Raw genomic sequence first — 56,157 nt, forward strand, 5'->3', positions numbered from 1 at the left:
ATGCGTCGCTCAATATTTCGGAGGAGATCCTCAACCATGTCGCCCGTACCGTCACCGGCAGCGGGCGTGAGCTGGAGGGCGCGTTCAACCAACTGCTGTTTCGTCAGTCGTTCGAGCCGGCGATCACCATCGACCGCATCGACGAGATCCTGGGGCACATCTATCGCTCTGGCGAGCCGAAGCGGGTGCGCATCGAGGACATCCAGCGCATCGTGGCGCGCCACTACAATGTGTCGAAGACCGAGTTGCTGTCCAACCGGCGCACGCGCACCATCGTGAAGCCCAGGCAGGTCGCCATGTACCTGTCGAAGGTATTGACGCCGCGCTCGCTGCCGGAGATCGGCCGGCGGTTCGGCGGGCGCGACCACACCACGGTGCTGCATGCGGTGCGCAAGATCGAGGACCTTTCCGGCGTCGACAACACGCTGGCGCAGGAACTGGAACTGTTGCGCAGGCTGATCAACGACCAAGCCTGATCGGCGCGGCAAACGGAGCGCGCCGGGTTAGAGTATTCGGTCGTCGCGCTTTAAATTTTCTTGTTTTGATGCATGTCGTTGTCCCAAAACCGCTGCGCAGTTTTCGGCGACATGCATCGGTTGCCGGCCAACGTCCGCTTTATCCCCAGAAAGCCCGCTTAACCGGCGCGAACCGGTGGCCCGGACTTGCGTTTGCTGGCTTTTTCCTGTCAGTTTGCATAGATTCTGAGCCTGTTCAGACCTTTCGCGGGGCGCCGCCCACTGGTGACCCGTCCATTCATTCAAGCGAGCCTGTTTCGTCATGCGTGTTATCCTGGAACGGTCCAATCTCCTGAAGTCGCTCAACCACGTTCATCGCGTGGTCGAGCGGCGCAATACCATACCGATCCTGTCGAACGTGCTGCTCAGCGCCGAGGGCGCCAGCCTTGAAATGAAAGCCACCGACCTCGACCTCGAAGTGACCGAAGCGACGCCGGCAAAGGTCGAGCGCGGCGGGGCGACGACGGTTCCGGCGCACCTGCTCTACGACATCGTGCGCAAGCTGGCCGACGGCGCCGAAGTGATGCTGAAGACCGACGAGGACGGCAACGCCATGACGGTAACCTCGGGCCGCTCGAGCTTTCGCCTGCAATGCCTGCCGCAGTCCGATTTCCCGGAGCTTTCGGCGGGATCCTTCTCACACATCTTCCGGCTCGATTCCGTCGCCCTGAGAGGCCTTATCGAAAAGACCCAGTTCGCCATCTCCACCGAAGAGACGCGCTACTATCTCAACGGCATCTACCTGCACACGCATGAAACTGGCGGCAAGCTGAAGCTGCGTTCGGTGGCGACCGACGGCCACCGCCTGGCGCGCGCCGAGATCGACGCTCCGGCCGGGTCCGAAGGCATGCCGGGCATCATCATTCCGCGCAAGACGGTCAGCGAGTTGCAGAAGCTGGTCGACGATCCCGATGTCGCGGTGACCACCGAATTGTCCGACACCAAGATCCGCTTCACCATCGGCAGCGTGGTTCTGACCTCGAAGCTGATCGACGGCACTTTCCCGGACTACCAGCGCGTCATTCCGACCGGCAACGACAAGAAGCTGATCATCGACCGCCAGAGCTTCGCCGCCGCCGTCGATCGCGTCTCGACCATTTCCTCCGAGCGCGGCCGCGCGGTGAAGCTTTCGATCACCGAAGGCCAGGTGACGCTTGCCGTCAACAATCCGGATTCGGGCAGCGCCACCGAGGAACTGGCGGCCGACTATTCGTCCGACCCGATCGAGATTGGCTTCAACGCCAAATATCTGCTCGACGTCGCTGCTCAACTCACCGGCACGGAAGCCAAGTTCATGCTGGCCGATGCCGGCTCGCCGACGCTGATCCACGACATGGCCGATGAGACCGCGCTCTATGTGCTGATGCCGATGCGGGTGTAGCCGCACTGCGGCACACTGCAGCATAGTGATTGCGGCGACTTCTATAGGCGGATAGCGGTTGCCGGAACAAAATCACATAAGTAAGCTCACACTTACGAATTTCCGCAATTATGCGGCGTTGTCGATCGGCTTTTCACCCGGCGCGGTGGTGTTTTCCGGCGACAATGGCGCCGGCAAGACCAATCTCCTGGAAGCCATCTCGCTGCTGACGCCTGGCCGCGGCCTGCGCCGGGCGCCCTATGTCGACGTGGCCCGCGAAGGCGGCGATGGCGGCTTTGCGCTGCACGCAAGGCTCGACGGGCCGGAGGGGCAGGTCGAGATCGGCACCGGCATCACCGGGGGTGAAGCGGCCGGCGAGGGCGGTCGCAAGGTGCGCATCAATGGCGCGCCGGCACGGTCGGCCGACGCCATGCTGGAATGGCTGCGCGTGGTCTGGCTGACGCCGGCCATGGACGGCCTGTTCCCGGGGCCTGCCGCGGACCGGCGGCGCTTTCTCGACAGGCTGGTGCTTGCGATCGATCCCGGCCACGGCGAGCGCGCGCTCGACTATGAGAAGGCGATGCGCGGACGTAACCGATTGCTTACGGAAGGTTCGCGAGACGGCGCATGGTTCGACGCCATCGAGATGCAAATGGTCGAAACCGGCGTGGCGATTGCCGCGGCGCGCGCCGAGCTGGTGCGCCTGCTGGCCGCCATGATCGACAGGTTGCCGTCCAGCGGGCCGTTTCCGCAAGCCGACATCAGCCTCTTCGGCGACCTTGAAAGCCATGTCGCCTCAGCACCCGCTGTGGATGTCGAGCAACGCTATCGCGACGCCCTTGCCGACGGCCGCGAGCGCGACCGCGCCGCCGGACGCACGCTCGACGGCCCGCACCGTTCGGATCTACTGGTGCGCCACCGCCCCAAGGCGATGCCGGCCGAACTCTGCTCGACCGGAGAGCAGAAGGCGCTGCTGGTCGGCATCGTGTTGTCGCACGCAAGGCTGACCGGCGAGATGTCGGCGATGACGCCGATCCTGTTGCTCGACGAGATTGCCGCGCATCTCGATGCCGGCCGGCGCGCCGCGCTGTTCTCGATCCTGGAGGAGCTGAACTGCCAGGCCTTCATGACCGGAACCGACGCCGCGCTGTTTTCCAGCCTGAGGGGACGCGCGCAGTTCCTCACCGTCGACCACGGCACGGTTGGGCCAACCGAAGAGACCTGACAAGGTTTTTGCTCCGCTATATGGTCGGGCAATGACCCCTGCCGCCCTCACCGACGAAGAACTCGAACGCTATGCCCGCCACATCGTGCTGCCCGAGATCGGCGGCGCCGGCCAGCAGAGGCTGAAGCGGGCCCGGGTACTGGTCATCGGCGCCGGCGGGCTCGGCGCGCCGGTGCTGGAATATCTCGCTGCCGCGGGCGTCGGCACGCTTGGCATCGTTGATGACGACATTGTCTCGCTGTCCAATCTGCAGCGGCAAGTGATCCACGCCACCGATACGGTCGGCACGGCGAAGACCGAGAGCGCCAAAGCAGCGATCGCCCGGATCAATCCCCATGTCGCGGTGGAATTGCACGATTTCAGGCTGACGGCCGACAATGCTGCCGTCCTCGTCACGCGCTACGACGTGGTCGTCGACGGCTCCGACAATTTCGAGACGCGCTATGTGGTGGCTGATGCCTGCGCGGCGGAAAAGCGGCCGCTGGTGCATGCCGCCGTCGGCCGCTTCGACGGCTCGGTGACGGTGTTGATGCCGTTCGGCACCGGCGCCGACGGCAAGCCGAACCCTGGATATCGCGACCTCTTTCCCGAAGCGCCGCCAGAGGGGCTGGTGCCGTCCTGCGCCGTGGCCGGGGTCGTCGGTGCGCTGACCGGCGTCGTCGGCACGCTGCAGGCGATGGAAGCCATCAAGCTGATCACCGGCATCGGCGAACCACTGGTCGGCCGGCTGCTGCTCTACGATGCGCTGTCGGCGCGCTTCGACACGATCCGCTACAAGAGAAACTGAGCTTATGGATCAGTCCACCAGCGTTCTTGTTACGCAGCTCGCCTCCGATTTCGAGCGCTGGGACGAACTGCTCAGCCTGATCATGCGCGCCTTTGCACCGATGGACGGCGTCATCGACCCGCCCTCCTCGGCACATCTGCTGAACGCCGGAAACCTCAGAGACAAGGCTGGCCGCGAGACCGTGTTGCTGGCCCTGCAGGATGACAGGATCGCCGGCTGCGTTTTCGCGCTGGAGAGAGCCGATGATTTCTACATCGGCAAGCTCGCCGTCGAACCTGAGCTTCAAGGGCAAGGCATCGGCAGGCGGCTGATGCAGGCTGTCGAATTTCTCGCCCGCAGCCGGAACAAACCGGCCATCGAACTGCAGACGCGAATCGAACTGACCGTAAATCATGCAACCTTTGCCGGTCTCGGCTTTCGCGAGACTGAACGCACCGCGCATGACGGCTATGACCGGCCGACCTCGATCACCTTGCGCAAGGAGTTGGCGTGAGCCTTGCACTCAGCTCACAGGAGCAGACAGTCGCCTCCGGCCATGATGGGGCGGCGATGGCGATGCGCATCGTTGCCGAAAGCGCTGCGCTGCTCGGCGCGCCGCGACTTATCCCGATCGCTTCGACGCATATAGACGGCGCGCTCTATCACGGCGATTCCGGCACGCTGTTTGCCGAAAGGCTGGTCGATGGCGGAGCCAGGGTCGTCGTGCGCTCGACGCTCAATGTCGGCGCGCTCGACCTGATGGGTTGCTCGCGCGTGCGCCTCGAAGACCCGGCGCGCGGCATGGCGCGACGGATGATGGAGGCCTATCGCAAACTGGGCTGCGAGCAGAGCTGGACCTGCGCGCCCTATCAGGCCGGCCACAGGCCAGCGCTTGGCAGCGATGTCGCCTGGGGTGAATCCAACGCGGTGGTGTTCTGCAATTCGGTGCTGGGGGCGCGCACCAACCGCTATGGCGACTTCCTCGACATCGCCTGCGCCATATCGGGCCGCGCGCCGGATTACGGCCTGCACCGCGCCGAGAACCGGCGGGCGCAGCTGGTGTTCGACGTCTCGGGACTGTCCGCGTCCTTCCTTGGCTCCGAGATCGCCTGGCCGGTGCTAGGCAGCCTCTACGGCCGCGAGGTCGGCAACGCGGTCGGCGTCGTCACCGGCACATCCAGCCATCCCGGCGAGGACGCGCTGAAAGCCTTCGGCGCCGCGGCGGCATCGTCGGGCGCCGTCGGCCTGTTCCATATCGCCGGGGTAACGCCCGAAGCGCCCGACGCCGAGACCATCCTGGCCGGCGGCAGGCCGGAAACGGTGATCCGCGTGACGCCGGAAATGGCCGCCAAAGCCCGCGCAGGCCTGTCCACGGCAGCCACGCAAACCGCCATCGATGCGGTGGCGATCGGCAGTCCGCATCTGTCGTCGGCCGAATTCGATGCACTGGAACGGCTGATTGGCGGGCGGCAGCTCAGCGTGCCGATTTACGCCTGCACCGGCCGGCACGTGCTCACCGGGCTGGAACAGAACGGCCAGCGCAAGACGCTCGAGGCCAGCGGTGTCGTCATCGTCGCCGATACCTGCGTGGTGGTGACGCCGATCCTGCCGGCGTTGGCCGGCGGCGTGCTGATGACCAATTCGGGAAAATTCGCGCAATATGCCCCGGGCAATACCGGCTACGCCGTGCTTTACGGTTCGCTGGCCGACTGCGTCGAAAGCGCCGTCACGGGTAAGCCGCGATTTACGGATATCGCCGCATGAGCGCCGCAGCCGAAATTCTGGTGCCTGGCAGTGGCGGCGAAGGCGCAGCCCTGGTGTTGACTGCGCCGATCAGCTTCTGGGGCGGCGTCGATCCGAAGAGCGGCCGCATCGCCGATGTCCGTCACCCGCAGCATGGCGAAACCATTTCCGGGCGCGTGCTGTTCCTGCCCGGCACGATCGGCTCGTCCTCGGCGTCAGCCGTGCTGATGGAGCTCGTCCATAATTGCCATGCGCCGGCGGCACTCGTCCTGCACGAGCCGGATGCGATCCTGCTGCTGGGGCTGATCGTGGCCAGGGAAATGGGCTGGGAGACGCCGGTAGCGCTGCGGCTTGGCGGTGACATGTTCGACGCCTACCGCGGCAAGCGCGTGAGTGTCGCCGAAAACGGCGCCCTCACTGAGACCGCCTGAGCGGCGCTGGGTTATGTCCGCAGCGGCAGCACGCGGTCCGGCGGGCGGTGGCCGTCGAAGAAGGCGCGGATGTTGATGATCACCTTTTCGCCCATGTCGATGCGGCCCTCGAGCGTCGCCGAACCCATATGCGGCAAAAGCACGACCTTGTTCTTCGCGGCAAGCTTCAGCAGTTTCGAGTTCAGCGCCGGTTCGTGCTCGTAGACGTCGAGGCCGGCGCCGGCGATCTTGCCGTCCTGGATCAGCTTGACCAGCGCTTCCTCGTCGATGATGTCGCCACGCGCGGTGTTGACCACATAGGCGGTGGGCTGAAGCAGAGCCAGGCGCCGCGCCGAAAGCAGATGAAAGGTCGCCGGCGTCGACGGGCAATTGACCGAGATGATGTCCATGCGGGCAAGCATCTGGTCGAGGCTTTCCCAGTAGGTCGCCTCAAGCCCTTCCTCGACCGCCGGCAGCACGCGATGGCGGTTATGGTAGTGGATCGACAGGCCGAAAGCCTTGGCGCGCCTGGCAACAGCGGTGCCGATGCGGCCCATGCCGACGATACCGAGGCGCTTGCCCCAGATGCGCCGGCCGAGCATCCAGGTCGGCGACCAACCGGCCCATTTATTGTCGCTGGTGAGCACATTGGCGCCTTCGGCCAGCCGCCGCGGGCCGGCCAGCATCAGCGCCATGGTCATGTCGGCCGTATCTTCGGTCAGCACGTTCGGCGTGTTGGTGACGGTGATGCCTTTCTTGGCCGCCGCCGCCACGTCGATCTTGTCGACGCCATTGCCGAAATTGGCGATCAGCTTGAGATTGTCGCCGGCCTGGGCAATCAGCGCCGCATCGATCTGGTCGGTGATGGTCGGCACCAGCACATCGGCTTCCTTGATCGCCGCGACCAGCTCCGGCTGCGTCATCGGGCGATCCTCGACATTCAGCCTGGCGTCGAAGAGTTCGCGCATGCGGGTCTCGACCGGATCGGGCAGCTTGCGCGTGATGACGACGAGAGGCCGTTTTTTGCCTGCCATTGTTTCCTCGAACCCGATCTCGTTGAGACCTCTTTAACCAAGACAGGCGAAACTGAATACCGGTCGCGGTGCCTGCCACTCCTGTAACAAGCGGTGCCGCCGAAGACAAAGAAAAAGGGGCGCCCGGACCAAAGGGCACGCGCCGAAAGGAATGAAAGTGTCTGGTTTCGCGTCGCTTCGCCTGATCCTCAGCGCAGCGCTTCTCGGCGCTCTCCTGCATTCCCCGCAAGCCGCGGCGCAAGGTGCCGCCGCACCTGTGCAGACGGTCACGCTCGGGCCGAGCGGCCTGCCGCTGCCGCGTTTCGTCAGCCTGAAATCGGCTCGCGTCAACTCGCGCGTTGGCCCCGGCGCCAACTATTCCGTCGACTGGATGTACACAAAGGCCGGCCTGCCGATGGAAATCATCCAGGAATTCGATACCTGGCGGCGCGTGCGCGATGCCGATGGCTCGGAGGGTTGGATCAACCAGTCGCTGCTGTCGGGCCGCCGGACTGCGATCGTCGCCCCTTGGCAACGCACCAAAGGTGGCCGAATCAATCTGCTCGACGATGCCGATAAGGACGCCAGCGTCATCGCGATCATCGAGCCGGGCGTTACGGGCACGATCAAAACCTGCGATGGCCAGTGGTGCGAAATGACCTTCGACGGCCACACCGGCTGGATCGCCCAGTCGCAGGTGTGGGGCGCCTATCCCGGCGAGCACGTCAAAAATTGAGATTGCTGGAGTCCTAACGGCCGATACGGCCGAGATGGGTGTCCTGAAAACCGGTCGACAATTTGAGACCGTAACCGAGCGCGCGGTCGACGGCGATGTGGATGATCCAGATCAGACCAATCGCGGTCGCCGTCGAGTTGGCCAGAACATATCCGGCGAGCGCCAGCAACAGCGGGACGATCAATATGTGCAAGGCATTGTAAGCGACAACGCCGATCCGTGCCCCGGCGAGATAGCCCAGCATCGACAGGTCTGGCGCCAGGATAAGCAGGGCGAACAGCCACCAGGAAACGCCTGACGCGGCATAGGCGACTATAGCCACGACCGCGACCGCAACCCATTCGAGCCGGATTGCAAAATCGACAGGTTTCACGGGTTGGGGCTTAAACGCTGCGCTTCGGGCGCAGCCTCACCACGATGTCGACATTGGCGATCTCCATGCCTGCGGGTGGCTCCGGCAGGTTGGAGACGGTCACCGGACCGCTTTCTATATCGAAGATCCTGTTTTCGCCTTCGATGTAAAAATGATGGTGATCGGAGGTGTTGGTGTCGAAATAGGTCTTGGACCCCTCGACCGCCAGGATGCGCAGCAGGCCGGCCTGGGTGAACTGGTGAAGCGCGTTGTAGACGGTGGCGAGCGAGACCGGCACGCCGGCGGCGACCGCCTCTTCATGCAGTTCCTCGGCCGAAAGGTGGCGGTCGCCCTTGGCAAACAGCAGATCGGCCAGCGCAATGCGTTGGCGTGTCGGCCTAAGGCCGGCTTCGCGAACCCGCTTGTCCACAGCGACATTTTCCTTCCGGCCGCCCAGATCCATCTATCCGTCCAAGCCCACAGTTCTGCCTCAAGACACGCCCAGAGTGGCGAAAAAACGTCATCGGCCGAAACTGGACACCTCCCGACATATATTCTGTTGGCCGAATACGATCAATAGAGCGACGTGCGGCCAGTTGGACGCACCAAATGCGCTCTATCACTTTTGGCATAGCATCGTGCTTTCTGGAAATCGGAATCGATTTCCAGGCCGATGCGAGAGCGCGCATTGACCCGGGCAGACGGGCGGGTTAAGCGCAAACGCCGGTTTCCGGCCCGAATGGGATTGTGTTAGGAAACCAACGACAAGGGCGCCCCACCGCCCGGGACGATTATGGGGACGAGACATATGGCGGGTTCGAAATCCAGCTACGGTTATGAGGAATTGCTCGCCTGCGCCCGCGGCGAGCTGTTCGGGCCCGGCAACGCCCAGCTACCCTACCCGCCCATGCTGATGTTCGACCGCATCACCGAGATCAGCGAGACCGGCGGCGCCCACGACAAGGGCTTCATCCGTGCCGAATTCGACATCAAGCCGGACCTGTGGTTCTTCGCCTGCCATTTCATCGGCAATCCGATCATGCCGGGGTGCCTGGGCCTTGACGCCATGTGGCAATTGACGGGTTTTTACCTCGGCTGGCTCGGCGAGCCGGGCAAGGGCATGGCGCTGTCGACCGGCGAGGTCAAGTTCAAGGGCATGGTGACGCCTTCGGTCAAGAAGGTGGAATACGGCATCGATTTCAAGCGCGTCATGCGTGGACGCCTGGTGCTCGGTATCGCCGATGGCTGGCTTAAGGCCGACGGCGAACCCATATACGCTGCGACAGACCTCAAGGTGGGGCTGTCCAAGCAATCGGCCGCCTGACCGGCGCCACTGCAGCAGGGCGTTCCCGGACGCGCAACGACGCTGCGGCATTTTGATTTTGCGTATGATCGCCGGCGAAAACCGACTAGGGTTTCGGGATCATCCGCTGGAAGGAGTTGCGAATGAGAAGGGTCGTCGTCACAGGCCTCGGCATCGTATCGTCGATCGGCAACAACGCCAACGAGGTGCAATCCTCGCTCCACGATGCCAAATCAGGCATCAGCTTCTCCGATTCCTTCGCCGAACACGGCTTCCGCTGCCAGGTCTGGGGCGCGCCGACGCTCGACCCGACCCCTATGATCGACCGGCGTGCCATGCGCTTCCTGAGCCAGGGCGCGGCCTGGAACCATGTCGCGATGGACCAGGCGATCGCCGACGCCGGGCTTGGCGAAAGCGACATCACCAATGAGCGCACCGGCATCGTCATGGGCTCGGGCGGCCCCTCGACCCGCACCATCGTCGAGGCGGCCGAGACCACGCTCAAGAACAACAGCCCCAAGCGCATCGGTCCGTTCGCGGTGCCGAAGGCGATGTCGTCGACCGCGTCGGCGACGCTCGCCACCTGGTTCAAGATCCACGGCGTCAACTATTCGATCTCGTCGGCCTGCTCGACCTCGGCGCATTGCATCGGCAACGCCTACGAACTGATCCAGTGGGGCAAGCAGGATGTGATGTTTGCCGGCGGCCATGAAGACCTCGACTGGACGATGTCGGACCTGTTCGATGCCATGGGCGCGATGTCGTCGAAGTATAACGATCGTGCGCCGACAGCTTCCCGCGCGTATGACGCCAATCGCGATGGCTTCGTCATCGCGGGCGGCGCGGGCGTCCTCATCCTGGAGGAGCTCGAACACGCCAAGGCGCGCGGCGCCAAGATCTACGCTGAGATCGTCGGCTATGGCGCGACGTCGGACGGTTACGACATGGTGGCGCCGTCGGGCGAAGGCGCGGTGCGCTGCATGCGCCAGGCTCTGGCGACGGTGTCCACGCCGGTCGACTACATCAACACCCACGGCACCTCGACGCCGGTCGGCGATTCCCGGGAGATGGGCGCCATCCGAGAGGTGTTCGGCGACACGATGCCGTTCATAACCTCGACCAAGTCGCTGACCGGCCATTCGCTGGGTGCCGCCGGCGTACAGGAATCGATCTACTCGATCCTGATGATGCAAGGCGGCTTCATCGGCGAGAGCGCCCATATCGAAAACCTCGATCCCGAATTCGAGGGCATGCCGATCGTGCGCAAGCGCATCGACGACGCCAGGATCGACACGGTTTTGTCCAACTCGTTCGGCTTCGGTGGCACCAACGCAACGCTGATTTTCCAGCGCTATTCCGTATAAGGCCAGCGTTTTTTTGTAGGGGGATTGCCGGCCATGGACGGACTGATGAAGGGCAAGCGCGGGCTTGTCATGGGCGTCGCCAACGATCATTCGATCGCCTGGGGCATCGCCAGGAAATTGTCCGAACACGGAGCGGAGCTTGCCTTCACCTATCAGGGCGACGCATTCGGGCGCCGCGTCAAGCCGCTTGCCGAGAAGCTTGGCGCGTCTCTGGTGGTGCCCTGTGACGTCGAGGACAGCGCATCGGTCGCCGCCACCTTCGAGACGCTCGGCAAGGAATGGGGCGGGCTCGACTTCGTCGTCCACGCCATCGGCTTTTCCGACAAGAACGAGCTCAAAGGGCTCTACGCCGACACCAGCCGCGACAATTTCGTCCGCACCATGGTCATCTCCTGCTACTCCTTCACCGAGGTCGCCCGCCATGCCGCCCCGCTGATGAGCGAAGGCGGCGCGATGATCACGCTGACCTATGCCGGCTCTGTCCGCGTCATGCCGAACTACAACGTCATGGGCGTCGCCAAGGCCGGGCTGGAAGCCAGCGTGCGCTATCTCGCCAACGATTATGGCCCGCGCGGCATCCGGGTGAACGGCATATCGGCGGGACCGGTGCGTACTTTGGCCGGCGCCGGAATCTCGGACGCCCGCCACATGTACTCCTACCAGCAGCGCAACTCGCCGCTGCGCCGCACGGTGACCATCGACGAGGTCGGCGGCTCGGCGCTCTATCTTTTGTCCGACCTCTCGTCAGGCGTCACCGGCGAAATCCATTATGTGGATTCCGGCTATCACATCGTGTCGATGCCAACCCTGGATGAGTTGAAGCAGACCGACAGCGTACGCGATTAATTCACCAGTAAAATTAGATGCATCGGCGGAAACTCATTTTAAGGAGATATCCGCTAGAAGTCCTATGGGCTTGGGCTCTGCGCGTTCTTGCTGGGCGCAAAGGATGCTTTAGCCTTTATATTTCCCGAAAGTCGAGTTGATTTCGGGATCATGCGACAGGGACTGAGCAATGCCTGCTGTCAGCAACCCGAAGCGAACACCTGTGTTCCGGCTGCTCACCGTCGCCAGTTCGGGCCTTGGCAGTTTCATCCTTGGGCTTTGGGGCCTCCGGCATGGTTTCGGGGACGGCTTTGCCGGCATGCAGGCGGAAACCATGATCGGCATCGCGTCGGCGCTGTGCGCGCTGGCCGCCGCCGGTGCTGCCTTGTCCTTCTTCGCCGGCGTCGATGAATCGGTGGACTACGTTTTCAACGAAACCCATTTCGACAAGCTGACCGGGCTTTTGGCGCGGCCGGCGATGGTCGGCAGGATTGCCGACGCGGCGTCCGCGACGATCAGGACCGGTGAGCCGGTGTTCCTCATCGACATCGACATCGACCGCTTCAAGCAGATCAACGACGCCATCGGCTACAGCCATGGCGACGAACTGATCCGCGGCTTCACCAAGCGCTTGAAGGCCTGGATGCCCGAAGGCGCGGTGATGGGGCGCATCGGCGCCGGCGAGTTCGCTATCCTTGTCTGGGAACACCAACTCCAAAGCTCGATGGAAAGCACCGTCGAAACCATGATCGAGGAGATGCTGAAGCCGTACCAGCTCGATTCTCACCTGCAGTCGGTCGGCCTGTCGGTCGGCATCGTGGCGATGCCAAAGGATGGCGTCGATCCGGTCCTCATCCTGCGCCGCTCCAACCTGGGGCTGCAGAATGCCCGCGCCGGCGGCGTGGGCAACTGGTCGGTCTTCCATTCCGACATGGGCCAGGTCGCCGACTACCGCCACTGGGTTGAATCCGAACTGCACATCGCCTTCGACCGTGGCGATTTCGACCTTCATTACCAGCCGCAGCTCGACCTGCCGACCGGCCGTATCGTCGGCTACGAGGCGCTGATCCGCTGGAAGCACCCGGAACGCGGCATGATCCCGCCGATGGAATTCATTCCGATCGCCGAAGAGACCGGCATGATCCACCCGGTCGGCAATTGGGTGCTGAACAAGGCCTGCAGCGATGCCCGTCATTTGCCCGAGGACTGCTTCGTTGCCGTCAACATCTCGCCGGTCCAGTTCATGACCAAGGATTTCGTCGGTATCGTGCGCGATACGATGGCCAGCACCGGCATCAAGCCGTCGCGGCTGGAGCTCGAAGTGACCGAGACGGCGATGATGCAGGACCGCGACCGCGCCGCCATCATCCTGCAGCAGCTTGCCGACATGGGCATTTCGGTGGCCGTCGACGATTTCGGCACCGGCTATTCCAATCTCAGCTACCTGATCGACTTCGCCTTCGGCAAGCTGAAGATCGACCGCTCCTTCGTCAGCCGCATTGACACCGATTCGAATTCGGGCGCCGTCGTCTCTACCATCGTTGGCCTATCGCGGGCGCTCGGCGTCGGCATCATCGCCGAAGGCGTCGAGACCGAGAACCAGGCGACGCTCTTGCGGGCGGCCGGCTGCGAGATGGTGCAAGGCTATCTGTTCGGCAGGCCGGCGCCGCTCAAGATCAAGCCTGGCGATATCAGACCGACCATTCCCGTCCACGAGCCGGCGCGCATCGTCAGCATGCATTGAGGTGACCGGCGCCGTCCTATCGGCGCGCGGAGAAAACCTTGAACATGCCGTCGCGGGCGAGCTCGGCATGGCTGGAGAAGACGGCCTTCAGAACCGGCTCATAGGGCAGCTGGCGGTTCGCCACCATGAACAGCCGCCCGCCCGGCTTCAGCGCCTTGCCCGCCGCCTGGATCATGCCGGCGCCGATTTCCGGCTCGGCCGCCCGGCTGCGATGGAAGGGCGGGTTCATGACGATGGCATCATAGCGCCGCTCGACCGGCTCGCTCAGCAGATCGGTCCAGAAGAAGCCGGGCTCGAAGCCTGTCTGGCCGATATTGCCCTTGGCCGCCTCAAGCGCTTCGAAATCCGCTTCGTAAAGGTCGAGCCCTGTTATGCCGGGTGAACGTGCCGCGACCTCGGCGGTGACATAACCCCAGCCGGCGCAGAAATCCGCAATGTTGCCGCGCAGGTCTTTGGGCAGGTTGTCGACCAGAAGTTTCGAGCCGGCGTCGATCCGGTCGAAGGAGAACATGCCGGGCGCGGTGCGGAAGCGGTCCTCTACGACCAAGGCGGGATTGGCGACGCGCAGTTTTTCCGCAGGCGCCAGATCGACCGGACGGGGAAGCCAGAAGGCGATGCCGTGATATTTCGGCAGATGCCCTTCGATCGGAACAAGCTCGTCGATGCGCTTGCGCAGGCTGGCGATGCCTTCGTCCTTGCCGCCGGCGACAATGATCAGACCGCCCGGCGTGACGCGTTCGATCGCCTCGGCAATACGCATCTCGTTTAGCCCACGATGGCGGCCGGCAAGCACGAGCGCTGCATCGAATGCATCGCCTTCCGCGCGCGGCGTTACCTTGTGGCCGGCACGCTCCAGCGCTCGGAGATACGGCCGGAAACCCTGTGCAAGATGGAGCTCTGCCTCGAAGCCTTCCGGCAGGCGAAACCCAGGCTCGGCGCCCAGGAACAGCACACGCTCGCCCTTTTGCGGCAGAGGGAGCGCCCCGGCCTCGAAGGGGTGAAACAGTGTCTTCAGCGGCTCAGCGGCCATTCTTCGATTCTCATGTCGTAGACGGGTCTTAAACGAAAACGGGCGCGAAATAAGCCGCGCCCGTTCAACTCTATTGTCAGACCACTCAGGCGGCGTTTTCTTCGCCTTCGGCCTTCTTGTCGCGGGCGATTTCCTTGCCGGTGGCCTGGTCGACGACCTTCATCGACAGGCGGACCTTGCCGCGCTCGTCGAAGCCCATCAGCTTGACCCAGACCTTGTCGCCTTCCTTGACGACGTCCGAGGTCTTGGCGACCCGGTCGTTGGCAAGCTGCGAGATGTGGACGAGGCCGTCACGCGGACCGAAGAAGTTGACGAAAGCGCCGAAGTCGGCGGTCTTGACGACCGTGCCTTCGTAGATTTCGCCGACTTCCGGCTCGGCGACGATGGTATGGATCCACTTCTTGGCCGCCTCGATCTCCTTGGCGTTCGACGAAGCGATCTTGACCGTGCCGTCGTCCTCGATGTTGATCTTTGCGCCGGTCTTCTCGACGATCTCACGGATAACCTTGCCGCCGGAGCCGATCACGTCGCGGATCTTGTCGGTCGGGATGTGCATAACCTCGATGCGCGGTGCGAACTCACCGAGTTCGGGGCGGGCGCCGGTCAGAGCATGCGCCATCTCGCTGAGGATATGCTGGCGGCCGTCCTTGGCCTGGTCCAGCGCGATCTTCATGATCTCCTCGGTGATGCCCTCAATCTTGATGTCCATCTGCAGCGAGGTGATGCCGCCTTCGGTACCGGCAACCTTGAAGTCCATGTCGCCGAGGTGATCTTCGTCACCCAGGATGTCGGACAGAACCGCGAAGCGCTCGCCTTCCTTGATCAGGCCCATCGCGATACCAGCAACCGGCTTGGCCAGCGGAACGCCGGCATCCATCAGCGCCAGCGATGTGCCGCAGACGGTGGCCATCGACGACGAACCGTTGGACTCGGTGATCTCCGAGACGACGCGCAGCGTGTAGGGGAACTGGTCCGCGCTCGGCAGCATCGGACGGATAGCGCGCCAGGCGAGCTTGCCGTGGCCGATTTCGCGGCGGCCCGGCGAACCCATGCGGCCGGTCTCGCCGACGGAGTAGGGAGGGAAGTTGTAGTGAAGGAGGAACTTCTCCTTGTACATGCCGGTCAGCGAATCGACATACTGCTCGTCCTCGCCGGTGCCCAGCGTGGCAACGACCAGCGCCTGGGTCTCGCCGCGGGTGAACAGCGCCGAACCGTGCGTGCGCGGCAGGACGCCGACTTCCGAGACGATCTTGCGGACAGTCTTGAGGTCACGGCCATCGATGCGCGAACCGGTGTCGAGAATGTTCCAGCGCACGACCTTGGCCTGGAGTTCCTTGAACACCGAACCGATCTGCTCGGAGGTGTACTTGGCGTCTTCGCCTTCGGCCGGAGCGAACGCCGCCTTGACCTTCGCCTTGACGGCGTCGACGGCGGCGTAACGCTTCTGCTTGTCGACGTTTTTGTAAGCATTGCTGAGCTCGTCGCCGACGATCTTCAGCATTTCGGCTTCGAGCGCGGAGTAGTCCGGCGCCGTGAAATCGCGCGGCTCCTTGGCGGCAACTTCGGCCAGCTTGATAATGGCGTCGATCACCGGCTGGAAGCCCCTGTGGCCGAACATGACGGCGCCGAGCATCAGTTCTTCGCCGAGTTCCTTGGCTTCGGACTCGACCATCAGCACGGCGTCGGCGGTGCCGGCGACAATGAGGTCGAGCCTGGATTCCTGCATCTCATCGACATGCGGGTTGAGCACGTATTCGCCGTTGATGTAGCCGACTCGGGCGCCGCCGATCGGGCCCATGAAGGGAACGCCCGACAGCGTCAAAGCGGCCGAGGTGGCGACGATCGACAGGATATCGGGATCGTTCTCGAGGTCATGCTGGACGACGGTGACGACGATCTGGGTGTCGTTCTTGTAGCCGTCGGCGAAGAGCGGGCGGATCGGGCGGTCGATCAGGCGGGAAACCAGCGTTTCCTTTTCGCTCGGACGTCCCTCGCGCTTGAAGTAGCCGCCGGGGATCTTGCCGGCGGCGTAGGTCTTTTCCTGGTAGTTGACGGTCAGCGGGAAGAAATCGAGGCCTGGCTTCGGCTCCTTCATCGAAACGACGGTGGCGAGAACCTTGGTTTCGCCGTAGGTCGCAAGCACCGCGCCGTCAGCCTGACGTGCGATCTTGCCGGTTTCCAGGATGAGCGGACGGCCGCCCCATTCGATTTCCACTTTGTGGTAGTTGAACATATCTTGTCCTTAATAAGCGGAAAGGGCCGCGCCGTTTCACGGTGCGCGGATGCCCTTTCCCTGGCTTCCTTTCTCGGGCAGCCACGGGCAAGACAACGGGAAGCTCGGGTAGATTTCGGCGCTGGTTAGCGCACGAGCGTCCTGCAATCCTGCCCCATGACCGTCCATGGGCGGTTTCGAGTGGCCTCTGCACGCTCGAAACCGGGTCTGGCCAATCGGTGCGACTGGCAGAATGCGCGACCGGCGGGCTCTCCTTCGAAAGCCCGCCGGTCAATTCGTCAACGGCGCAGACCGAGCTTCTCGATCAACGTCTGATAGCGCGCGTCATCCTTGCGCTTGAGATAATCAAGCAGGCTGCGGCGCTGGGAGACGAGAGCGAGCAGACCACGGCGGGAATGGTTATCCTTCTTGTGGTCCTTGAAGTGGTCGGTCAGGTTCTTGATGCGCTCGGAAAGGATGGCCACCTGGACTTCCGGAGACCCGGTATCGCCCTTCGCGGTTGCGAATTCACCCATCAATTCCTGTTTGCGCTCGGCAGTAATCGACATCGTGTTTTTCCTTATCTGTTTGAGGAAACGGGTCGCCCTCAGCCGGGATGTCGTCCAGCAGGGGCCGGTGCAAGCAAAGCGACATGGCGCGATGCTGCGGCGCATATAGGGCAATTCCCCGGAAAACACCAGCCCATTCATAAAGCCGGCTTGTCGCAGCCCTTTGCTCGGGTATCCAGGATTCCCTTGACACCGAAACCTTACAGCCACTTCTTGCTTTTGAAGAAGACGATCAGCCCGACAGCAACGGCCAGCATGAACAGCAGCGAAGCCGGGTAGCCATAGTAGGCTTTCAGTTCCGGCATGTTCCACGGCGAGATCTCGGGATCGAAATTCATCCCCCAGATACCGACCAGGAAGGTTAGCGGCATGAAGATCACCGAGACGATGGTGAGATAAGAGATGACGTCGTTGGTGCGCGCCTGGCTCAGCGACAAATGCATTTCGATCAAGCCGGTCAGCATATCACGCTGGTTCTCGACCAGCTCGATCAGCCGCAATGCGTGGTCGAGCGTGTCGTTGAAGAAGATTTTCGTCTCCGGCTTCACATAGGGCACGTCGTTGCGGATCAGCGTCGCCAGCGCGTCGCGCATCGGCCACAGCACGCCCTTGAGCACATTGGCGTCGCGCCGCAATTCGTGCAGCTGGCGCATCTGATGCTTGTGAGGCGTGTTGAGCATCTCGTCCTCGATGCCATCGACCTCCTCGCTACCGGCCTCAATCGGCGGGAAATAGCTGTCGACGATGGTCGATGAGCGCATAGGCCAGATAGTCGGCGCCGCGCATCCGCAAGCGGTTGGGCAACGCTGCGGCGATGCGCTTGCGTACGGGGTCGAACGGATCGCCTTCGCGCTCCTGGAAGGTGACGACGAATTTCTTGCCGAAGAACACCGCGATCTGCTCATAGCGATGCACCTTGACGTCGTCGATCATGCGCATGACGACGAAGGCGTGGTCCTCGAAGAAGTCGACCTTCGGCCGCTGGCCGGTGTTGACGACATCTTCCAGAGCCAGTGGATGCAGGTTGAAGATCCGGCCGATCTCCTCGATCAGCTGGATGTTGGCGAGACCGGTGCAGTCCAGCCAGACGACCGGCCAGTTGTCGCAATGGGTGTTGAGATCGTCGATGCTGGCATCGTTGATGGTCTTGAATTTTTCAGGCGAGATCAGCGTCAGCCGCAGCTCGGACCGTCGCGCCGCCGGATCGGCGATCAGCGTGCCAGGCGAGGCGCCAACCGGCGGCCGCCGCGTTGTCACCGGCGCCCGCTTCTTCACCGCCTCAGCCTTTGCCATGTGCCCCTCGGATGTGACGTCGACGTAAAACTAGACGAGAGTGGTCAGCCGGCAAAGACCCGCTTCGGCTTGAACATGCCTTGCTCGATGGCGCCGATGGCGACCAGCTTGCCGCGCGCCGTGGCGCAGGCTTCCTCGGCTTCCACGGGCGCGTCGCGGCCGCGGATGATGACGGGATTGCCAAGGCGGATCTTGGTCGCCGCTTCGTCGCTGATGGCAATCTGCGGCAGGCAGTCGAGCGCGGCCGACGTGTCGACGAGCAGCGCATCGATTGCGCCAAAGTCGATCGGCGCATCGGCAACATCGGCGTCGCCCTCTCTGTCAGCTTCGCGCTGTTCGCCGAAACGGGCGGCTTCCAGTTCGGCGACGGTGACGAAATCCTCCTGGGTGAACGGCTCGACCTCGACCCGGCGCAATTCGGCGATGTGGCCGAAGCAGCCGAGGTCGCGGCCCATGTCGCGGGCCAGCGAGCGAACATAGGTGCCTTTGCCGCATTCGACCTCGAACAAGGTGTGGCCGGCAGCGTGCTCGACGATGTCCAGACGGCCGATCTCGATCTCGCGCGCGGGGATGTCGACTGTCTCGCCCCCACGAGCGAGATCGTAGGCGCGTTCGCCTGATATCTTGATGGCCGAGAATTGCGGCGGTGTCTGCATGATGACGCCGGTGTAGTTCGGCAGCAGCGCCCTGACATCGTTTTCCGCCGGACGGCGGTCGGAACTTTGCGTCACCGGGCCTTCGAGATCGTCGGTCGAACGCTCCTCGCCCCAGGCGACGGTGAACCGGTAGATTTTGGCGCCGTCCTGCACGTAAGGCACGGTCTTGGTTGCCTCGCCGAGCGCGATCGGCAGCATGCCAGAGGCCAGCGGGTCGAGCGTGCCGGCATGGCCGGCCTTTTCTGCCTGGAAAAGCCATTTGATCTTGGAGACGGCTTCGGTCGAACCCATGCCAACCGGCTTGTCCAGCACCACCCAGCCGGAGATCGGCCGTCCCTTCTTCTTGCCGCGGCGCCCCACTATTTCTCGTCCTTGTCGTTGTCTTCGCCATCGGCACCCAAGTCTCGCGCGACTTCGGGCGATTTCAGCAAATCGTTGATCCTGGCGAAATTGTCGAAGGACGTATCGAGCTTGAAGCGGAACTCCGGCATGAACTTCATCTGGCGGAGCGCGCCGGAGACGCGGCCACGGACGAACTTCGCATGCTTGTTGAGCGCGTCGATGACCGCACCCGTGTCCTTGGCGCCGAGCGGCGAAACGAAGGCCGTTGCGACCCTCAGATCAGTGGACATGCGCACTTCCGAGACCGAAACCACGGTGTTCTCGATCAGCGGGTCGATAATCTCGCCGCGCTGCAAGGTTTCCGACAGCGCATGGCGCACCTGTTCGGCGACGCGAAGCATGCGCTGGGATGGACTGGAGGCGGTTGGACGGGGCATTTTTCTCAATCCGGAAAGCGTGAGGCGCGGGATGGGACCGTGCCGCCATGTCTCATATTTGTTCTATGCATGTCGTTTATCCCGCACTTTTGGGCGACAGGCATTAAAGTTAGGGCGGCGGTCTTTCGACCACCGCCCGGTCGTATCGACGGTATACGAACTCAGAGCGTCCGGGTCACCATCTCGACGCGGAAGCACTCGATGATGTCGCCGACGCGCATGTCCTCGTAGTTCTGGAAGGCCATGCCGCACTCCTGGCCGCCCGGAACTTCCGCGACTTCATCCTTGAAGCGCTTGAGGGTCTTCAGCGTACCTTCGTGGATGACGACGTTGTCGCGGATCAGGCGCACGCCCGCTCCACGCTCGACCTTGCCTTCGGTGACACGGCAGCCGGCGATCTTGCCGACCTTGGTGATGTCGAAGATCTCGAGGATCTCGGCATTGCCGATGAAGGTCTCGCGGCGTTCCGGCGACAGCAGGCCGGAAAGTGCTGCCTTCACATCGTCGACGAGGTTGTAGATGATCGAGTAGTAGCGGATTTCGATGCCCGCGGCCGCCGCGGCCGCACGTGCCTGCACGTTGGCACGGACGTTGAAGCCGATGATCGCGGCCCCCGAGGTCTCCGCCAGCGACACGTCGCTTTCGGTGATGGCGCCGGCGCCGGCATGAACGATGCGCGCACGCACCTCGTCGGTGCCAAGCTTGTCGAGAGCGGCGTTGATCGCCTCGATCGAACCCTGCACGTCGCCCTTGATGACCAGCGGGAATTCCTTCAACCCGCTCGTCTGCAGCTGCGACATCATCTGTTCGAGCGAGCCGCGCTGGCCGGCATGGCGAGCCACTGCCTTCTCGCGCGCCAGACGCTGGCGATATTCGGTGATCTCACGGGCGCGGGCCTCGTTGTTGACGACAGCGAAGCGGTCGCCGGCTTGCGGCGTGCCCTGCAGGCCAAGCACCTCGACCGGCATTGCCGGCGGAGCCTCCTTGATCTGCTCGCCACGGTCGTTGACCAGCGCGCGCACCCGGCCCCATTCGTTGCCGGCGACGAGGATGTCGCCCGGCATCAAAGTGCCGGTCTGCACCAGTACGGTGGCGACGGGGCCACGGCCCTTGTCCAGCTGGGCTTCGATGACCACGCCCTCGGCGGTACGGTCCGGATTGGCCTTGAGGTCGAGGATTTCGGCCTGCAGCAGGATCGCTTCCAACAGCTTGTCGAGGTTGGTGCCCTTGGTCGCCGACACTTCGACGTCCAGCACTTCACCGCCCATCGATTCGACGAACACCTCATGGCGCAGCAGTTCCGACCGCACCTTCTGCGGATCGGCATCATGCTTGTCGATCTTGTTGATCGCCACGATGATCGGAACGCCGGCCGCCTTGGCATGGCTGATCGATTCGATGGTCTGCGGCATGACGCTGTCGTCGGCCGCCACCACCAGGATGGCGATGTCGGTCGCCTGAGCGCCGCGGGCGCGCATCGCCGTGAAGGCGGCGTGACCGGGCGTGTCGATGAAGGTGATCTTCTGACCGTTCTTCTCGACCTGGTAGGCGCCGATATGCTGGGTGATGCCGCCGGCTTCGCCGGAGACGACATTGGCATTGCGGATGGCGTCGAGCAGCGAGGTCTTGCCGTGGTCGACATGGCCCATGATGGTCACGACAGGCGGCCGCGACACCAGGTCCTCGGCATTGTCGGCAATGTTGAACAGGCCTTCCTCGATGTCGGACTCGGCGACGCGGCGGACCGTGTGGCCGAATTCGGTGGCGACCAGCTCGGCCGTGTCGGCGTCGATGATGTCGCCCGGCTTCAGGATCTGGCCCTGCTTCATGAAGTACTTGACCACATCGACGGCGCGCTCGGACATGCGCTGCGCCAGTTCCTGGATGGTGATGGTTTCAGGCAGGATCACTTCGCGCATAACCTTCTCGCGCGGCTCATTGTGCATCGCGCGCTTGAATTTTTCCTGGCGGCGACGCATCGACGACAGCGAGCGGGCGCGCGCGTCCTCGTCGGAAAGAGCCGTGTTGAGGGTCAGCTTGCCGCGACGACGGTCTTCCTCGGCCTTGGTCGGCTTGGCCGGGCGCGCCACTTCGGGCGTAACCGGACGGCGTACCGGGGCACCGGCGGCGGTGCGCTTCGGCTTGACCTCTTCCTCGTCGTCCGACGCCACAAGCTCGGCAGCCTGCGGCGCGCGGCGGCGCGCTTCTTCCTCGGCGCGGCGGCGGGACTCGGCCTCGGTCTGCAGGCGGGCTTCTTCCTCGGCCTGACGGCGCGCGGATTCCTCGCGCTCGCGCTTGCGGCGTTCCTCATCCTCGTTGCGGCGCTTGGCCTCTTCGATGGCGCGTTGGCGGTCCTCGACGTCGCGAACCTTGGAGCCTTCGAGCGCCCTGCGGCGCGCTTCCATTTCATTGCGCGACAGTTCGTTCAGCACCATGCCGCCGCGTTCGGCCGGCGGTGGCGGAGGCGGCGCCTTGGGCGCTTCCTGCACGACGGGGGCTGCCACTACCGCAGGCTTGGGCGTAAATACGGGTGCAGCCACCGGCTCCGGCTTGTCGCCGGGCATGGAGAATTTGCGCTTCTTGATCTCGACCTGGACCTGCTTGGTGCGGCCATGCGAGAAATTCTGTCGCACGACGCTCTGCTCGGTACCGGGGCGCTTCAGCGTCAAGGTCTTCTTCGGTGTAACACTCAACGTCTTGTCGTCGCCCGATTTCGTATCGCTCATTCCATATCCTCTGCAGCATCATCTTCGTCAGCAACGGCCGCAAGCATTGCCAGATCGTCGGGGGTTCCGCCCCGATATCGGTCGAGCGCAACCATGCGCCTCTCAACCGCCTTGCCCGCGTCTCCCGCGAGAACGGCAGCATGTATCACATTTGTACCCCCCAATGCCAAGCTCAACTCGGCCTCGGAGAAAAGTTTGTAGGCAAGGACTGCAGGCCCGCCGAGGTGGACAGTTGCCCGCCGCGCCTGACTGATCTTGCGCACGCCATCGTCGGATGCTTCGATCGCGTGGAGCACGAAAAGCGCCGACCCCGAGCGCACCGCGCTCTCGACCTTGGTTGCGCCGAGTGCGATCGAGCCAGCCTTGCGGGCAAGGCCAAGCATACCCAAAGCGGATCGTGCAAGCAGTCCGTCGACCATGCCGCCGAGATCGGGCGGCACGACGACCTGCGCCTTGAAGGCGCGGGCAAACAGGTTCTTCGCCGCCGCCTTGTCGATATGTAGGCGGTCGGCGCTCACCCAACAACCACGGCCGGGCAGATTTCTCTTCAGGTCAGGAACGACGGCCGAATCCGGGCCGACGACGAAACGGATCAGCTCATCCGGCTCGGCTTGCTTGCGCGTGACGATGCAGGTGCGATCGTTCATCTCGTCCTGGGGCGGGTTGTGTGCGATGCGGTTTCACCTCACGCACCAACGGCTTCGTCAGCCGGGACCTGTTCGGCTGCAAGCTCGTCTTCGGTGATCCAGCCGGCCTTGAGGCGGGCTGCCAGAACCATCTGCTCGGCGTCGGCGCGCGACACGCCGTGATTGGCGAGCACACCCGGGAATACCTTGGTCTCGCCGTCCTTGCGTTCCTTCCAGCCGGTCAGGTCGTCGGCGGCATAGCCGGCGAAATCCTCGATCGTCTTCACGCCATCCTCGCCGAGCGTCACCATCATGGCGGTGGTGACGCCAGGGATCTCGCGCAGTTCGTCGGTGACGCCCAGCGCCTTGCGCTTGTCGTCATGCTCGGCTTCGATCTTCTCCAGATATTCGCGGGCGCGGGTCTGGATCTCCGAAGCGGTGTCTTCGTCGAAACCGTCGATCGAGGCGATCTCGCCCGAATCGACATAGGCAACTTCCTCGACGCTGGTGAAGCCTTCGGAGGCCAACACCTGGCCGACCATCTCGTCGACATCAAGGGCTTCCATGAACAGCGACGAGCGTTCGACGAATTCCTTCTGGCGGCGCTCGGATTCCTCGGCCTCGGTCAGGATGTCGATGTCCCAGCCGGTGAGCTGCGAGGCAAGACGCACGTTCTGGCCACGACGACCGATGGCAAGCGACAGCTGGTCATCGGGAACCACCACTTCGATGCGCTCGGCATCCTCGTCGAGCACGACCTTGGCGACTTCCGCCGGCTGCAGCGCGTTGACGATGAAGGAGGCAGCCGAAGGCGACCACGGGATGATGTCGATCTTTTCGCCCTGCAATTCGCCGACCACGGCCTGGACGCGGCTGCCGCGCATACCGACGCAGGCGCCGACCGGATCGATCGACGAGTCACGCGAAATGACGGCGATCTTGGCGCGCGAGCCTGGATCGCGGGCGACCGACTTGATCTCGATGATGCCGTCATAGATTTCCGGCACTTCCATGGTGAAGAGCTTGGCCATGAACTGCGGATGGGTGCGCGACAGGAATATCTGCGGGCCGCGCTGTTCGCGGCGCACGTCGTAGACATAGGCGCGGACGCGGTCGCCGTACTTGTAGTTTTCACGCGGGATCAGCTCGTCGCGGCGGATAATCGCCTCGCCACGGCCGAGATCGACGATGACGTTGCCATATTCGACGCGCTTGACGGTGCCGTTGACTATCTCGCCGATGCGGTCCTTGTATTCGTCATACTGGCGGTCGCGCTCGGCCTCGCGCACTTTCTGCACGATGACCTGCTTGGCTGACTGGGCGGCGATGCGGCCGAAATCCATTGGCGGCAGCTGTTCGGCGATGAAGTCGCCAAGCTGGGCGTCCGGATTGCGCTCGCGGGCCGAGGAAATGGCGATCTGGGTGGCGTAGTCGTCGACCTTCTCGACCACTTCCATCAGCCGCTGCAGCTTCATCTCGCCGGTGTTGGCGTTGATGTCGGCGCGGATGTTGGTTTCCTGGCCGTAGCGCGAGCGCGCGGCCTTCTGGATCGCATCAGCCATGGCGGCAATGACGATCGACTTGTCGATCGACTTTTCACGCGCCACCGCGTCGGCGATCTGCAGCAGTTCAAGTCTGTTGGCGCTTACAACCATCTTATTTCTCCCGAGCTTGTTGCCGAGCTTTTAGGCCCGGGCGCTCATCATAGTTCCTGTTCGATTTCGTCTTCCGCGCCGCCTTCAGCACCTTCGGGTGCATCATCAGCTTCGCCGCGGCGTTTCTTGGCTTCCTTGCGTTCCCGGTTGTCCTTCGAAAGGGCATCGCGAATAAGGTCGTCGGTGAGGATCAGCCGCACATCGGCGATCGCGTCATAAGGAATGCGAACCGTCGGCTCTTCGCCGTAGGCGGCCTTGTCGCGCTCGAGCAGCATGTCGTCTTCGCCGGCTTCGGCGATCTTGCCCTTGAAGCGCTTGCGGTCGGCGACCGGCACCGAGGTTTCCATCTTCACCAGATGGCCGGTCCAGGTGACGAAATCCGACTTGCGTACCAGCGGCCGGTCGATGCCCGGCGACGACACTTCGAGATGATAGGCCTTCTCGATCGGGTCATCGACGTCGAGCGCCGGCGACACAGCGCGGCTGACCTCTTCGCAATCCTCGACGGTCATGGTGCCGTCCTCGCGTTCGGCCATGATCTGCAGCGTCAGGCCGTTCTGGCCCGACAGATGCACCCGCACGAGGCGGAAGCCAATGCCTCGCAACACCGGCTGGACGATCAGCGCGATGCGCGCATCGATACCGCTTTCGCGGATGATGCGGTCGTCGGCTTCGCTTGCCGTTGCAGTCATGCGGTTCCTGTCGTTCTCTGGATCAGGATGATCGTCGTCCCGAACCATCTCTTTGCTGATGGCTGACCGGCAGGTAATAAAAAAGAGCGGGACCGGGTGGACCCACTCTTCGTCATACCGACCAAGAATTTGAGGCTGATATAGACGATCCCTGCCGGTGTTTCAAGTCTGTTGACGGGCCGGGCAGAGTGCAGCCGGGGACGGCTGGCAGGATTGCGCGCGGCGCATGCCGGCTATGCGGTAACGGCCCTGTGATCCCGGATTTCACATCCCTATGTTGCACTGCACAAATCAAAGATGAGCGCGCGGTGGCGCGCGAAAGGTCAAGACAATGAGCAACCGTACCGTGTTTTCCGCCATAGGCGACGCCTTTGCCCTGTTCGGCAGCGCCGTTGCCGCCTCGCGGGCCGTCGAAGCCGGCCGCAAGCCGCGCGCCAACGATCTGCGCCGGCTCGGCATGGACCCGACCGCTTTCGGCAAGATCGGCCGTTTCTGAAGCCAGACCGGCTGTTGATGCGGGACACTTTCCCGCATCGAACTATTTTCTGATGCCAGACCGGCTGTCGATGCGGGACACTTTCCCGCATCGAACTATTTTCTGATGAAGGTGAGATAGGCCGGCCGTCGGCCCTCGCGAATGGCTTTCGCCTCGTAGCGTGTGCCCGGCCAGCCTTCATAGGGCCGATGCCAGTCGGCCCCACCTTGCGCCTGCCAGAGGAGCGCGCCATGCGCCCGACAGTGCAACAAGGTCCAGTTCACATAGGTGTCGATGTCGGATGCGAAGCGGAATTTTCCGCCCGGCTTCAGCACGCGCGCGAACCGATCGAGGTTGAGCGGGCTGACGAAACGCCGCTTCCAGTGCTTTTTCTTCGGCCAGGGATCGGGGTAGAGCAGATCGATGCCGTCGAGCGACGCCTGCGGCAACCAATCGAGCAGGTGCGTGGCGTCGTCATCATAAACGCGAAGATTGGCAAGCGGCTTTTCCCGCACCGCCATCATCAGCTTGGCCATGCCGTTGACGAACGGCTCGACACCGATGAAGCCGGTCGCCGGTGCCTCCGTGGCACGGTGCAGCAGATGCTCACCGCCGCCGAAGCCGATTTCCAGCCGAACCGTTGAAACATCCGCTGAGAATAGCGCGCGCAATTCTGCCGGCGCCTGGACGGAGAGGTCGAGGCCATAGGCCCCAAGACCGCTTTCCAGCGCCGCCGCCTGCTGCGGGCGAATGGTCTTGCCGTGCCGGCGGCCGAAGAACCCTTCGGTCGCGCGGCTCCGCCTGTCCTGTGGATCCATGGCCTGGTCGCGCGCCGCGCTTAGATTGAGATGAGATTTGGGATTGAGATGAGATTTGGCTGAAATCTCATCTCAATCTAATCCTTTGTTGGAGCACGATCTTTTCCAAAAAACCGGTACCCACTTTTTGGAATCATGCCTAAGCAGCGATCGCGTCCTTGAGCGCCTTGGCCAGATCGGTCTTTTCCCAGGAGAAGGACCCGTCTCGGCCGGCCTTGCGGCCGAAATGGCCGTAGGACGAGGTCTTTGCGTAGATCGGCTTGTTGAGGTCGAGATGCCTGCGGATGCCGGATGGCGACAAATCCATCACCGTGCGCAGCGCTTCCTCGAGCTTGGCCTCGTCGACCTTGCCGGTGCCGTGCAGGTCGACATAGACCGACAGCGGCTGAGCAACGCCGATGGCGTAGGACAGCTGGATGGTGCAGCGGTCGGCGAGCTTGGCCGCCACTACATTTTTGGCGAGATAGCGCGCCGCATAGGCGGCAGAGCGGTCGACCTTGGTGGTGTCCTTGCCGGAGAAGGCGCCGCCGCCGTGCGGGGCAGCACCACCGTAGGTGTCGACGATGATCTTGCGGCCGGTCAGGCCGGCGTCGCCGTCCGGTCCACCGATGACGAACTTGCCCGTCGGGTTGATGTACCACATGCAATCGTCGGCGATCTTGAGGTCGCCGAGCGCCTCACGGATGTAAGGCTCAACGACCTTGCGGACCTTCTTGGAATCCCAGGTCGCGTCGAGATGCTGCGTCGACAGCACGATCTGCGTCGCTTCGGCGGCTTTGCCATCGACATAGCGAACGGTGACCTGGCTCTTGGCGTCGGGTCCGAGCTTGCCGGCTTCGCCGTTGTTTTCGTGACGGGCAGCGGCGAGCAGTTCGAGAATCTTGTGGCTGTAATAGATCGGCGCCGGCATCAGGTCCGGGGTCTCGCGGCAGGCATAGCCGAACATGATGCCCTGGTCGCCGGCACCCTCTTCGCCCTGGCGGTCGGCGGCGTTGTCGACTCCCTGGCCGATGTCGGGCGACTGGCCGTGCAGCAGAACCTCGATCTTTGCCGTCTTCCAGTGGAAGCCGGCCTGCTCGTAGCCGATTTCGCGGATCGCCTTGCGGGCGACCGACTTGAACTTGGCCGGGTTGACGACCGAATGCCCGGCGGCGTCCTTGAGGATGTTGCCGGCTTTGTCCCGCTTCAGCAGAGTATCGGGAACCCTTACTTCGCCGGCGATGACGACGCGGTTGGTGGTTGCGAGCGTCTCGCAGGCGACGCGGACTTTCCATGGGTCCATGCCGGTCTTCTTGGCCTCGCGATAGACCAGATCGACGATCTCGTCCGAGATGCGGTCACAGACTTTATCGGGATGACCCTCGGCCACGGATTCCGAGGTGAAGAAGTAGTTCTGCCGCGTCACGGGTGTCCCCTCTTGAAAAAACGATCGGCAGGGCTGCCGATTTTGGCGCGCCACGTGTTAACGGTGCCGGGCGCCGCTCGTCAAGCGGTGCCGCGGTTCTGGCATGAGTGTCGCAGCAATATATCTTGTACCACCGGCGGCCTGGCACCGCCGGCAGTCGAGCCTCTGGGCTACTCGGGCCCGGGGGATTACTGGGGCCAATGGGTCAATCGACCCACCGAATCACTCGGCATCTTCGGCAGAAAGGGACTTCACAAGGTCGATAATCCGGCGGCGTACCTTCACATCCGCGATCTTCACGAACGCGCGGTTGAGTTGAAGTCCTTCCGGACTGCCGCAGAATTCGACGGCGAAGGCCATCGAAGTGTCCTCGGCAAATCCTCTATTACCCACCGGCTCCTGCCCTGGCGCATCCTCGAAAAAGAAGGCGACAGGCACGCTGAGTATCGAGGCTATTGCCTGCAGACGACTGGCGCCGACGCGGTTCGTTCCTTTTTCATATTTTTGGATCTGCTGAAACGTAATACCGAGATTTTCACCAAGCTTTTCCTGGCTCATTCCAAGCATATTGCGCCGAAGGCGGACGCGACTTCCGACATGGATGTCGATCGGATTCGGTTTCTTCTTGTTTTCTTCTGTCATTTTTTCCTCGCCGAATTTTTCCGGCCTTTTCTATTTTTCTCGCCCAAACGAAGCCGGAGCCAACTGCCCCAACAGAAACACCAACCGACTTCGAGAAAATTAGGCGGTAACAGTATGAGTTTCTAATGTGTCGACTGTCAATTCACCCGTAGCCGTTGCCTTACGTTCAAGCTGAGGGCGATTGCGGCAAACACCAACATGATCAGCATTCCGTTAATGCGCCGCCCCGCGGCGGAGATGAAGGCTTGGCCGGAGATCGGCACCCGCACGTCGATGGCGCCACGTGCATCGACCGCCAATGCGTCGACGATGCGTCCCCGCGTATCGACAACGGCGGAAATGCCGTTGTTGGCGGCGCGCAACAACGGCAATCCGTTTTCCACCGCGCGAATCTGAGCCTGCCTGAAATGCTGGTACGGCCCAGGCGTGTCGCCGAACCATGCGTCGTTGGTGACGTTTACAATAAGCTGGGATGACGTTGCGTCAACAGCCACAAGATCAGGAAAGATCACCTCGTAGCAAATGAACGGCAAGGCGCTGATGCCGCCGGGCAGAGCGATCGGATGGCGCTCGTTGCCGGCGGCGAAGTTCATCGGCCCGGCGACGAGCTGTCCGATGCCGAAGCGGCTGAGCAGACCGGAAAACGGCAGATACTCGCCGAACGGCACCAGATGGACCTTGTCGACGGCATCAGCGATTTCGCCCTTGTCATCGATCGCCACCACCGAATTGTAGTAGCGGCTGTCGGCATCCGCCCCGGATCCGCGCTCCTCGCGCACGACGCCGGCAATCAGCATCTTACCAGGCTGCAGCATGTCGCCGAGCGCGGTCAGCGCGTCCGGACGCTCGGTGAACAGGAAGGGTACCGAGGTCTCCGGCCACAGGATCAACTGCGGTTTGTTATGGCCGGGATCGGGCGCTGCGGCCGACAGGCCCATCATCGTGGCGAAGATGCGGTCGCGCACCGAGGCGTCCCATTTTTCGCTGAGGTCGACATCCGGTTGCACGATACGGACATCGAGAGTGCGGGTTGTCGGCTTGTCGGGGGTCGCGAGCCTGAAATAGCCGAAGCCAGCATGGGCGGCGACGAGAATGGCAAGCAGGACCACACCGAGACGGACATGCCGGCGTGCTGCAAGCAAGGCCGGCATGGCGAAGACAAAGACCGCCAGCGCGTTCATGCCGACCATGCCGGTCACCGACACGCTTTGCATCAACAGCGGCACGGGCATCGCCGCATAGCCGACGGCATTCCAGGGAAAGCCGGTGAACAGGAAGCCGCGCAGCCATTCCGTCAGGCCAAAAGCAAAGGCAAGGGCGGCAACGCGGCCAATATCGTTGGTCCATAACAGCCGCGCGACGACGGTGGCGAAGCCGTAGAAAAATGCCAGCGCCAAAGGAATGCCGACGACCGCGAAGGGTAAGGCCCAGGCGAAACTGTCGGCCTCGACCAGAAGCGCCTCGCCGATCCACCATAGGCCGGCGAGGAAATAGCCGAAGCCGAACCACCAGCCGATGGCAAAAGCCGGCCGCAGGCGCCTGAGCCAGCCGTCGGAAGCCTCGCCGGTGGCGCCGTCGAGCAGCCAGACCAGCAGTGGAAACGAGACGAAACAGACGGCGAAGAAATCGTAAGGCGCCTGGGCGAGCACCGCCAGCGCCCCGGCAAGAAACGCCACCAGCGCGCGCCGCCAGCCCCAAAGCAGAATTATCCGGCCGGCAAGGCGCTCCATACAGACTTCCCAGGTCGCGCGAATCAAGAGCCAAGATTTATCAGATTTATTGAAACGCGAACCGGCCGATCGCTGCGCTATCGGTGCCATCCCTCGATGGTTAGCCCGCTCAGTTGCTCGGCCTCCTCGCGCGGCACGGTGCGCAAGGTCTGGGAGAAGGTCCAGACATGGCCTTCGGGGTCGCGCGCCCGATACTGCCGTTCGCCGTAGAAATGGTCGGCAGGCTCCTCGACGATTTGGGCTCCAGCCGCCATTGCCCGCTCACAATGCACGTCCAGGCCGTCTTTCAGACGCACACAGACCGACTGAGTGTTCTTGCCGCCGACGCTTACCGGACTGGCAATATGATCGGCCCATTCGGAATCGACGATGATGTAGCCGTCGCCAAAGCGCATTTCGGCATGGACCAGCCGTCCGTCGGCATCGCTGACCACCATGCTCGGCTCGAAGCCGAAGGCCGTTTCGAGCCATTTCAATGCGGCTCGCGGGTCCTTGTAGAAGACACCCGAGCCAAAGGTTGAGTGCTTGAAGGGATCGTCGATCGTCATCGGCCGGGCAACGTTCTGTCCTAGGCCTGCTCGGTGCGGGGGGCGGTCACGCGGCGGCGACGCTCGCCCTTCTGGTTCTGGACGATGCGCACCCGCTTGACGCGGCGCGGATCGGCGTCGAGCACGTGGAATTCGAAGCCGGGGATGGCTTGCACAACCTCACCACGCGCGGGCACGCGACCGAGCGTGTTGAAAATCATGCCGCCGATCGTGTCGACATATTCACCATGCTCACCGGCGGTAAAGTCCTCGCCGATCATCTTGGCGACCTCGTCGATCTCGGCCTTGCCGTCGACGACGAACACGCCCTCGCCGGTCTGGGTGATCAGCGGCTCGTCCTCGTCATGCTCGTCCTCGATATCGCCGACGACCATCTCGACGATGTCTTCCAGCGAGGCGAGACCATCGGTGCCGCCATATTCGTCGATGACCAGCGCCATCTGGGTTCGCGTCGTCTGCATATGGCCCATCAGGTCGGAGGCAAGCATCGAGGGCGGCACGAACAGCACCGGGCGGATCAGATTGAGGTCGCCGATGGTGCGGCCGAGATCGACCTGGGCGAGGTCGAGAAGCGTCGTTGCCGGCGTCTTCCTGGATGTTCTGCCCTTCTTGACCCGGGCGACCTTGGTGATGTGGGCCAGCACGTCGCGGATGTGAACCATGCCGCGCGGATCGTCGAGGGTCTCGGAATAGACCGGCATGCGGGAATGGCCGGACTGCTCGAACAGACCGAGCAGATCGCCCAACGTCGTGGTGATCTCGACGGCCTCAATATCGGCGCGCGGCACCATGACGTCCTCGACGCGTACCTCGCGCAGGCGCAATATGTTGTTGAGCATGGCGCGTTCGCCGGGCGAGAAAGACCCGGCATCGCTGGTCGTTTCGGCAAGCGCGCCGGCGATTTCCTCGCGCAGGCTGGTGCCGTTCCGCTGCCTGAAAAGGCCCAAGACGCGGTCGAACAGGGACGGACCGGCAGGCGATGGCTCGCTGGCAATACTACCAGAAGCGAGGCTGCCGGAACTGGGACTCGGACTCGATCCCTCTTCCGTCGTATCGGAAGGCTTTGTCGCACTGCCAGCCTCGGGGCGGGCGGCAGTTTCTGGTTTGTCGTTCATCGTCGTCCGGTCAATTGGTCTTTTGTCATTACGTGTAGGGATCGGGAATGGCAAGCCTTGCGAGCGCTGAGCGCTCGATGGCTTCCATCTCCTCGGCCTCTGCATCGGTCTCGTGATCGTAGCCCAGCAAATGCAGCAGGCCGTGGATGACGAGATGGGTGATATGGTTCTCGAAGGGCTTGTCTTCCAGGGCTGCTTCGCGCGCCACCGTCTCGGCGGCCAGCACGATGTCACCCAGCATGGGCGGCAGCTTGCCACCCCTGGGGAACGGAAAAGCCGGGAAAGACAAGACGTTGGTCGCCTTGTCCTTGCCGCGCCAGCCGACATTGAGGGTACGGATATGGGCATCGTCGGAAAAGACGATGCTGAGTTCGGAAGGACCGGCAGCAGCGGTTTCGGCAAAGGCAGCCGACACGGCGCGATCGACCAGACGCGTCAGCGCCGCCTCATCGGGCCAGTCGCCGGCCTCGACCGACATATCGATCTCGACGGGAACCGAACTGTCCCCGCCGCCAGGTCTTATGTCTTCAGGCATGAGCCCGCATCGTCACATCAGCTCTCGGCGCCGAGGCCGCGTGCCAGCTTGGCGTCGCGGTCATAGGCCCTGACGATTTCGGCCACCAGCGGGTGGCGCACAACGTCGACATCGTTGAAGCGCACGGTTACCGCGCCGGCCACGCCGTCAAGGACACGCAAGGCTTCGACGAGGCCCGACTTGGTGCTTGGAGGCAGATCGATCTGCGTCGGATCGCCGGTGACGATCATGCGCGAATTCTCGCCGAGGCGGGTCAAAAACATCTTCATCTGCATCGGCGTGGTGTTCTGCGCCTCGTCGAGGATGACGGCGGCATGCGCCAGCGTGCGGCCGCGCATGAAGGCCAGCGGCGCGATCTCGATGACCTCGGCGGCAATGGCGCGCTCGACCTTGTCGGCCGGCATCATGTCGTAGAGCGCGTCATAGAGGGGCCGCAGGTACGGATCGACCTTTTCCTTCATATCGCCGGGCAGAAAACCCAGCCGCTCGCCGGCCTCGACCGCTGGGCGTGACAGGATGATGCGCTCGACCATGCCGCGTTCGAGCAGCATCGCCGCATGCGCCACCGCCAGATAGGTCTTGCCGGTGCCGGCGGGGCCAATGCCGAAGACAAGTTCCGAACGCTCCAGCGCCCGCATATAGGCGTCCTGGTTGAGCGAACGGGCATAGATCGTCTTCTTGCGGGTGGAGATCTGGGCGGCCGAGACTTTGCCCTTGCGTTCCAGCGTCGGCAGCGTCAGCTGGTCGTCGGCGGCAATGGCCATGCGCACGGCGCCATCGACGTCGGACTGGCCAATGTCGGTGCCCTTCTGGAGAATGCCGTAGAGATTGTCGAGTGCGCGGCGCGCCTGTTCGGCCGCCGAGGCCGAGCCCTTGATGGTCAACTGGTTGCCGCGCGAGCGGATGTCGACGCCGAGCTTCTGCTCGAGCCGGGCCAAATTCTCGTCGAACTGACCGTACAGGGCGCTGGCAAGCTTGTTGTTGTCGAAAGTCAGAACGATGTGCGCCATGTCAGAGGCCCCGGATGTCTGGTTCTGGGGCAGAGTCTTCACTTCAGCAGCGCTCAACCGTCTCTCCTCATCTGCCGAGGCCATCAAGCCAACTCGGCGAACAGGCTATTGTAGCCCGTCTTCGTGATTCGCACCCGGATAATGTCACCGATTTCGCCGGCCTTTTCATCAACAATAACCGGCTGCAGCCAGGGCGAGCGGCCGACCTTCTGGCCGGCCTGACGGCCGGGCTTCTCGATCAGCGTGTCGATGGTGCTGCCGACCAGGCCCAGGCCGAAATCCTGCTGTTGTTTCAGCAGCAGCGCCTGCAGGCGTTGCAGGCGCTCGTCCTTGACCGCTTCCGGCACGTGATCGGGCATATCGGCGCCCGGCGTGCCGGGACGCGGCGAATATTTGAACGAGAAGGCCGAGGCGTAGTTCACCTGGCCCACCAGATCCATCGTCGCCTCGAAATCGGCGTCGGTTTCGCCGGGGAAGCCGACGATGAAGTCACCGGACAGCGCGATGTCGCCGCGTGCAGCGCGGATGCGCTCGAGCAGCGCCAGATAGTCCTTGGCCGTGTGCCTGCGGTTCATCGCCTTGAGGATGCGGTCTGACCCGGATTGCACCGGCAGGTGCAGATAAGGCATCAAAGCCGGGAGGTCGCGATGGGCAGCGATCAATTCGTCGTTCATGTCGCGCGGATGGCTGGTGGTGTAGCGCAGCCGCGCCAGGCCGGGAATTTCGGCTAGCCGGAACAGCAGACGGCCAAGCCCCCATTCCATGCTATCCTCACCCTTGCCGTGCCATGCATTGACGTTCTGCCCCAGCAGCGTCACCTCGCGCACACCGGCATCGGCCAGCCGCTCGGCTTCGGCGACGATCTGCGCCACCGGCCGCGACACTTCCGAGCCCCTGGTATAGGGCACGACGCAGAAGGTGCAGAATTTGTCGCAGCCTTCCTGTACCGTGAGGAAGGCGGTGACGCCGCGCTTGATCATTTCGGCACGCTTCGGCTGCGGCAGATGCTCGAACTTGTCCTCGATGGCGTATTCGGTCTCGACGATCTTCTCGCCGCCACGCACCCGGGCCAGCACATCGGGCAGCCGGTGATAGGTCTGCGGGCCGATGACCAGATCGACAGCAGGCGAACGGCGGATGATTTCCGCGCCTTCGGCCTGCGCGACGCAACCGGCGACGCCGATCAGCATTTCGCGCCCAACTGCTGCGCGTTCAGCCTTCATGTCGCGGATGCGGCCGAGCTCAGAATAGACCTTTTCCGCCGCCTTCTCCCTGATATGGCAGGTGTTGAGCAGCACCAGGTCGGCGTCGGCGATGACATCGGTTGCGGTGTAGCCGTCGGCGGCCAGCGCATCGGTCATGCGCTGTGAGTCATAGACATTCATCTGGCAGCCATAGGTCTTGACGAAGACCTTTTTGGCCGGGGCGGACGCCGCAGCAGCGCTTTGCGAGGCGCTGTCGGGGTCGTTCCGCTCTATCGTGTTCAAATCCATCCGGCGGCTTCTAACGCCTTTCCGTGACAAAAAACAGACGATTCTCGGGCATCGTCTCGTAGGCGCTCGGCCTGCGCTAGCGGCTCGGTCGGGGATCGGCGAGCGCGGCCTGCATCATGGCGCGCACCTGGCTTTCCATCATCCTCGACGTTTCCTTGCGGTTCGAGCCCTTGGAAAAGGCGATGGGCTCGCCGAAATGCACCTCGACGTCAATGGCGCCTTCGGCCATCAGCACCTTGAGATGCGGCATCAGGTCCTGATCGCCGATCCAGGCAGCGAGCGGCCGGTGGCGGCGGCCGAGGGGCACGCCGTGCACCCGCGTGTAGGCAATCGCCAGCGGCTGGATGAAGACCTGCTCGGCCGCGCCTTCCGAAATCGCCATCGAGGCGGCGCCGAACAAGGTGCTCTTGAACGGCAGGATGGTGTTGCCGTCGCCGGTAGAGCCCTCGGCAAACAGCACCATGGCGTCGCCTTTGGCCATGCGGCTGGCGATCTCGCTGGCCTGGTCGCCAGCTGTCCGCTTGCGCTCGCGTTCGATGAAGACCGTACGCTGCAGTTTCGACAGCCAGCCGATCAGCGGCCATCCCTCCATGTCCGCCCGGGCGATGAATGTCACATCGGCAAAGGAGCCGAGCACCATGATGTCGGTCCAGGAGATATGGTTCGAGGCGACCAGCAGCGGGCGCTGGCTGGACAGTGCGCCTTTGACATGGATGCGCAGGCCGAGCGTCCGGACGATGAGGCTGTGCCAGACCTTCAGAATGACCGTCTCGCGCCAGATTCCGGTCTTCATCGACAGCAGCTGCAAAGGCACAAGGACCAGCGAACCGACGACAACGAGGCTCAGCGCCAGGAAAATCCTGATTTTTCCGATCATGCAGCTTGGCCCTGCCCCAAAACTTTGGCTAGCGAAGATCGCGGCGCATGACAAGCGCGCCGGTAGGACCATGTTCGGTCGAGCGGTAATAATTGGCGCGGTGGCCGACTTGGCGGAAGCCCAACCGCCGGTAGAGGGCGATGGCAGCGACATTGGTCTCGTCGACCTCAAGGAACAGCGCCTCGGCCCGCTGCGCATGCAATTCGCGCAGTACCGCGTCCATCAACTGCCAGCCGAGCCCTTGGCGGCGATGCGAGCGCGCCACCGCCACGGTCAGAATTTCGCCCTCGCCGGCTGCAAGCCTGGCCAGCACGAAGCCGACCGGCGGCTTGGCGCCCTGGCCGATTTCGCGCGCGGCATAGCCGAACACGGTTTCCTGTTGGAGCAACGCGGCGAATTCGCCATCGGTCCAGGGCCGGACGAAATCCTCGCGATGCAGCACCGACGCTGCCGGGCTGTCGGCGATGGTCAGCGGCTCGAGCGCATAGTCCCTGCGGCGCGGCTGGAGGAAAGGGATGCGCATCACTTTTCCTGCCTCAACAGGATGAACCCGGCCTGCGGCTTGGCATCGGCGCCGCGCAGATAGAGTGGCTTCGGCTTGTCGCCCTCGCCTCTTGCAGCGGCGAGCCGGGCGTAGACGGCAATGTCGGCGGTGGCAGCCGTCGGGCCGATATCGAAATCGCGACCGGCCGCGGCTGCGATCTGCACGGCGGCCGTGCCGGCAAGCACCGGACGATTGTCCGCCGCCATTCCCGCGGCTTGCGCAAGTATGATCACCGCCGGACCATAGCGCAAAATCGCTTCCGCATCGTAAAGCGCGGCATGGATCTCCTCGCGGCCGGCATCGAGAGCAGCCAGGATCGGGCGGCCGGGAAATGCCGCCCTCGCCTCGGCCGCCAGCGCCTCCAGCGTCGTTACCCCGATCGCCGGGATCTTCAGCGCCAGCGCCAGGCCGCGCGCCGCCGAGACGCCCACCCGCAGGCCGGTGAAGGAACCCGGACCGACGGAGACCGCAACGGCGCCAAGGCCGGCATAATCGGTGCCGTCCGCTTTCAACGCTTCGTCAATGACAGCCATCAGGTGTTCGGCGTGGCCTTTGCCGAGATCGAGTACCGAGCGGCCGAGCTCTCTGCCGCCCGATGCGTCATAGACGCAAGCGGCGCAGAGATTGGCGGCACAGTCGATGGCGAGCAGTTTCATGGGCGACCGGTTCGAAAAACAGTCTCCCTCTGCCCGCCACGGCGCGCCGCCGCAAGAGCCAGCGCGTAAATTGTTAAGCGGCTTCGCTTCGGTGCAGGCCGGACGGCTTACGCCGCCGGCGCGATGCGCAGCATGTGGTTGTCCCAGACAAAGTCGGGCTCGGAGCGCGTCGCGCCGCTGCCTTCGATGATTTCGCCGGCACCCGTGGTTGCCATGAAGCCCGGGCCGTCGGGCGCCAGGCCGCAGACCTCGACCAGCGCCTTGGTGGCGACGATCTTGCCGCTGGCGGCGTCGATGACGGCCAGCGAATTGCCTTCCGGCGAAGACACCGCGACCGTGCCGGCAATCGGGTTGGCGGCGACCGAGCCGATGTAATTCCGGAAGCCGGATAGCACGTCCTGCGGCATGTCGAGCAGCTGCAGCCCCTTGCCGCGCGTGGCGCGGCCGACCAGCGGTGGCCGCTCGGTGCCCGGCCCGCGGTACTGGCAGCCGAACCAGATGGTGCCCGTGGGGTCGGCATCCATGTGGCGAATCGACAGCTGGTGCAGAGCCGGCGGCAGTTCGTGCTTTTCGATGAGATCGCCGGTTGTGCGATCGACCAGCACATAGGACGGCTTCATGGTGGCGATGTTGAGCTCGGCGCGGCCATAGTCGGGATGGGTCTCGATGCCGCCATTGGCGATGGCGATCGTCCGGCCGTCTCCGAGCAGCAAGAGCTCATGCGGCCCCATGCCATAGGTCGGAAACTCGCCGATGCGGCTGAACTTGGCCCGTGCGTCGTAGATCCCGACGACGCCGGCGGCATTGTCGAAATTGTTTTCGGTGGCGTAAAGCAGCGCGCCGTCGATGGAAAACACACCGTGGCCGAAGAAATGCCGACCGGTGATGCTGGCGATGGTCAGCGGCGGCTCGCGGCCGGCATGGTCGAAGACCACGGCGAAGGTGCCGGGTTGCCGGGCGAAGACCACGGAGCGCTTCGAGACCGGATCGAAGGTGACGTCGTGGCCACGGTCGGGCAGGTCGATCGCATGCAATACTTTTCCGGCTTCCGACAACACAGCGGCGCCAAAGCTGCCGTCGCGCTTGACGAAGGCGGTGGCAAAGACGGCATCGGCGGCAAGCGTGTCCGCCCAGGCCCGCGGCGCCATTGACGCGACGAAGCCGGCGCCGGCAGCTCTGAGAAAATCGCGGCGGTCCATCAGCGGCGTGCGTGTCGCAACCATTGGTCAGTCCCCGTCCAGTGACGAAAAGCCGGCGGTCAGGCCGAACTCGGCGGTTAGCCGGGTGCCGATCAAGCCCGACAGGCTGGAGGTGATCAGCGCGAAATGTTCGAGTTTTCCGCGCTCCGCGGGATCGGCGAGCGTCTTGTCGATCCGACCCTGGATGGATTTGGCAGTGGCAACGCCATTGATGAGCTGGATATGGATGGATTCCGCCATCCATCTGCTATCCTCGGGCAGCGCGTCGCCGAGCTTCGAGGCCTGGAACAGCGCATCAATGCCGGAGAGGTTGCCGGCTAATGAAAGGCCGGTGTTTTGCGAGCGCCGGTAGATCGCTTGCCTCGGCTTGTCACCCTGCGGTTTGGCGCCGAGAAAACCTTTGAGGCGCACCTCGCGGACCATTTCCAGCTCGTTGATGAAGACGCCGACCAGTTCGGTCACCGCTTCGGTGCCGTCGCGGTAAAGCGCATTGTCGGGTCCAGGATTAGCCCACAAGGCTGCAAAACCGTCCGGTTTTTTCCAGGCCGCGTCGACATCGGCCGCCATGGTCTCGATGTTCTTGGCGACTGCCGCGCCATAGGCGCAGCGATAGGGCTCGTCCTTGCCGACGAGCGTCTCGGCGCCGTCGCCGTAAAGCACGAACTCAAGCGCCCCTAATCCCTGCATCGCGACACTCTTGCCCGCCAGCTGCGCCGGATCGGTCGCGGTCGGATCCTTGCCGGCCAGCGCCGCCTGCACCTGCTTCAGGCCGATGCTCTTTCGGTCCGGCCAGTAGAGCATGCGCTCCAGCCGGTTGTTCTCCTTGATTGGCCCGAAGCCGATGATTTCAGCCGACGACCAGGCTGCGACCGTGGCCGAGAATCCGGCATGCGCGGCATCGAGGTTGCCCTGCGACGGCGCCTGGCAGAGCGCGTCCATGGCCTTCGCCAAGGTGCCGGCATGGCCATGCAGGCTGGCATAGGCGGGGCGGACAAATCCGTCGATCGCTCTTTGGATCACGTCGGAGGCTTTCACCGAGGCCGATACCGGGGACGCACCGAACAGAGCCAATGGGAGGAGTAGAACAGGCAAAACCCGCTTGAGCATCAGAATGACTCCAGGAATTTGATGAGAGCATCGCGGTCGGCCGTATTGGCGGCGGCAAAGCGATCGCGCGCCTTCTGCCCCTCGCCGCCATGCCACAGGATCGCTTCGGCAAGCGTGCGCGCACGCCCGTCATGCAGGAAGAAAGCGTTGCCGTTGACGGTCTTTGTCAGGCCGATGCCCCATAGCGGCGGGGTGCGCCATTCACTGCCCGTGGCATCGCCCACCGCCTGGCCGTCGGCAAGGCCAGGCCCCATGTCGTGCAGCAGAAAGTCGGAATATGGCCAGATCAGTTGGAACGCCTGCGCCTTGTTCCCGCGCATGGTGACGAATTTCGGCGTATGGCAGGCAATGCAGCCCATCTCGTAGAACAGCTTCTTGCCGGCGAGCACGGCGGGTGCGCCGACATCGCGCCGCGCCGGCACCGCAAGGTTCTGCGAATAGAAGGTGACGAGGTCCATCACCGGTGGTGGCGCCTCGATCGGGCCAAGCCGCTTCTGCACGCCGTTCGGCATGTCGAGGCAGGCCTTTTCAGCCGCGGTGCAATCGCCCCAGTGACTGGGCTCTTCCGGCGTCGAAATGCCGATATCGCCGGCAAAGGCGTCCGCCGCCTGCTGGCGGATCGACGCGGTCTGGGCCTTCCAACCGAAGCGGCCAAGCGTCAGTTGCCCACTGCTGAGGTCACGCACCATGTTGGGCTTGCCGGAAATGCCGTCGCGGTCGCCGGGATCGGCATGGGCAAGGATGTCGGCCGGCGCGATCTGTTCGATCAGGCCAAGGCCGATCATTGGCGGCGTCAGGCGCGGCGACAGCGTGGTGCGCGGGTCAAGCGGGGCGTAGCCAAGCCCGTCGACCGAATAGCTCGGCTTGCGCAGCCAAACCACGCTGCCGTCGCCGAGCGTGACCTTTTCCTCGCGATAATGGACATACATGCGGCCTTCGCCCTTGAGGCCGGGCACCGCCAGTTCCTGCAACTGCGTGCCGTAGACCGGATCGGGGAAGTTCAGCACCTTGTGCGCGGCGATCTCGGCCTTTTCCTCGGCCGTGCTCGCATCGCGCGCCAGCCGCAGGAACATCGACGTGGTGCGGCTGTCGGCGGCCGGCGGGCGGCCGCGGCCATCCTTCAAATGGCAATTCTGGCAGGCGCGCTCGTTGAACAGGGGTCCGAGACCATCCGAGGCCTGGGTCGAGGATGGCGACGACACCCAGTTCTTGCGGAAAAGCGCATTGCCGAGCTTGAAATTGCCCTGTTCCTCGAAGGTGATGTTTTCAGAGGGTTGCGAGAAAGCGTCGCGGTCGACCTGCCTGCGCGACGTGCCGGCGCCGCCTTGCATCGTTTCGAAGGATTCGGGCTTGGAGAAATCCTGGGTTGGCCTGGTAACGGCAAGGACGCGGGACCGGTCCTTCGGCGTCAGGTCGGTGCGGCTCGTGGCGAGGCCGACCGGTTCCGACGATCCGGCCAGGGCCGGGGCCAAAATTGCCGCCAGGATTACACCCGAAAGCCCACGAAACGCCTGATATCCCAGGTTTTTAAGGCGCAGCGGGCCGTTAGCCCGCCGCACGCGGCGCAGAATATCTAGGGGGCGCCGCATTCCTGCATGGTCCTATTCCGCCTCGTCCGCCGATGCGGCGTTGAGCTGGCCGTATTTTTCCTCGCCGATAGAGGCAAGGAGGTCGAGCTGCGTCTCGAGGAAGTCGATGTGACCTTCCTCATCCGCCAGCAATTCCTCGAACAGCTTCATCGTCACGTAGTCGCCGGCTTCGTTGCAGATCTCGCGCGAACGCTTGTAGGCGGTGCGTGCGTCATATTCGCCGGCGAGATCGGATTCGAGCACTTCCTTGACGTTCTGGCCGATGCGCAACGGCGCCACGGACTGCAAATTGGGATGCCCTTCGAGGAAGATGATACGGGCCACCAGCCGGTCGGCATGGTGCATCTCCTCGATCGATTCGGCGCGTTCCTTCTTTGCCAACTTGGCGTATCCCCAGTCTTCCAGCAGGCGGAAATGCACCCAGTATTGATTGACGGCGCCAAGCTCCAGGAACAGAGCCTCGTTAAGCCGCTCGATGATCTGCGGTTCGCCTTTCATGGATTCTGCTCCCATATTGGACGCGCAGGCCTCTGACGCGATCCAGGTGTGAAACGATGTCCACGCCGCTCGCCTCCGAACGGGTGTGGTAATTTTCGGTGACCCGAATGATCGTTTCGACCACATTTGGGAAGCAGCCGCAACAGCGACCGCGCTTTTGCATCGTGTGATAGACCTTCGCCGGCACGATCAGCTGCCAGGGGTCCTGATCCAGCAGATCGACGATCGTCTGCTCAATCTCCTTTTCGGTGATGATGTTGCAATGGCAGATCAGCATGGATTGGCTCTGGCTGACGGCGCCCCTCCGCGCCGTTTGGCTGGTGGTACGTCTTAGTTGAGCATGACCTTTTCCGAAAACCGGCTTCCACTTTTCGGGGTCATGCTCGCGGCTACTTGAACACCTTGTCCGGTGCGTCGAGGCTGTCGGACCCCTCGAAGGCTATGTTGTTCAGCTTCAGCGCGCCGACGGCGCGTTCGATCGACTTGGTCTGGTCGACCAGCGCGTCGATTGCCGCTTGCACGGTAGCATTGCCTTCGGTGTTGCCCTCGGCGATCTGCTGGTCGTAGGCCTCGCCGGCCACTCCCCGCGCCTTGATCGCCTCCATCTTGGCGACCGAGACATCGAGCTTGTCGTACAGTTCCTTGTCGATCGCCGGATCGGCCGCCTTGACCATATCGTGCACCGACGGGCCTGAAACGACGGCGCCGTCGGTGCGCGTGTAGCTGGCGAGATAGGCGGCGCGGATGCCGATGGCGTCATAGAGATGCGAGTTGTAGGTATTATCCGAGAAGCAGTCGTGCTCCTCTTCGGGATCTTGCAGCAGCAGGCCGAGTTTCATGCGCTCCCCGGCCAGTTCGCCGTAGGACAGCGAGCCCATGCCGGTGAAGATCACCGAGATAGCGGTGTTCGGCTGGCCATCGACGAGGTTCTTGCGGGCGGCGCCGTCTTCCTTCCAGTTGCCGACCATCTCCTGCAGGTCGGAGACCAGAAGATCGCTGGCCGACTTCAGATACTCGGCCCGGCGATCGCAATTGCCGCCGGTGCAGTTCTTGAGGTCATAGTCGGTGTACGGACGCTCGCCGGCGCCCGGGCCGGTGCCGTGCAAATCCTGGCCCCAGAGCAGGAATTCGATGGCGTGATAGCCGGTGGCGACATTGGCCTCGATGCCGCCGGCCTCCTGCAGCGTGCCGGAGAGGAATTCCGGCGTCAGCCTGGAGGCGTCGACCTTCTTGCCGTTGATCTCGATTTCCTTGTTGGCGATGACATTGGCGGTGTAGAGCGCGTTGGCGTCGGACTCGGTGCCGTAGCTCTTGGCGACGTAGTCGATCAGCCCTTCGTCCAGCGGCCAGGAGTTCACCTTGCCTTCCCAGTCGTCGACGATCTTGTTGCCGAAGCGGTAGACCTCGGTCTGCTGGTAGGGCACGCGCGACGCCTTCCAGGCATCGCGGGCGGCATTCAGCGTGTCCGCCGACGGGTTGGCAAGCAGCGCGTCAATAGCCTTGTCGAGTGCCTGCGCCGTGGTCAGCGAATCCTCGTACTTGGCCAGCGCGATGTCGGAATAGGTCTTGATGACCGCCTTGGCATCGATCTCCGCCGCTTTGGCCGGCAGGATGAAAACCGCCGCCGTCAACATAGCCGTGGCACCGATCGCAGCCAGCCTGCCGCCATATCGCGCTGTCATCATCATTCTCCAGTTCAAAGGGAATTCGGTAAAAGGCGCGCGTGCCAAACGGTGCCAAGACATAGGCATGCCGTAGGTCACGACAGATGCCGCGCCGCTCTGCGGCTCACGGAAGAAAGACACCAAATGCCTCCAATCGAACGGGTTCAAGGCCCAAACATCAAAGGGATGCGCTGACGCGCGAGCCTCCATAAAACGATGGCGAGGCCGGAAGTCAACTGGTGAGCCTTAGAAAATTCAATTGAAACAACAGTTTAGAATTATTCTAAACTAGGACTGTCAACTTTAAATCGTATAGCCAGCAGCCAAGATGAGAGACGGCGCGATTGACAAGCGACCGTTCCGGGTGCGACCCGGACCGGGGCTCTTGCGACGGCGGCAGACAATCGCCATCTGGCGGAACGGCTCACAATCAAAGCATGATGTCGTCCGAAAACCGCTTCACACTTTCGGCATCATGCTCCAGATTTGAAACAGGAATTCGGTTTGCGATGAAGAACGGGGTCGTCATTCTCGGTGCGGGTCATGCGGGCGTGCAAGCGGCCGCCAGCCTGCGCGAGGAAGGCTATGACGGGCCTGTCATACTGATCGGCGACGAAACCGATCTGCCCTATCACAAGCCGCCGCTGTCGAAGACCTTCATCAAGGACGCCGATGCCAAGCCGCAACCCTTGCGCGGCGAGGCCTTTTACACCGGCAGCGCCATCGACTTCAGGCCGGGCATCCGAATAGACAGCCTCGATACGGCAGGCTGCAAGCTGGAGGTAGCGGGCGGCGGCGTGCTGCCGTTCGACCGGCTCATCCTGGCCACCGGTTCGCGGCCGCGGCTTCTGCCGCTGCAGGGCGCCGACCTCTCGGGCGTGCTGTCGCTGCGCTCGATCGCCGATGCGCGGCTGATCCGCGCGCTCAGCGCCCAAAGCGAAGACGTGGTCATCCTCGGCGGCGGCTTCATCGGGCTGGAGATCGCGGCAACGCTGAGGGCCGCCGGCCGCAACGTCACCCTGGTCGAGGCTGTCGACCGGCTGCTTGGCCGCGCCGTGGCGCCGGTGGTGGCGAGCCATGTCCGCCAACGGCTGGAGGCGATCGGCGTGCGTATCCTCACCGGCACCACCATTGCCAGGCTGGAAGGGGAAAACGGCCATGTCTGCGCTGCCATCACCTCCACCGGCGAAAGGCTGCCCGCGCGCATGGTCATCGTCGGCATCGGCGCCGTGCCGAATGTCGAACTTGCGCAGGCTGCCGGACTGACTGTCGCCAATGGCATCCGCGTCGACCAACAGATGCGCACCTCAGTGCCTGATATTCTGGCCATCGGCGACGCCGCTTCCTACCGCCACTGGTCGACCGGCGGCGACGTGCGGCTGGAATCGGTGCAGAACGCCACCGACCAGGCGCGGCTTGCCGCACGCACGATCACCGGCCATACGGACGCGTATGCGGCGGTGCCGTGGTTCTGGTCTGACATCGGCGACATGAAACTGCAGATGGTCGGGCTGACCTCGGGCGGCGACAGCCATGTCGTGCTGGGCGACCTCGCTGAGAACAAGTTCTCGATCTACCACTATGCTGGAAGCCGGCTGCTCGGCATCGAATCCGTCAACAGGCCGGGCGACCATATGCTGGGCCGCAAGATGCTCGGGGCCGGGTTTTCGCCGATGGCGCAGACGATTGCTGAGGGACCTGACGGGCTGAAGGCTGCACTGGCAGCGTTCCAGCAGGATGAGCCGGCACGGGCTGCGGGCTAGACGCACTTACCCTCCCCCTTGTGGGGAGGGTCGCTGCGAAGCAGCGGGGTTGGGGTCGGCGCGAGGCCCCCCACCCGGACCTGCGGTCCGACCTCCCCACAAGGGGGAGGTAGGGTTTGCGCTAGGCAGCGCAGACTTCGCGGATCGAGCTTTCCAAAATGTCGAGCGCCTCGTTCATGACATTGTCCTGGATGGTGATCGGAGCCAGGAAACGGATGACGTTGCCGTAGACGCCGCAGGTCAGCAGGATCAGCCCCTTGTCGAGCGCCTTCAGCCGGATCGCATTGGCGATCTCGGCCGACGGCAGGCCCTTCTTGACGTCGTTGAACTCGACCGCGTTCATGAAGCCGAGACCCCTGATGTCGACAATCTCGGGCACATCGTCGCGGATCGACTGCAGCCGCTGTTTCAGCCGGGCGCCCAGCGTATTGGCGCGGTCGCACAGCTTTTCGTCCTCGATTACGTCGAGCACGGCGTGTGCTGCGGCGACACCGATCGGGCTGCCGCCATAGGTGCCGCCGAGCCCGCCAGGACCGGGCGCATCCATGATCTCGGCGCGGCCGGTGACCGCCGCCAGCGGGAAGCCGCCGGCCAGGCTTTTCGCCATGGTGGTAATGTCGGCCGCGACCTCATGATGATCCATGGCGAACATCTTGCCGGTGCGGGCAAAGCCGGTCTGCACCTCATCGGCGATCAGCAGCATGCCGTGCTGGTCGCAGAGCTTGCGCAGCGCCGTCAGGAATTCGCGCGGCGCGTCGTAGAAGCCGCCCTCGCCCTGGACCGGCTCGATGATGATGGCGGCAACGCGAGCCGGATCGACATCGGCCTTGAACAGTTTGTCGAGTGCGGCCAGCGAATCGGCTGTAGACACGCCGTGCAGCGGCACCGGAAACGGCGCGTGGTAGACGTCGCCCGGCATGGCGCCGAAGCCGACCTTGTAGGGCACGACCTTGCCGGTCAGCGCCATGCCCATGAAGGTGCGGCCGTGGAAGCCGCCGGCAAAGGCGATGACGGCTTGGCGGCCAGTGGCGTTGCGGGCGATCTTGATGGCGTTCTCGACGGCTTCAGCACCCGTAGTGACGAAGATGGTCTTCTTCTCGAACTTGCCGGGCAGCATGCCGTTCAGCCGTTCGGCCAGCCTGACATAGCTCTCATAGGGCACGACCTGGTGGCAGGTATGGGTGAAGCGGTCGAGCTGTGCCTTGACCGCCTCGATCACCCTGGGATGGCGGTGGCCGGTGTTGACGACGGCGATACCGGAGGAGAAATCGATGTATCGGCGGCCTTCTACATCCCAGATCTCCGAATTCTCGGCGCGGTCGGCATAGATCTGCGTCGTCATGCCGACGCCGCGCGAGATCGACTGGTTCTTGCGCTCAGAAATGGCTGCGTTCTTCATTTCGTCCCTCATCGGGCCGACGCCCGTTCTCGTTAGATGAATGCCAAGGCCTCTTCTGACCTTATTTCACGTTTTCCTCAAGTTGGCACCGCCGCCGGGCGATTGGGCCTGTCGTCGATGCGGGCCACTTCGACAGACCGGTCTTAACCAGCCGACCGATACACGTACGGGGCAGTCCGTGACAGCTCACCCGTCACCGGGAACGGCGAAGCGATCCCGCTCGCCGCGGTGGCGAACTTCCGCTACGACCTCGAACAGCCGACGGTGTGGCGGCGCAACCGCATCCCGATGATCACCGTTCGCGCAGGCCTCGTTGGCGACGTGCTGCCGGCCACCGTCGTCAACGAATTGAAGCCGTCGGTCGACGCCTTCATCGCCAAACTGCCGCCCGCTATTCCGTTGCAACCGCCGGCTCGGTCGAAGAAAGCGCAAAAAGCCAGGGACCGATCGCAGCGGTGGTGCCGCTGATGCTGTTCGTGATGGCGACCATCCTGATGATCCAGTTGCAAAGTTTTCAGCGCCTGTTCCTGGTGGTGGCGGTGGCGCCGCTCGGCCTGATCGGCGTGGTCGCGGCCCTGGTGCCGAGCGGCGCACCGCTCGGCTTCGTCGCCATTCTGGGCGTCCTGGCGCTGATCGGCATCCTGATCCGCAACTCGGTGATCCTGATCGTGCAGATCAAGGATCTGGTGGCCGAGGGCCAAGACCGCTGGGAAGCCGTATCGAAGCGACCGAGCACCGCATGCGGCCGATCGCGCTGACGGCCGCGGCCGCCAGCCTGGCGCTGATCCCGATCGCGCGCGAAGTGTTCTGGGGCCCGATGGCCTACGCCATGATGGGCGGCATCATCGCCGGCACGGCGATCACGCTGCTATTCCTGCCGGCGCTTTATGTGACGTGGTTCAGGATCAAGGAGCCTAAGCAGGGGGACGAACCATCTGTTCCGGACAACGGCGAACTGGCGCAAAGCTCGACTTAGCCCTGCTGCATCACTCGTTGTCGTTGGAGGGTACAGGGAGTGATTTAGCGCGCTGCCAGGGCGACAATTTTGAATCGCGCCAAGCATGCCAGCCTTTTGGCAAATCGGCCAATTCCAGGATGCTCTCATCCCGCTGAACCACATTCTGGAGGCTGACGAGCATTATCTCGGGTTCATCTCGATTTTTCTTGTCGCTGCTATGAAATTGCCAACTGCCACCCTCATCGTTGTGGTTATCGTCGTCATCAGCTTCGTGCACAACGTATGCGATCCAGTCACCACGTTTAAATATGCTTGTGTCCGACAACACCGCGACGTTGGGTGGGTCTTCGAACTTCCATTCCGCCATAGGAAACCCCAGATTCAAGCGGTCCGCACAAACCCCTCGCTCGCCCTCAACAGATTGCGCGTATAATCCTTCTCCACCCGATGCCCGATCAGCTGGCCCGCGGTGAGATTTTCCACCGCTTCGCCATTCTGCATCACCATCAGGCGCTCGCACATATGGGTGATGATGGCGAGGTCGTGGCTGACCATCAGGAAGGTCAGCTTGCGCCGACGGCGAACCTCTTCCAGCAGGTTGAGCACTTCGGCCTGCACCGAAGCGTCGAGCGCCGAGGTTGGTTCGTCGAGCAGCAGGATCGACGGTTCGAGGATGAGCGCCCGCGCGATCGCCACGCGCTGACGCTGACCGCCGGAGAGCTGGTGCGCGTAGCGGAAACGGAAACCGTTGCCTAATCCGACCTCGTCGAGGGCGCGCTGGATGCGTTGCTCGCCATCGGCAAAGCCGTGAATGGCGAGCGGTTCCTGTAGCAGGCGGTCGACGGTCTGACGCGGGTGCAGCGAACCATAGGGGTCCTGGAAGACCATCTGCACTTCGCGATAAAAAGCCTTGTCGCGGCGCGCTCCCAGCGTCTTGCCATTGACCGTGATAGTACCGGATGCGACAGGCACCAGGCCGGCAATGGCTTTGAGCAGCGTCGACTTGCCGGAACCGCTCTCGCCGACCAGGCCGAAGGATTCGCCGGACTTCACCTCGAGGTTCGCCCCTTTCAGCGCGCGAAAACGGTCGAACACCACCTCCAGCCCTTCAATCGAAATGGCTGGCGTCATGCCGCCCACTCCGGCTTGCGGTCGAGCACCGGCAGCGGGTGGCGTTCGTAGCCGATCCTGGGCATGCAGTTGAGCAGGCCGCGCGTGTAGGGATGCTGGGCGTCGCGCAGCTCCGACGCCTTGAGCTGCTCGACCACCTTGCCGGCATACATGACGATGACGCGGTCGCAGAAGGAGGCGACCAGCCGCAGATCGTGCGAGATGAAGATCAGACCCATGCCGCGCTCACTGACCAAGCGGTCGAGGATGCCGAGCACATCGAGCTGCACGGTGACGTCGAGCGCCGAGGTCGGCTCGTCGGCGATCATCAGTTCCGGTCCGGCGATCAGCATCATTGCGATCATGGCGCGCTGGCCCATCCCGCCGGACACCTCGTGCGGGTGCAGGTCGAAGACACGCGAAGGGTCGCGGATCTGCACAGCTTCCAGCATGGCCAGCGCCCGCTCGCGCGCCTCGGCCTTGGAGACCTTTTCATGCGTGCGCAGCGTCTCGACCATCTGGCGGCCGATGCTCATCACCGGGTCGAGCGAGTATTTCGGATCCTGCAGGATCATGGCGATGCGTTTGCCGCGCAGCGCCCGGCGCTGGCGGGCGGGTATGTCCAAAAGATCGATGCCGTCCAAGGCGAGCTTCTTGGCCGAAACCAGAGCCTGCGGCGGCGTCAGCCCCATGATGGCGCGGCCGGTCTGCGACTTGCCGGAGCCGCTTTCGCCGACAATGCCCAGCCGCTCTCGGCCAAGCGAAAAAGTGACGCCGCGCACTGCCTGGATGAGGCCGGTGCGAGTCGGGAAGGTGACGCGCAGGTCGTCGATATCGAGAAGTGCACCACTCATTGATCACCGCTCATTGGTCGCCGCTCCGGGGATCGAGCGCGTCGCGCAGGCCGTCGCCGAGCAGGTTGAAGCCGAGACTGACGATCAGGATGGCGAAGCCCGGTGCGCCGGCCACCCACCATTGGTCGAGCACGAAGCGGCGGCCGGACGCGATCATGGTGCCCCATTCCGGCAGAGGCGGCTGAGCGCCGAGGCCGAGGAAGCCGAGGCCGGCGGCGGTGAGGATGATGCCGGCCATGTCGAGCGTCACCCGGATGATCAGCGAGGAGATGCAGAGCGGCATGATGTGGCGCAGCACGATGCGGAACGGCGAGGCGCCCATCAATTGCACCGCCTTGATGTAATCCGAATTGCGCACGGTCATCGTCTCGGCCCGCGCAATTCGGGCGTAAGGCGGCCACGAGGTGATGGCGATGGCCAGCACCGCGTTTTCGATCCCGGGGCCAAGGGCGGCGACAAAGGCCAGTGCCAGGATCAGCTTGGGGAAGGCGAGGAAGATATCGGTAATGCGCATCAGAATGGCATCGGTCCAGCCGCCGGCATAGCCGGCGACGGTGCCGACCAAAAGGCCGATGGGGGCCGCTATGACAGCGACGAGAATGACGACATAGAGGGTCCAGCGTGAGCCAAAAAGAATGCGCGAATAGATATCGCGGCCGAGATCGTCGGTGCCGAACCAATGCGCCGCACTCGGCGCCAAAAGCCGGGCATTCTTGAGTTCGCCGATAGTCGGCGAATAGGGCGCCAGCACATCGGCAAAGGCGGCGACCAGCAGCAGCGCGATGATGATGAGCAGGCCGAGAAACGCCAGCCGGTTGGCGGAAAAGCGCCGCCAAGCGACGTAGGCGCGGCCGAGCCGTGCCTGCATGCGCGAGGCCGGCCGATCACTGAGCAGCCAATCGCGGCGCGTTTGGATTGCTTCGGCGCTCATCCTGTCTTCGTCCTCGGATCGAGCACCTTGTAGAGAACGTCGGACAGGAGATTGATGCCGATGAACACCGAACCGATGACGATGGTGCCGCCGAGCACGGCGTTCATGTCGGCGTTCTGCAGCGAATTGGTGATGTAGAGGCCGATGCCGGGCCAGGAGAACACCGTCTCGGTCAGCACCGAACCTTCGAGCAGCCCGGCATAGGACAGCGCGATCACCGTGACCATCGGCACCGCGGCGTTGCGCAGCGCATGGCCCCAGATGATTCGCGTTTCAGACAGGCCCTTGGCGCGCGCGGCGACGATGTATTCCTGCGACAGCTCGTTCAGCATGAAGGAGCGCGTCATCCGGCTGATATAGGCGAGCGAGAAATAGCCCAGCAGCCCTGCCGGCAGGATGATGTGGCGGTAAGCGTCGTAGAAGACATCCCACTGGCCCTGCAGCGCGGCGTCGAGCAGGTAGAAGCCGGTGATCGGTGTGAATGTGTACTCGTAGACGATGTCGAGGCGGCCGGGAAAAGCCACCCATTGGAGCTTGGCGTAGAACAGGACAAGCCCCAAAAGCCCGATCCAGAAGATAGGCACGGAATAGCCGATCAGGCCGACAATGCGAACGATCTGGTCGATGAGACTGCCGCGTTTTACCGCTGCCAGCACGCCGAGCGGCACGCCGATCAACGAGCCTATCAGAGTGCCCAAAGTCGCCAGTTCGATCGTTGCCGGAAAGGCACGGCGTATGTCGGTCATCACAGGATTGGTGGTCAGCACAGAGGTGCCGAAATCACCGTTCAGCGCATGCTTGAGATAGATATAGAATTGCTCGATCAACGGCAGGTCGAGCCCCATCTCGCGGCGGGTGCGCTCGACGACATTGGCCGGTGCGCGGTCGCCGAGCACCGCCAGCACCGGATCGATCGGAATGATGCGGCCGATGAAAAAGGTCACCGCGAGCAGGCCGAGATAGGTGGTGACGGCGATGACCAGGAAGCGGCCGATCGCCAACAAGATAGCGACGGCGCGGGCGCTTCCCTGCCCCGCCGTCGCCTGGTTTTCAATCGCGCTCATCAGGGCGCGTCCGCCGGCGCTATTCCTTGGAGACCGGGCCGACGAAGTTGGTGTCGAAGCTCGGACCGAGCGCAAAGCCTTTCAGGTTTTTGCGCAGGCCTGCCACTTCCAATTGCTGGTGGATGATTACGAAGGGGCTGGTGTCGAGGATCGTCTTTTCAAGGCTCTTGTACATATCGGCGCGCTTGCCGGCATCCTTCTCCAGCAAGGCTGCTTCGGTCTGCTTTGTCAGGTCCGGGATGTCCCAGGCATTGCGCCAGGCCAGCGTCTTGGTCTTGCCTTCATCAGAATTGTCCGGGTTTGAGGCAAAGGTCTGGGCGTTGGAGTTCGGATCGAAATAGTCCTGGCCCCACTGGCCGATATAGATGTCATGATTGCGGGCGCGGTATTTGGTCAGCGTCTGCTTGCCGTCGCCCGGGATAATTTCCAGCTTGATGCCGGCCTGGCCAAGCGTCTGCTGGATCGATTCCGCCATGCCCGTTGTCGGCTGTCCCGTGCGTACGTCCATGGTTACGCTGAAGCCGTCGGCCAGGCCGGCCTTGGTCAGCAGTTCCTTGGCTTTGGCGACGTCGAACTTGAACGGATTTTCGTCCAGTTCGCCCAGCACGCCCTTGGGCAGGAAGGTCTGGTGAATCTCGCCAATGCCCTTGAGGATGGTCGTGCTCAGCGCATCGTAGTCGACCAGATATTTGAACGCCTGGCGAACCTCGGGCTTGGCGAGGTTCGGATTCTTCTGGTTGAGACTGATGTAAAAGACCGTGCCCTTCGGCGCGCTGGTCGTGGTGAGATCGGCATTCTTGGCGATGGCGTCGAGATCGTTCGGCTCGAGGTTGCGGGCAACGTCGATGTCGCCTGCTTCGAGCGCCAGGCGCTGTGCCGAGCTTTCCTTCATGTTGCGGTAGATGACGCGGGCGAGCTTGGCCTTCTCGCCATTGTAATTGTCGTTGCGCTCCAGCACGACGACCTCATTGGCCCGCCATTCGCGCAGCTTGTAGGCGCCGGAGCCGGCATAACCGGTCTTCAGGAAGGCGTTGCCGAAATCGTTGTCCCATTTGTAGTCGGCACTCGGCGTCACCGCGGCGACATGTTCCTTGACCAGCTTTGCGTCGACGACCGAAGCGACCGTTGCCGACAGGCAGTTTAACACGAAGCTCGGCGCATAGGCCTTGTCGACGGTGAACTGGAAGGTGGTATCGTCGACGGCCTTGGCCTTGTCGGCAACATTGTCGCCGCTGATGCCGAACTGGTTGATGATGAATGCCGGCGGCTTGTCCAGCTTGATGGCGCGCTCGAAGGAATAGGCGACATCGGCGGCCGTCAGTGGATTGCCCGAAGCGAACTTTAGGCCGGGCTTGAGCTTGAACGTATAGACCAGGCCGTCGTCGGAGACGGTCCAGCTCTCGGCAAGGTCGCCCTTGACCTTGGAGGTGTCTCTGAGATCGAGGCGGACCAGCAGATCATAGGTGTTGCCGGTGACCTCTGCGGTCGACAGTTCGAAGGCCTCGCCCGGATCCATGGAGATGATGTCGTCGATGGCAAAACCTTCGACCAGCGTGTCGGCGGGGGTCACGGCAAAGGCCGGCGCGACGCCAATGAGCAGAGCGGACATGGCAGCACCTGCGAGCCAGACGCGCGAACGTAGAGCAAACTTTTCCATCATCATGATGATTGTTCCCTGTTTTGTTGATTGTTGACCCCGAGTTCCCGGCTCAGGGCTGCAGTAATCTTTTTCGCGGCCGGAGGACGACCGTTAGACACATACCGTGTTGATTTTTTTCCAGTTGGTCAACACCCTATCCGGCAGCCCTCCAACCGGCAACGGGCATTTTGCGAGCCGGCATACTGGACCGGAATACGCTGTGCGCGTCGAAGCATGGGCGACCCAATTGCAGCCGCCGATGGGGAAAAATCTGCTCTTTTCGGTGTTACTTGATGGCAGCAACCAGATCGGCGTCGGGGAAGCAGGTGGCGGGGCGGCCATTCTTTTCCTGCCAGCTGCCGATCGAGCGGCGGGTCTTGAAGCCGGGCAGGCCGTCGGCGCTGCCGACATCGTAGCCCTTGGCCTCCAGCGCCCGTTGCAGCGCGGCGATGTCGGAACGATGCAGGCCGCCAACCGCACCCCAGCTGCCGACGAAATCAGCATCGCCATGGGCGATGCGGTCAGCGCCCTGGCCGATGAACAGGGCGTACAGGTCGCTGGTGTTGTACTGTTTCAGCACGTAGAAATTGGGCGTGGCGATGAAGGCGGGGCCGCTGCGTCCGGCCGGCATCAAAAGGAATCCTTCCGCTTTCGGTTCGCCGGCCGGAAAGGCTTTGCCGCCGACGCGGCTGATTCCCATCGCCGCCCAGGCTGAGATTTTCTTGCCCTGGTCGGGACCTTCGAGCGAGCAGGAAACGCTTTCCGGCACCGTCACCTCGAAACCCCAGCCACGCCCCTTCACCCAGCCATAGTGGACGAGATAGTTGGCGATCGAGGCCAGCACGTCCGGCGTCGAATTCCAGATGTCCGGGTGCCCATCACCGTCGTAGTCGACGGCGTGCTTCAGGAACGAGGTCGGCATGAATTGCGGCTGGCCGAGCGCGCCGGCCCAGGAGGATTTCATGGCGCCGACCGGCGCCAACCCATGCTCGACGATCTCAAGCGCCGCCAGCACCTCGGTGCGGAAGAAGTCCTTCCTGGTCGACATGAACGCCTTGGTGCCGAGAACCTCGAAGGCGTCGTAGGGCATTTTCGCCGCGCCGAAGCCGGTCTCGCGGCCCCAGATCGCCAACAGTATCTCGCCCGGGACACCGTAGCGCTTTTCGATCGCAGCCAGCGTCCTGGCGTTGGCCGCCTCGCGCGTGCGCCCACCTGACGTGACGGCGCGCACCGTCTTTTCGGCGAAATAGGCGCCAGGCGAACCGAACTCGGCCTGATGCTGTTTTTGCGGGGTTTTGGGTTTCTCGCCAGGCAGGACGAGGTCGGGTAGTTTGAGGTTCGGCTTCACGCCGTTGAAAGCGGCGTCGAAGGTGGATTTGGAGATGCCTTTGGTCTGGGCTTCGGGCCAGAGATCGGTTTGCAGCCAGGCGCGGAACTGGTCATCGATTTTGGCAGCGGAGGCGGGGGCTACAAAAAGCAGGGCAACAAGGGATGCGAGAAGCGCAACGAGCGCCAATCCGAAAGATCCGCGTTCTGTCGCGCCCCCCTCTGTCCTGCCGGACATCTCCCCCTCAAGGGGGGAGATTGGCTGTCGCTTCGGTTTTCGCCAACCACCAGCGTTGAAAGAAGAATGCCGCCCGAGAAGCTGCTGATCTCCCCCCTTGAGGGGGAGATGTCCGGGAGGACAGAGGGGGGTGTTTGGCGCAAACCTCGAAGAATGCGAAGCTTTCATGTCGCACATCCTGCCCGCCAATTGCGTCAAAACGCCGTCCGCGAGCGCAAGGCCGCCGCCAGCGTCCCCTCATCCAGATAGTCGAGTTCGCCGCCGACCGGCACGCCATGCGCAAGCCTGGTGACCTTGATCTCGAAACCCGAGAGCTGGTCGGTGAGATAATGCGCCGTCGTCTGGCCCTCGACCGTGGCGTTGACGGCGAGGATCACCTCCTTCACCTCGCCGCCGGCGACGCGGTCGACCAGCGAGCGGACATTGAGCTGGTCGGGGCCGATGCCGTCGAGCGGCGACAGCGTGCCGCCGAGCACATGGTAGCGCACATTCATGGCCGCCGCCCGCTCCAGCGCCCAGAGGTCGGAGACATCCTCGACGACGATCAGCGTCGAGGCATCGCGGCGCGGATCGGTGCAGATCATGCAAGGGTCGGAGGTATCGACATTGCCGCAGGTCGTGCAGATGCGCACCTTGTCGGCGGCTTCAGCCATGGCGGCGGCGAGCGGCGACAAAAGCTGCTCCTTCTTCTTGATGAGGTGCAGTGCCGCACGCCTGGCCGAACGCGGCCCTAGCCCCGGGACCTTGGCCAGGAGCTGGATCAGGCGTTCGATCTCGGGACCGGCGATTCGCTTCGACATCGCACTGATCTAGGGTTTTTCCGCGCGCTTTGAAACATCGCCGCATACGCACCGAGCCCGCCATGCTGCCATGGCGGGCTTGGAAACTGTTTTAGGCGTCAGTAAGCTGACGCTGGCCGGGTCTGGTCGATAATCATCGCGCCGATAGCGTCGGTATTCTCAGGCGTCGACTGGAAGCCCATCGACGCTTCCTGCGTTGCCGATGGAACCGAGGTGATGTAGCGGGCGTTCAGCGTGCCGCCGAAACGCGAGGCATCGGGCTCGGCCATCGGCTCCTGCATCGCCACCTCCGTCTGCTTGGCGGCGACGCGGGCGCTCTTGGCGGGCGCCGCGGAAGCCGTCACATAGGTCTGCTCGGCCGGGGCACGTGTCGCCTTGGCTGCGCGAACCGCCGCGGCCTGCTTGGCAGGATCTGGACGGACAATGGTCTTCACCACCGGCTCGGCGTAGGCAACCTGCACCGGCGCTTCAGGCACAGGCGCGCGCGGCTGCGCCGAGGCAACCATGGTCGTGGATTCATCCGGCAGCGGCTGCCAGTTGCGACCGCGCTTCTCGTAGAAGGCGTTGCCGCCGGCA

Annotated in this window: 55 protein-coding genes and 2 pseudogenes (2 of these 57 running past the window's edge); 15 read left to right on the forward strand and 42 right to left on the reverse strand. The window is 63.3% G+C overall.

Features of this window, described 5'->3' with window-relative positions; genetic code table 11:
* Window positions 1-476: the end of a chromosomal replication initiator protein DnaA gene (gene dnaA / locus NKI06_RS08770; RefSeq protein WP_031193297.1), read on the forward strand. 1,069 nt of this gene lie to the left of the window's left edge; the window shows 476 of its 1,545 coding nt (coding positions 1,070-1,545); its start codon lies beyond the left edge, outside the window; its stop codon occupies window positions 474-476.
* 27 nt (window positions 477-503) lie between these two features.
* On the opposite strand, the gene NKI06_RS08775 is transcribed toward dnaA, so the two are convergent.
* The gene (locus NKI06_RS08775; protein WP_155922476.1) at window positions 504-779 is read right to left on the reverse strand and encodes a hypothetical protein; all 276 of its coding nucleotides are present in this window, start codon (window positions 777-779) and stop codon (window positions 504-506) included.
* On the opposite strand from NKI06_RS08775, the gene dnaN reads away from it, so the two are divergent.
* The 6 genes from dnaN to NKI06_RS08805 are packed head-to-tail and all read left to right on the forward strand — an operon-like array spanning window position 778 to window position 6,040.
* Window positions 778-1,896 (forward strand): DNA polymerase III subunit beta, encoded by a 1,119-nt coding sequence (dnaN, locus tag NKI06_RS08780; RefSeq protein WP_023669575.1) that lies wholly within the window; start codon window positions 778-780, stop codon window positions 1,894-1,896. The genes NKI06_RS08775 and dnaN overlap by 2 nt on opposite strands.
* 58 nt (window positions 1,897-1,954) lie before the next feature.
* A complete protein-coding gene (gene recF, locus NKI06_RS08785; RefSeq protein WP_352984896.1) occupies window positions 1,955-3,100 on the forward strand; it encodes a DNA replication/repair protein RecF in 1,146 nt (381 codons plus the stop codon).
* Window positions 3,101-3,131: 31 nt separating this feature from the next.
* The gene (locus NKI06_RS08790) at window positions 3,132-3,887 is read left to right on the forward strand and encodes a molybdopterin-synthase adenylyltransferase MoeB (protein ID WP_352534634.1); all 756 of its coding nucleotides are present in this window, start codon (window positions 3,132-3,134) and stop codon (window positions 3,885-3,887) included.
* A 4-nt stretch (window positions 3,888-3,891) separates the two neighbouring features.
* Window positions 3,892-4,380 carry a GNAT family N-acetyltransferase gene (locus NKI06_RS08795; RefSeq protein WP_023699472.1) on the forward strand — a complete coding sequence of 163 codons (489 nt, stop codon included), beginning with the start codon at window positions 3,892-3,894 and terminating at the stop codon, window positions 4,378-4,380.
* Complete coding sequence (locus NKI06_RS08800) at window positions 4,377-5,630, forward strand: aconitase X (protein WP_352984898.1); 1,254 nt, start codon at window positions 4,377-4,379, stop codon at window positions 5,628-5,630. Before NKI06_RS08795 ends, NKI06_RS08800 begins: the two co-directional genes overlap by 4 nt.
* The gene (locus tag NKI06_RS08805; RefSeq protein WP_352984899.1) at window positions 5,627-6,040 is read left to right on the forward strand and encodes an aconitase X swivel domain-containing protein; all 414 of its coding nucleotides are present in this window, start codon (window positions 5,627-5,629) and stop codon (window positions 6,038-6,040) included. The genes NKI06_RS08800 and NKI06_RS08805 overlap by 4 nt, the downstream gene beginning before the upstream one ends.
* A gap of 11 nt (window positions 6,041-6,051) precedes the next feature.
* Here the strand turns inward: NKI06_RS08805 and NKI06_RS08810 are convergent, their stop codons facing one another.
* Window positions 6,052-7,053, reverse strand: coding sequence for a 2-hydroxyacid dehydrogenase (locus NKI06_RS08810; protein WP_352984901.1), 1,002 nt, complete (start codon window positions 7,051-7,053; stop codon window positions 6,052-6,054).
* Between the two features lie 157 nt (window positions 7,054-7,210).
* Here NKI06_RS08810 and NKI06_RS08815 point away from each other — a divergent pair, with 157 nt between their 5' ends.
* Window positions 7,211-7,768, forward strand: a complete 558-nt coding sequence (locus tag NKI06_RS08815) for an SH3 domain-containing protein (RefSeq protein ID WP_023669569.1) — start codon at window positions 7,211-7,213, stop codon at window positions 7,766-7,768.
* 13 nt (window positions 7,769-7,781) lie between these two features.
* On the opposite strand, the gene NKI06_RS08820 is transcribed toward NKI06_RS08815, so the two are convergent.
* Both NKI06_RS08820 and irrA read right to left on the reverse strand, forming a co-directional pair.
* The gene (locus NKI06_RS08820; protein WP_352984903.1) at window positions 7,782-8,141 is read right to left on the reverse strand and encodes a DUF4260 domain-containing protein; all 360 of its coding nucleotides are present in this window, start codon (window positions 8,139-8,141) and stop codon (window positions 7,782-7,784) included.
* Window positions 8,142-8,151: 10 nt separating this feature from the next.
* Entirely contained in the window at window positions 8,152-8,583 is a 432-nt protein-coding gene (irrA, locus tag NKI06_RS08825; RefSeq protein ID WP_031193300.1) for an iron response transcriptional regulator IrrA, read from the reverse strand.
* A gap of 345 nt (window positions 8,584-8,928) precedes the next feature.
* Here irrA and fabA point away from each other — a divergent pair, with 345 nt between their 5' ends.
* From fabA to NKI06_RS08845, 4 genes are all read left to right on the forward strand, one after another.
* Complete coding sequence (gene fabA, locus NKI06_RS08830) at window positions 8,929-9,444, forward strand: 3-hydroxyacyl-[acyl-carrier-protein] dehydratase FabA (protein WP_023669566.1); 516 nt, start codon at window positions 8,929-8,931, stop codon at window positions 9,442-9,444.
* Window positions 9,445-9,566: 122 nt separating this feature from the next.
* Window positions 9,567-10,787 (forward strand): beta-ketoacyl-ACP synthase I, encoded by a 1,221-nt coding sequence (fabB, locus tag NKI06_RS08835; protein ID WP_352984904.1) that lies wholly within the window; start codon window positions 9,567-9,569, stop codon window positions 10,785-10,787.
* A gap of 33 nt (window positions 10,788-10,820) precedes the next feature.
* The gene (gene fabI, locus NKI06_RS08840; protein ID WP_023669564.1) at window positions 10,821-11,633 is read left to right on the forward strand and encodes an enoyl-ACP reductase FabI; all 813 of its coding nucleotides are present in this window, start codon (window positions 10,821-10,823) and stop codon (window positions 11,631-11,633) included.
* Window positions 11,634-11,802: 169 nt separating this feature from the next.
* Window positions 11,803-13,356 (forward strand): putative bifunctional diguanylate cyclase/phosphodiesterase, encoded by a 1,554-nt coding sequence (locus tag NKI06_RS08845; RefSeq protein ID WP_352984905.1) that lies wholly within the window; start codon window positions 11,803-11,805, stop codon window positions 13,354-13,356.
* A gap of 16 nt (window positions 13,357-13,372) precedes the next feature.
* On the opposite strand, the gene NKI06_RS08850 is transcribed toward NKI06_RS08845, so the two are convergent.
* The 10 genes and pseudogenes from NKI06_RS08850 to rimP all read right to left on the reverse strand — a co-directional run bounded on the left by NKI06_RS08850 (window position 13,373) and on the right by rimP (window position 25,594).
* Window positions 13,373-14,386 (reverse strand): class I SAM-dependent methyltransferase, encoded by a 1,014-nt coding sequence (locus tag NKI06_RS08850; RefSeq protein WP_352984906.1) that lies wholly within the window; start codon window positions 14,384-14,386, stop codon window positions 13,373-13,375.
* Window positions 14,387-14,471: 85 nt separating this feature from the next.
* Entirely contained in the window at window positions 14,472-16,619 is a 2,148-nt protein-coding gene (pnp, locus tag NKI06_RS08855; RefSeq protein ID WP_023682005.1) for a polyribonucleotide nucleotidyltransferase, read from the reverse strand.
* Between the two features lie 278 nt (window positions 16,620-16,897).
* Entirely contained in the window at window positions 16,898-17,272 is a 375-nt protein-coding gene (rpsO, locus tag NKI06_RS08860) for a 30S ribosomal protein S15 (protein ID WP_280790898.1), read from the reverse strand.
* A gap of 95 nt (window positions 17,273-17,367) precedes the next feature.
* Window positions 17,368-18,460: pseudogene (corA, locus tag NKI06_RS08865) on the reverse strand (magnesium/cobalt transporter CorA).
* A gap of 44 nt (window positions 18,461-18,504) precedes the next feature.
* Entirely contained in the window at window positions 18,505-19,476 is a 972-nt protein-coding gene (gene truB / locus NKI06_RS08870) for a tRNA pseudouridine(55) synthase TruB (RefSeq protein ID WP_023818824.1), read from the reverse strand.
* On the reverse strand, window positions 19,476-19,895 hold the full coding sequence (gene rbfA, locus NKI06_RS08875; RefSeq protein WP_023669558.1) for a 30S ribosome-binding factor RbfA: 420 nt from the start codon (window positions 19,893-19,895) through the stop codon (window positions 19,476-19,478). The genes truB and rbfA overlap by 1 nt, the downstream gene beginning before the upstream one ends.
* 161 nt (window positions 19,896-20,056) lie before the next feature.
* Window positions 20,057-22,621, reverse strand: coding sequence for a translation initiation factor IF-2 (infB, locus tag NKI06_RS08880; protein WP_023669557.1), 2,565 nt, complete (start codon window positions 22,619-22,621; stop codon window positions 20,057-20,059).
* Complete coding sequence (locus NKI06_RS08885; protein WP_023823755.1) at window positions 22,618-23,268, reverse strand: RNA-binding protein; 651 nt, start codon at window positions 23,266-23,268, stop codon at window positions 22,618-22,620. The genes infB and NKI06_RS08885 overlap by 4 nt, the downstream gene beginning before the upstream one ends.
* 38 nt (window positions 23,269-23,306) lie before the next feature.
* Complete coding sequence (nusA, locus tag NKI06_RS08890) at window positions 23,307-24,902, reverse strand: transcription termination factor NusA (RefSeq protein ID WP_023669555.1); 1,596 nt, start codon at window positions 24,900-24,902, stop codon at window positions 23,307-23,309.
* Between the two features lie 47 nt (window positions 24,903-24,949).
* Window positions 24,950-25,594 (reverse strand): ribosome maturation factor RimP, encoded by a 645-nt coding sequence (rimP, locus tag NKI06_RS08895; RefSeq protein ID WP_023669554.1) that lies wholly within the window; start codon window positions 25,592-25,594, stop codon window positions 24,950-24,952.
* A 331-nt stretch (window positions 25,595-25,925) separates the two neighbouring features.
* On the opposite strand from rimP, the gene NKI06_RS08900 reads away from it, so the two are divergent.
* A complete protein-coding gene (locus tag NKI06_RS08900) occupies window positions 25,926-26,090 on the forward strand; it encodes a hypothetical protein (RefSeq protein WP_023669553.1) in 165 nt (54 codons plus the stop codon).
* A 95-nt stretch (window positions 26,091-26,185) separates the two neighbouring features.
* On the opposite strand, the gene trmB is transcribed toward NKI06_RS08900, so the two are convergent.
* The 18 genes from trmB to NKI06_RS08990 form a co-directional block, all read right to left on the reverse strand.
* Window positions 26,186-26,887: a tRNA (guanine(46)-N(7))-methyltransferase TrmB gene (gene trmB, locus NKI06_RS08905; protein WP_352984908.1), complete on the reverse strand. Its 702-nt coding sequence runs from the start codon at window positions 26,885-26,887 to the stop codon at window positions 26,186-26,188.
* A gap of 139 nt (window positions 26,888-27,026) precedes the next feature.
* Complete coding sequence (gene metK, locus NKI06_RS08910) at window positions 27,027-28,292, reverse strand: methionine adenosyltransferase (RefSeq protein WP_023669551.1); 1,266 nt, start codon at window positions 28,290-28,292, stop codon at window positions 27,027-27,029.
* Between the two features lie 222 nt (window positions 28,293-28,514).
* Window positions 28,515-28,934 (reverse strand): helix-turn-helix domain-containing protein, encoded by a 420-nt coding sequence (locus tag NKI06_RS08915; RefSeq protein WP_023669550.1) that lies wholly within the window; start codon window positions 28,932-28,934, stop codon window positions 28,515-28,517.
* Window positions 28,935-29,071: 137 nt separating this feature from the next.
* Window positions 29,072-30,664 carry an apolipoprotein N-acyltransferase gene (gene lnt, locus NKI06_RS08920; protein ID WP_352984910.1) on the reverse strand — a complete coding sequence of 531 codons (1,593 nt, stop codon included), beginning with the start codon at window positions 30,662-30,664 and terminating at the stop codon, window positions 29,072-29,074.
* A 77-nt stretch (window positions 30,665-30,741) separates the two neighbouring features.
* A complete protein-coding gene (locus tag NKI06_RS08925; protein ID WP_352838660.1) occupies window positions 30,742-31,212 on the reverse strand; it encodes a VOC family protein in 471 nt (156 codons plus the stop codon).
* A gap of 20 nt (window positions 31,213-31,232) precedes the next feature.
* Window positions 31,233-32,327, reverse strand: coding sequence for a hemolysin family protein (locus NKI06_RS08930; protein WP_023818830.1), 1,095 nt, complete (start codon window positions 32,325-32,327; stop codon window positions 31,233-31,235).
* A 28-nt stretch (window positions 32,328-32,355) separates the two neighbouring features.
* Window positions 32,356-32,862 carry an rRNA maturation RNase YbeY gene (gene ybeY / locus NKI06_RS08935; RefSeq protein WP_023755164.1) on the reverse strand — a complete coding sequence of 169 codons (507 nt, stop codon included), beginning with the start codon at window positions 32,860-32,862 and terminating at the stop codon, window positions 32,356-32,358.
* 17 nt (window positions 32,863-32,879) lie between these two features.
* The gene (locus NKI06_RS08940; protein WP_027049340.1) at window positions 32,880-33,872 is read right to left on the reverse strand and encodes a PhoH family protein; all 993 of its coding nucleotides are present in this window, start codon (window positions 33,870-33,872) and stop codon (window positions 32,880-32,882) included.
* 83 nt (window positions 33,873-33,955) lie between these two features.
* On the reverse strand, window positions 33,956-35,365 hold the full coding sequence (miaB, locus tag NKI06_RS08945; protein WP_352984912.1) for a tRNA (N6-isopentenyl adenosine(37)-C2)-methylthiotransferase MiaB: 1,410 nt from the start codon (window positions 35,363-35,365) through the stop codon (window positions 33,956-33,958).
* 76 nt (window positions 35,366-35,441) lie between these two features.
* Window positions 35,442-36,242, reverse strand: coding sequence for a lyso-ornithine lipid O-acyltransferase (gene olsA, locus NKI06_RS08950; RefSeq protein ID WP_023682014.1), 801 nt, complete (start codon window positions 36,240-36,242; stop codon window positions 35,442-35,444).
* A 28-nt stretch (window positions 36,243-36,270) separates the two neighbouring features.
* A complete protein-coding gene (gene rimI, locus NKI06_RS08955) occupies window positions 36,271-36,765 on the reverse strand; it encodes a ribosomal protein S18-alanine N-acetyltransferase (RefSeq protein ID WP_352459199.1) in 495 nt (164 codons plus the stop codon).
* Window positions 36,765-37,442: a tRNA (adenosine(37)-N6)-threonylcarbamoyltransferase complex dimerization subunit type 1 TsaB gene (gene tsaB / locus NKI06_RS08960; RefSeq protein WP_352984914.1), complete on the reverse strand. Its 678-nt coding sequence runs from the start codon at window positions 37,440-37,442 to the stop codon at window positions 36,765-36,767. The genes rimI and tsaB overlap by 1 nt, the downstream gene beginning before the upstream one ends.
* 107 nt (window positions 37,443-37,549) lie before the next feature.
* On the reverse strand, window positions 37,550-38,665 hold the full coding sequence (locus NKI06_RS08965) for a DUF1513 domain-containing protein (RefSeq protein ID WP_352984916.1): 1,116 nt from the start codon (window positions 38,663-38,665) through the stop codon (window positions 37,550-37,552).
* A 3-nt stretch (window positions 38,666-38,668) separates the two neighbouring features.
* Entirely contained in the window at window positions 38,669-39,748 is a 1,080-nt protein-coding gene (locus NKI06_RS08970; RefSeq protein ID WP_352984918.1) for an imelysin family protein, read from the reverse strand.
* On the reverse strand, window positions 39,748-41,337 hold the full coding sequence (locus tag NKI06_RS08975; protein WP_352858879.1) for a di-heme oxidoreductase family protein: 1,590 nt from the start codon (window positions 41,335-41,337) through the stop codon (window positions 39,748-39,750). Before NKI06_RS08975 ends, NKI06_RS08970 begins: the two co-directional genes overlap by 1 nt.
* 12 nt (window positions 41,338-41,349) lie before the next feature.
* Window positions 41,350-41,835, reverse strand: coding sequence for a bacterioferritin (gene bfr / locus NKI06_RS08980; RefSeq protein ID WP_023669537.1), 486 nt, complete (start codon window positions 41,833-41,835; stop codon window positions 41,350-41,352).
* Entirely contained in the window at window positions 41,801-42,112 is a 312-nt protein-coding gene (locus NKI06_RS08985; RefSeq protein ID WP_023669536.1) for a (2Fe-2S)-binding protein, read from the reverse strand. The genes bfr and NKI06_RS08985 overlap by 35 nt, the downstream gene beginning before the upstream one ends.
* Before the next feature lie 112 nt (window positions 42,113-42,224).
* The gene (locus NKI06_RS08990) at window positions 42,225-43,517 is read right to left on the reverse strand and encodes an imelysin family protein (RefSeq protein ID WP_023703489.1); all 1,293 of its coding nucleotides are present in this window, start codon (window positions 43,515-43,517) and stop codon (window positions 42,225-42,227) included.
* Window positions 43,518-44,008: 491 nt separating this feature from the next.
* On the opposite strand from NKI06_RS08990, the gene NKI06_RS08995 reads away from it, so the two are divergent.
* On the forward strand, window positions 44,009-45,262 hold the full coding sequence (locus NKI06_RS08995) for an NAD(P)/FAD-dependent oxidoreductase (RefSeq protein WP_352984920.1): 1,254 nt from the start codon (window positions 44,009-44,011) through the stop codon (window positions 45,260-45,262).
* Between the two features lie 121 nt (window positions 45,263-45,383).
* On the opposite strand, the gene NKI06_RS09000 is transcribed toward NKI06_RS08995, so the two are convergent.
* The gene (locus tag NKI06_RS09000; protein WP_023669533.1) at window positions 45,384-46,661 is read right to left on the reverse strand and encodes a 4-aminobutyrate--2-oxoglutarate transaminase; all 1,278 of its coding nucleotides are present in this window, start codon (window positions 46,659-46,661) and stop codon (window positions 45,384-45,386) included.
* A gap of 195 nt (window positions 46,662-46,856) precedes the next feature.
* Here NKI06_RS09000 and NKI06_RS09005 point away from each other — a divergent pair.
* Window positions 46,857-47,637 (forward strand): annotated as a pseudogene (locus NKI06_RS09005) (efflux RND transporter permease subunit); the annotation flags it as partial.
* 10 nt (window positions 47,638-47,647) lie between these two features.
* Here the strand turns inward: NKI06_RS09005 and NKI06_RS09010 are convergent.
* The 9 genes from NKI06_RS09010 to NKI06_RS09050 form a co-directional block, all read right to left on the reverse strand.
* Window positions 47,648-47,986 carry a DUF2185 domain-containing protein gene (locus tag NKI06_RS09010; RefSeq protein ID WP_023755172.1) on the reverse strand — a complete coding sequence of 113 codons (339 nt, stop codon included), beginning with the start codon at window positions 47,984-47,986 and terminating at the stop codon, window positions 47,648-47,650.
* 14 nt (window positions 47,987-48,000) lie between these two features.
* Entirely contained in the window at window positions 48,001-48,750 is a 750-nt protein-coding gene (locus NKI06_RS09015; RefSeq protein ID WP_023669527.1) for an ABC transporter ATP-binding protein, read from the reverse strand.
* Window positions 48,747-49,583 carry an ABC transporter ATP-binding protein gene (locus NKI06_RS09020; RefSeq protein WP_352984921.1) on the reverse strand — a complete coding sequence of 279 codons (837 nt, stop codon included), beginning with the start codon at window positions 49,581-49,583 and terminating at the stop codon, window positions 48,747-48,749. The genes NKI06_RS09015 and NKI06_RS09020 overlap by 4 nt, the downstream gene beginning before the upstream one ends.
* Window positions 49,584-49,593: 10 nt before the next feature.
* The gene (gene nikC / locus NKI06_RS09025) at window positions 49,594-50,514 is read right to left on the reverse strand and encodes a nickel transporter permease (protein WP_023738173.1); all 921 of its coding nucleotides are present in this window, start codon (window positions 50,512-50,514) and stop codon (window positions 49,594-49,596) included.
* Entirely contained in the window at window positions 50,511-51,578 is a 1,068-nt protein-coding gene (locus NKI06_RS09030) for an ABC transporter permease (RefSeq protein WP_023682025.1), read from the reverse strand. Before NKI06_RS09030 ends, nikC begins: the two co-directional genes overlap by 4 nt.
* Before the next feature lie 19 nt (window positions 51,579-51,597).
* On the reverse strand, window positions 51,598-53,241 hold the full coding sequence (locus tag NKI06_RS09035; RefSeq protein WP_352984923.1) for an ABC transporter substrate-binding protein: 1,644 nt from the start codon (window positions 53,239-53,241) through the stop codon (window positions 51,598-51,600).
* Window positions 53,242-53,503: 262 nt separating this feature from the next.
* Window positions 53,504-54,781, reverse strand: a complete 1,278-nt coding sequence (locus tag NKI06_RS09040; RefSeq protein WP_352984924.1) for a lytic murein transglycosylase — start codon at window positions 54,779-54,781, stop codon at window positions 53,504-53,506.
* Window positions 54,782-54,975: 194 nt separating this feature from the next.
* The gene (gene recR / locus NKI06_RS09045; protein ID WP_023696745.1) at window positions 54,976-55,581 is read right to left on the reverse strand and encodes a recombination mediator RecR; all 606 of its coding nucleotides are present in this window, start codon (window positions 55,579-55,581) and stop codon (window positions 54,976-54,978) included.
* Window positions 55,582-55,679: 98 nt separating this feature from the next.
* Window positions 55,680-56,157 carry the final stretch of a cell wall hydrolase gene (locus NKI06_RS09050; protein WP_352984926.1) on the reverse strand. The gene runs 491 nt beyond the window's last position, so 478 of the gene's 969 nt are visible here — the last part of the coding sequence; the start codon falls outside the window, past its right edge; it ends in the stop codon at window positions 55,680-55,682.

The sequence above is a fragment of the Mesorhizobium sp. M0772 genome (genome assembly GCF_040320135.1).
In the GTDB taxonomy this organism is placed as follows: Bacteria; Pseudomonadota; Alphaproteobacteria; order Rhizobiales; family Rhizobiaceae; genus Mesorhizobium.

Excerpts from the sequence above, each read along its gene's own strand:
- rimI (WP_352459199.1), bottom strand. The coding sequence starts at position 36,765 with ATGCGCATCCCTTTCCTCCAGCCGCGCCGCAGGGACTATGCGCTCGAG.
- fabA (WP_023669566.1), top strand. The coding sequence starts at position 8,929 with ATGGCGGGTTCGAAATCCAGCTACGGTTATGAGGAATTGCTCGCCTGC.
- fabI (WP_023669564.1), top strand. The coding sequence starts at position 10,821 with ATGGACGGACTGATGAAGGGCAAGCGCGGGCTTGTCATGGGCGTCGCC.
- NKI06_RS08985 (WP_023669536.1), bottom strand. The coding sequence starts at position 42,112 with ATGCTGATCTGCCATTGCAACATCATCACCGAAAAGGAGATTGAGCAG.
- NKI06_RS09035 (WP_352984923.1), bottom strand. The coding sequence starts at position 53,241 with ATGATGATGGAAAAGTTTGCTCTACGTTCGCGCGTCTGGCTCGCAGGT.
- ybeY (WP_023755164.1), bottom strand. The coding sequence starts at position 32,862 with ATGCCTGAAGACATAAGACCTGGCGGCGGGGACAGTTCGGTTCCCGTC.
- fabB (WP_352984904.1), top strand. The coding sequence starts at position 9,567 with ATGAGAAGGGTCGTCGTCACAGGCCTCGGCATCGTATCGTCGATCGGC.
- NKI06_RS09040 (WP_352984924.1), bottom strand. The coding sequence starts at position 54,781 with ATGTCCGGCAGGACAGAGGGGGGCGCGACAGAACGCGGATCTTTCGGA.
- NKI06_RS09030 (WP_023682025.1), bottom strand. The coding sequence starts at position 51,578 with ATGAGCGCGATTGAAAACCAGGCGACGGCGGGGCAGGGAAGCGCCCGC.
- NKI06_RS08775 (WP_155922476.1), bottom strand. The coding sequence starts at position 779 with ATGACGAAACAGGCTCGCTTGAATGAATGGACGGGTCACCAGTGGGCG.
- NKI06_RS08810 (WP_352984901.1), bottom strand. The coding sequence starts at position 7,053 with ATGGCAGGCAAAAAACGGCCTCTCGTCGTCATCACGCGCAAGCTGCCC.
- NKI06_RS08885 (WP_023823755.1), bottom strand. The coding sequence starts at position 23,268 with ATGAACGATCGCACCTGCATCGTCACGCGCAAGCAAGCCGAGCCGGAT.
- nikC (WP_023738173.1), bottom strand. The coding sequence starts at position 50,514 with ATGAGCGCCGAAGCAATCCAAACGCGCCGCGATTGGCTGCTCAGTGAT.
- NKI06_RS08930 (WP_023818830.1), bottom strand. The coding sequence starts at position 32,327 with ATGAACGACAAACCAGAAACTGCCGCCCGCCCCGAGGCTGGCAGTGCG.
- NKI06_RS09000 (WP_023669533.1), bottom strand. The coding sequence starts at position 46,661 with ATGAAGAACGCAGCCATTTCTGAGCGCAAGAACCAGTCGATCTCGCGC.
- NKI06_RS08915 (WP_023669550.1), bottom strand. The coding sequence starts at position 28,934 with ATGACAGAAGAAAACAAGAAGAAACCGAATCCGATCGACATCCATGTC.
- nusA (WP_023669555.1), bottom strand. The coding sequence starts at position 24,902 with ATGGTTGTAAGCGCCAACAGACTTGAACTGCTGCAGATCGCCGACGCG.
- NKI06_RS09010 (WP_023755172.1), bottom strand. The coding sequence starts at position 47,986 with ATGGCGGAATGGAAGTTCGAAGACCCACCCAACGTCGCGGTGTTGTCG.
- NKI06_RS08990 (WP_023703489.1), bottom strand. The coding sequence starts at position 43,517 with ATGACAGCGCGATATGGCGGCAGGCTGGCTGCGATCGGTGCCACGGCT.
- rbfA (WP_023669558.1), bottom strand. The coding sequence starts at position 19,895 with ATGCCCCGTCCAACCGCCTCCAGTCCATCCCAGCGCATGCTTCGCGTC.
- NKI06_RS08850 (WP_352984906.1), bottom strand. The coding sequence starts at position 14,386 with ATGGCCGCTGAGCCGCTGAAGACACTGTTTCACCCCTTCGAGGCCGGG.
- lnt (WP_352984910.1), bottom strand. The coding sequence starts at position 30,664 with ATGGAGCGCCTTGCCGGCCGGATAATTCTGCTTTGGGGCTGGCGGCGC.
- NKI06_RS08900 (WP_023669553.1), top strand. The coding sequence starts at position 25,926 with ATGAGCAACCGTACCGTGTTTTCCGCCATAGGCGACGCCTTTGCCCTG.
- NKI06_RS08995 (WP_352984920.1), top strand. The coding sequence starts at position 44,009 with ATGAAGAACGGGGTCGTCATTCTCGGTGCGGGTCATGCGGGCGTGCAA.
- NKI06_RS08790 (WP_352534634.1), top strand. The coding sequence starts at position 3,132 with ATGACCCCTGCCGCCCTCACCGACGAAGAACTCGAACGCTATGCCCGC.
- NKI06_RS08795 (WP_023699472.1), top strand. The coding sequence starts at position 3,892 with ATGGATCAGTCCACCAGCGTTCTTGTTACGCAGCTCGCCTCCGATTTC.
- bfr (WP_023669537.1), bottom strand. The coding sequence starts at position 41,835 with ATGAAAGGCGAACCGCAGATCATCGAGCGGCTTAACGAGGCTCTGTTC.
- dnaN (WP_023669575.1), top strand. The coding sequence starts at position 778 with ATGCGTGTTATCCTGGAACGGTCCAATCTCCTGAAGTCGCTCAACCAC.
- infB (WP_023669557.1), bottom strand. The coding sequence starts at position 22,621 with ATGAGCGATACGAAATCGGGCGACGACAAGACGTTGAGTGTTACACCG.
- NKI06_RS08845 (WP_352984905.1), top strand. The coding sequence starts at position 11,803 with ATGCCTGCTGTCAGCAACCCGAAGCGAACACCTGTGTTCCGGCTGCTC.
- NKI06_RS09020 (WP_352984921.1), bottom strand. The coding sequence starts at position 49,583 with ATGAGTGGTGCACTTCTCGATATCGACGACCTGCGCGTCACCTTCCCG.
- NKI06_RS08805 (WP_352984899.1), top strand. The coding sequence starts at position 5,627 with ATGAGCGCCGCAGCCGAAATTCTGGTGCCTGGCAGTGGCGGCGAAGGC.
- tsaB (WP_352984914.1), bottom strand. The coding sequence starts at position 37,442 with ATGAAACTGCTCGCCATCGACTGTGCCGCCAATCTCTGCGCCGCTTGC.
- NKI06_RS09015 (WP_023669527.1), bottom strand. The coding sequence starts at position 48,750 with ATGACGCCAGCCATTTCGATTGAAGGGCTGGAGGTGGTGTTCGACCGT.
- NKI06_RS08940 (WP_027049340.1), bottom strand. The coding sequence starts at position 33,872 with ATGGCGCACATCGTTCTGACTTTCGACAACAACAAGCTTGCCAGCGCC.
- rpsO (WP_280790898.1), bottom strand. The coding sequence starts at position 17,272 with ATGCGCCGCAGCATCGCGCCATGTCGCTTTGCTTGCACCGGCCCCTGC.
- recR (WP_023696745.1), bottom strand. The coding sequence starts at position 55,581 with ATGTCGAAGCGAATCGCCGGTCCCGAGATCGAACGCCTGATCCAGCTC.
- NKI06_RS08965 (WP_352984916.1), bottom strand. The coding sequence starts at position 38,665 with ATGGTTGCGACACGCACGCCGCTGATGGACCGCCGCGATTTTCTCAGA.
- pnp (WP_023682005.1), bottom strand. The coding sequence starts at position 16,619 with ATGTTCAACTACCACAAAGTGGAAATCGAATGGGGCGGCCGTCCGCTC.
- NKI06_RS08975 (WP_352858879.1), bottom strand. The coding sequence starts at position 41,337 with ATGCGGCGCCCCCTAGATATTCTGCGCCGCGTGCGGCGGGCTAACGGC.
- NKI06_RS08970 (WP_352984918.1), bottom strand. The coding sequence starts at position 39,748 with ATGCTCAAGCGGGTTTTGCCTGTTCTACTCCTCCCATTGGCTCTGTTC.
- olsA (WP_023682014.1), bottom strand. The coding sequence starts at position 36,242 with ATGATCGGAAAAATCAGGATTTTCCTGGCGCTGAGCCTCGTTGTCGTC.
- irrA (WP_031193300.1), bottom strand. The coding sequence starts at position 8,583 with ATGGATCTGGGCGGCCGGAAGGAAAATGTCGCTGTGGACAAGCGGGTT.
- trmB (WP_352984908.1), bottom strand. The coding sequence starts at position 26,887 with ATGGATCCACAGGACAGGCGGAGCCGCGCGACCGAAGGGTTCTTCGGC.
- NKI06_RS08925 (WP_352838660.1), bottom strand. The coding sequence starts at position 31,212 with ATGACGATCGACGATCCCTTCAAGCACTCAACCTTTGGCTCGGGTGTC.
- rimP (WP_023669554.1), bottom strand. The coding sequence starts at position 25,594 with ATGACTGCAACGGCAAGCGAAGCCGACGACCGCATCATCCGCGAAAGC.
- miaB (WP_352984912.1), bottom strand. The coding sequence starts at position 35,365 with ATGGATTTGAACACGATAGAGCGGAACGACCCCGACAGCGCCTCGCAA.